Origin of the sequence: Catalinimonas alkaloidigena, from assembly GCF_900100765.1 — a bacterium.
Taxonomy (GTDB): Bacteria; Bacteroidota; Bacteroidia; order Cytophagales; family Flexibacteraceae; genus Mooreia; species Mooreia alkaloidigena.
The window spans coordinates 346029-403699 of sequence record NZ_FNFO01000003.1 but is presented as its reverse complement, the minus strand read 5'-3'; the positions used below and the strand labels follow the sequence as shown (position 1 = coordinate 403699).

The 57671-nt window shown below is 54.3% G+C and carries 50 protein-coding genes and 2 tRNA genes (2 of these 52 cut by a window edge); 32 read left to right on the top strand and 20 right to left on the bottom strand.

The genetic code is table 11. The features are described from left to right. From rfbC to BLR44_RS08790, 11 genes are all read left to right on the top strand, one after another. Nucleotides 1-71, top strand: partial view of a dTDP-4-dehydrorhamnose 3,5-epimerase gene (rfbC, locus tag BLR44_RS08840; protein ID WP_089681343.1) — the final stretch only. The gene continues 469 nt to the left of window position 1, outside the view; the window shows 71 of its 540 coding nt (coding positions 470-540); its start codon lies beyond the left edge, outside the window; its stop codon occupies nt 69-71. Then, complete coding sequence (locus BLR44_RS08835) at nt 28-978, top strand: polysaccharide biosynthesis/export family protein (protein WP_218127042.1); 951 nt, start codon at nt 28-30, stop codon at nt 976-978. Before rfbC ends, BLR44_RS08835 begins: the two co-directional genes overlap by 44 nt. Next, nucleotides 978-3404 carry a GumC family protein gene (locus BLR44_RS08830; RefSeq protein ID WP_089681341.1) on the top strand — a complete coding sequence of 809 codons (2427 nt, stop codon included), beginning with the start codon at nt 978-980 and terminating at the stop codon, nt 3402-3404. The genes BLR44_RS08835 and BLR44_RS08830 overlap by 1 nt, the downstream gene beginning before the upstream one ends. Before the next feature lie 69 nt (nt 3405-3473). Continuing rightward, nucleotides 3474-4148, top strand: coding sequence for a tyrosine-protein phosphatase (locus BLR44_RS08825; protein WP_245706011.1), 675 nt, complete (start codon nt 3474-3476; stop codon nt 4146-4148). A gap of 1 nt (nt 4149) precedes the next feature. After that, nucleotides 4150-5145, top strand: a complete 996-nt coding sequence (locus BLR44_RS08820) for an NAD-dependent epimerase/dehydratase family protein (RefSeq protein WP_089681339.1) — start codon at nt 4150-4152, stop codon at nt 5143-5145. Nucleotides 5146-5288: 143 nt separating this feature from the next. Then, nucleotides 5289-6695: a tetratricopeptide repeat protein gene (locus tag BLR44_RS08815; protein WP_089681338.1), complete on the top strand. Its 1407-nt coding sequence runs from the start codon at nt 5289-5291 to the stop codon at nt 6693-6695. After that, nucleotides 6695-7465, top strand: a complete 771-nt coding sequence (locus BLR44_RS08810; protein ID WP_089681337.1) for a phosphosulfolactate synthase — start codon at nt 6695-6697, stop codon at nt 7463-7465. The genes BLR44_RS08815 and BLR44_RS08810 overlap by 1 nt, the downstream gene beginning before the upstream one ends. Nucleotides 7466-7496: 31 nt before the next feature. Continuing rightward, nucleotides 7497-8447, top strand: a complete 951-nt coding sequence (locus tag BLR44_RS08805) for a polyprenyl-phosphate transporter (RefSeq protein WP_089681336.1) — start codon at nt 7497-7499, stop codon at nt 8445-8447. A gap of 2 nt (nt 8448-8449) precedes the next feature. Continuing rightward, a complete protein-coding gene (locus tag BLR44_RS08800) occupies nt 8450-9190 on the top strand; it encodes a shikimate dehydrogenase family protein (RefSeq protein ID WP_089681335.1) in 741 nt (246 codons plus the stop codon). Nucleotides 9191-9215: 25 nt separating this feature from the next. Beyond that, nucleotides 9216-11249 (top strand): excinuclease ABC subunit UvrB, encoded by a 2034-nt coding sequence (uvrB, locus tag BLR44_RS08795; RefSeq protein WP_089681334.1) that lies wholly within the window; start codon nt 9216-9218, stop codon nt 11247-11249. A gap of 502 nt (nt 11250-11751) precedes the next feature. Then, nucleotides 11752-12348: a hypothetical protein gene (locus tag BLR44_RS08790; RefSeq protein ID WP_089681333.1), complete on the top strand. Its 597-nt coding sequence runs from the start codon at nt 11752-11754 to the stop codon at nt 12346-12348. A 59-nt stretch (nt 12349-12407) separates the two neighbouring features. On the opposite strand, the gene BLR44_RS08785 is transcribed toward BLR44_RS08790, so the two are convergent. Both BLR44_RS08785 and BLR44_RS08780 read right to left on the bottom strand, forming a co-directional pair. After that, nucleotides 12408-12482 (bottom strand) — tRNA-Val (locus BLR44_RS08785). Nucleotides 12483-12550: 68 nt separating this feature from the next. Further along, on the bottom strand, nt 12551-13600 hold the full coding sequence (locus BLR44_RS08780) for an FAD:protein FMN transferase (protein WP_089681332.1): 1050 nt from the start codon (nt 13598-13600) through the stop codon (nt 12551-12553). A gap of 102 nt (nt 13601-13702) precedes the next feature. On the opposite strand from BLR44_RS08780, the gene ruvB reads away from it, so the two are divergent. Continuing rightward, the gene (gene ruvB / locus BLR44_RS08775; RefSeq protein ID WP_089681331.1) at nt 13703-14731 is read left to right on the top strand and encodes a Holliday junction branch migration DNA helicase RuvB; all 1029 of its coding nucleotides are present in this window, start codon (nt 13703-13705) and stop codon (nt 14729-14731) included. A 29-nt stretch (nt 14732-14760) separates the two neighbouring features. Here ruvB and BLR44_RS08770 read toward each other — a convergent pair whose 3' ends face one another. Further along, a complete protein-coding gene (locus tag BLR44_RS08770; RefSeq protein WP_089681330.1) occupies nt 14761-15177 on the bottom strand; it encodes a Fur family transcriptional regulator in 417 nt (138 codons plus the stop codon). Nucleotides 15178-15367: 190 nt separating this feature from the next. Here BLR44_RS08770 and BLR44_RS08765 point away from each other — a divergent pair, with 190 nt between their 5' ends. Further along, nucleotides 15368-16054, top strand: a complete 687-nt coding sequence (locus BLR44_RS08765; protein ID WP_089681755.1) for a TetR/AcrR family transcriptional regulator — start codon at nt 15368-15370, stop codon at nt 16052-16054. Nucleotides 16055-16104: 50 nt separating this feature from the next. Further along, nucleotides 16105-16908 carry a nucleoside triphosphate pyrophosphohydrolase gene (gene mazG, locus BLR44_RS08760; protein WP_089681329.1) on the top strand — a complete coding sequence of 268 codons (804 nt, stop codon included), beginning with the start codon at nt 16105-16107 and terminating at the stop codon, nt 16906-16908. Nucleotide 16909: 1 nt separating this feature from the next. Here the strand turns inward: mazG and BLR44_RS08755 are convergent, their stop codons facing one another. From BLR44_RS08755 to BLR44_RS08745, 3 genes are all read right to left on the bottom strand, one after another. Then, nucleotides 16910-17974: an acyloxyacyl hydrolase gene (locus BLR44_RS08755; RefSeq protein WP_176955953.1), complete on the bottom strand. Its 1065-nt coding sequence runs from the start codon at nt 17972-17974 to the stop codon at nt 16910-16912. Nucleotides 17975-18059: 85 nt separating this feature from the next. Next, complete coding sequence (locus tag BLR44_RS08750) at nt 18060-18938, bottom strand: aldose 1-epimerase family protein (protein ID WP_089681327.1); 879 nt, start codon at nt 18936-18938, stop codon at nt 18060-18062. A 111-nt stretch (nt 18939-19049) separates the two neighbouring features. Further along, nucleotides 19050-20084 (bottom strand): RluA family pseudouridine synthase, encoded by a 1035-nt coding sequence (locus tag BLR44_RS08745; RefSeq protein WP_089681326.1) that lies wholly within the window; start codon nt 20082-20084, stop codon nt 19050-19052. 30 nt (nt 20085-20114) lie between these two features. On the opposite strand from BLR44_RS08745, the gene BLR44_RS08740 reads away from it, so the two are divergent. The 3 genes from BLR44_RS08740 to BLR44_RS08730 are packed head-to-tail and all read left to right on the top strand — an operon-like array spanning nt 20115 to nt 23183. Beyond that, on the top strand, nt 20115-21029 hold the full coding sequence (locus BLR44_RS08740; protein WP_245706010.1) for a 1-aminocyclopropane-1-carboxylate deaminase/D-cysteine desulfhydrase: 915 nt from the start codon (nt 20115-20117) through the stop codon (nt 21027-21029). A gap of 22 nt (nt 21030-21051) precedes the next feature. Further along, nucleotides 21052-21654: a DUF4230 domain-containing protein gene (locus BLR44_RS08735; RefSeq protein ID WP_089681324.1), complete on the top strand. Its 603-nt coding sequence runs from the start codon at nt 21052-21054 to the stop codon at nt 21652-21654. Between the two features lie 47 nt (nt 21655-21701). Next, nucleotides 21702-23183 (top strand): M28 family peptidase, encoded by a 1482-nt coding sequence (locus tag BLR44_RS08730; protein ID WP_089681323.1) that lies wholly within the window; start codon nt 21702-21704, stop codon nt 23181-23183. A gap of 7 nt (nt 23184-23190) precedes the next feature. Here the strand turns inward: BLR44_RS08730 and BLR44_RS08725 are convergent, their stop codons facing one another. From BLR44_RS08725 to BLR44_RS08715, 3 genes are read right to left on the bottom strand one after another with little or no spacing between them, the layout of a single operon-like run. Next, nucleotides 23191-23544, bottom strand: coding sequence for a translation initiation factor (locus BLR44_RS08725; protein WP_089681322.1), 354 nt, complete (start codon nt 23542-23544; stop codon nt 23191-23193). 58 nt (nt 23545-23602) lie between these two features. After that, nucleotides 23603-24493 carry a diacylglycerol/lipid kinase family protein gene (locus BLR44_RS08720; RefSeq protein ID WP_089681321.1) on the bottom strand — a complete coding sequence of 297 codons (891 nt, stop codon included), beginning with the start codon at nt 24491-24493 and terminating at the stop codon, nt 23603-23605. Between the two features lie 5 nt (nt 24494-24498). Continuing rightward, on the bottom strand, nt 24499-25335 hold the full coding sequence (locus BLR44_RS08715; protein ID WP_089681320.1) for a universal stress protein: 837 nt from the start codon (nt 25333-25335) through the stop codon (nt 24499-24501). Between the two features lie 192 nt (nt 25336-25527). Here BLR44_RS08715 and BLR44_RS08710 point away from each other — a divergent pair, with 192 nt between their 5' ends. The 4 genes from BLR44_RS08710 to BLR44_RS08695 all read left to right on the top strand — a co-directional run bounded on the left by BLR44_RS08710 (nt 25528) and on the right by BLR44_RS08695 (nt 29191). Then, nucleotides 25528-26241, top strand: coding sequence for a YceI family protein (locus tag BLR44_RS08710; protein WP_089681319.1), 714 nt, complete (start codon nt 25528-25530; stop codon nt 26239-26241). Between the two features lie 94 nt (nt 26242-26335). Next, entirely contained in the window at nt 26336-26551 is a 216-nt protein-coding gene (locus BLR44_RS29125; RefSeq protein ID WP_089681318.1) for a hypothetical protein, read from the top strand. A gap of 88 nt (nt 26552-26639) precedes the next feature. Continuing rightward, a complete protein-coding gene (glmM, locus tag BLR44_RS08700) occupies nt 26640-28034 on the top strand; it encodes a phosphoglucosamine mutase (protein WP_089681317.1) in 1395 nt (464 codons plus the stop codon). Nucleotides 28035-28039: 5 nt separating this feature from the next. Next, complete coding sequence (locus tag BLR44_RS08695) at nt 28040-29191, top strand: cysteine desulfurase family protein (RefSeq protein ID WP_089681316.1); 1152 nt, start codon at nt 28040-28042, stop codon at nt 29189-29191. A 13-nt stretch (nt 29192-29204) separates the two neighbouring features. On the opposite strand, the gene BLR44_RS08690 is transcribed toward BLR44_RS08695, so the two are convergent. Next, the gene (locus tag BLR44_RS08690) at nt 29205-30416 is read right to left on the bottom strand and encodes an MFS transporter (protein WP_089681315.1); all 1212 of its coding nucleotides are present in this window, start codon (nt 30414-30416) and stop codon (nt 29205-29207) included. 509 nt (nt 30417-30925) lie between these two features. On the opposite strand from BLR44_RS08690, the gene BLR44_RS08685 reads away from it, so the two are divergent. Further along, complete coding sequence (locus tag BLR44_RS08685) at nt 30926-32386, top strand: sensor histidine kinase (protein WP_176955952.1); 1461 nt, start codon at nt 30926-30928, stop codon at nt 32384-32386. A gap of 2 nt (nt 32387-32388) precedes the next feature. Here BLR44_RS08685 and BLR44_RS08680 read toward each other — a convergent pair whose 3' ends face one another. Together BLR44_RS08680 and BLR44_RS08675 are read right to left on the bottom strand one after the other, a co-directional pair. Beyond that, nucleotides 32389-33666: a M20 metallopeptidase family protein gene (locus BLR44_RS08680; protein ID WP_245706009.1), complete on the bottom strand. Its 1278-nt coding sequence runs from the start codon at nt 33664-33666 to the stop codon at nt 32389-32391. A gap of 30 nt (nt 33667-33696) precedes the next feature. Beyond that, nucleotides 33697-34179 carry a regulatory protein RecX gene (locus tag BLR44_RS08675; protein ID WP_089681312.1) on the bottom strand — a complete coding sequence of 161 codons (483 nt, stop codon included), beginning with the start codon at nt 34177-34179 and terminating at the stop codon, nt 33697-33699. A 72-nt stretch (nt 34180-34251) separates the two neighbouring features. Between BLR44_RS08675 and BLR44_RS08670 the strand changes: the two genes are divergently transcribed. Together BLR44_RS08670 and BLR44_RS08665 are read left to right on the top strand one after the other, a co-directional pair. Beyond that, nucleotides 34252-35031: an amidohydrolase gene (locus BLR44_RS08670; protein ID WP_089681311.1), complete on the top strand. Its 780-nt coding sequence runs from the start codon at nt 34252-34254 to the stop codon at nt 35029-35031. A 159-nt stretch (nt 35032-35190) separates the two neighbouring features. Next, nucleotides 35191-36828 carry a S41 family peptidase gene (locus BLR44_RS08665; RefSeq protein ID WP_245706008.1) on the top strand — a complete coding sequence of 546 codons (1638 nt, stop codon included), beginning with the start codon at nt 35191-35193 and terminating at the stop codon, nt 36826-36828. Between the two features lie 67 nt (nt 36829-36895). Here the strand turns inward: BLR44_RS08665 and BLR44_RS08660 are convergent, their stop codons facing one another. After that, entirely contained in the window at nt 36896-38239 is a 1344-nt protein-coding gene (locus BLR44_RS08660) for a dihydroorotase (RefSeq protein ID WP_089681310.1), read from the bottom strand. Between the two features lie 99 nt (nt 38240-38338). Here BLR44_RS08660 and BLR44_RS08655 point away from each other — a divergent pair, with 99 nt between their 5' ends. Beyond that, complete coding sequence (locus BLR44_RS08655; RefSeq protein ID WP_089681309.1) at nt 38339-40195, top strand: ABC transporter ATP-binding protein; 1857 nt, start codon at nt 38339-38341, stop codon at nt 40193-40195. Here BLR44_RS08655 and BLR44_RS08650 read toward each other — a convergent pair. Beyond that, nucleotides 40192-41307: an AI-2E family transporter gene (locus tag BLR44_RS08650; protein WP_089681308.1), complete on the bottom strand. Its 1116-nt coding sequence runs from the start codon at nt 41305-41307 to the stop codon at nt 40192-40194. The two genes, BLR44_RS08655 and BLR44_RS08650, sit on opposite strands and share 4 nt — an antisense overlap. Before the next feature lie 141 nt (nt 41308-41448). Between BLR44_RS08650 and BLR44_RS08645 the strand changes: the two genes are divergently transcribed. After that, nucleotides 41449-42261 (top strand): prohibitin family protein, encoded by an 813-nt coding sequence (locus BLR44_RS08645; protein WP_089681307.1) that lies wholly within the window; start codon nt 41449-41451, stop codon nt 42259-42261. Here the strand turns inward: BLR44_RS08645 and BLR44_RS08640 are convergent. Further along, nucleotides 42245-43030 (bottom strand): alpha/beta fold hydrolase, encoded by a 786-nt coding sequence (locus BLR44_RS08640; RefSeq protein WP_089681306.1) that lies wholly within the window; start codon nt 43028-43030, stop codon nt 42245-42247. The genes BLR44_RS08645 and BLR44_RS08640 overlap by 17 nt on opposite strands. Before the next feature lie 105 nt (nt 43031-43135). Beyond that, entirely contained in the window at nt 43136-43612 is a 477-nt protein-coding gene (locus tag BLR44_RS08635; protein WP_089681305.1) for a hypothetical protein, read from the bottom strand. Between the two features lie 205 nt (nt 43613-43817). Here BLR44_RS08635 and uvrA point away from each other — a divergent pair, with 205 nt between their 5' ends. From uvrA to plsY, 6 genes are all read left to right on the top strand, one after another. After that, nucleotides 43818-46667 carry an excinuclease ABC subunit UvrA gene (gene uvrA, locus BLR44_RS08630; protein ID WP_089681304.1) on the top strand — a complete coding sequence of 950 codons (2850 nt, stop codon included), beginning with the start codon at nt 43818-43820 and terminating at the stop codon, nt 46665-46667. 106 nt (nt 46668-46773) lie between these two features. Beyond that, complete coding sequence (gene tpiA / locus BLR44_RS08625) at nt 46774-47535, top strand: triose-phosphate isomerase (RefSeq protein WP_089681303.1); 762 nt, start codon at nt 46774-46776, stop codon at nt 47533-47535. 5 nt (nt 47536-47540) lie between these two features. Next, complete coding sequence (locus tag BLR44_RS08620) at nt 47541-47906, top strand: 7(1) septoil knot domain-containing protein (protein WP_143017195.1); 366 nt, start codon at nt 47541-47543, stop codon at nt 47904-47906. A gap of 129 nt (nt 47907-48035) precedes the next feature. Next, nucleotides 48036-48869: a 50S ribosomal protein L11 methyltransferase gene (prmA, locus tag BLR44_RS08615; RefSeq protein ID WP_089681753.1), complete on the top strand. Its 834-nt coding sequence runs from the start codon at nt 48036-48038 to the stop codon at nt 48867-48869. 97 nt (nt 48870-48966) lie between these two features. Continuing rightward, nucleotides 48967-53838: a hypothetical protein gene (locus tag BLR44_RS08610; protein ID WP_143017194.1), complete on the top strand. Its 4872-nt coding sequence runs from the start codon at nt 48967-48969 to the stop codon at nt 53836-53838. A 106-nt stretch (nt 53839-53944) separates the two neighbouring features. Further along, nucleotides 53945-54601 (top strand): glycerol-3-phosphate 1-O-acyltransferase PlsY, encoded by a 657-nt coding sequence (plsY, locus tag BLR44_RS08605; RefSeq protein ID WP_089681752.1) that lies wholly within the window; start codon nt 53945-53947, stop codon nt 54599-54601. 30 nt (nt 54602-54631) lie between these two features. On the opposite strand, the gene BLR44_RS08600 is transcribed toward plsY, so the two are convergent. From BLR44_RS08600 to bshA, 4 genes are all read right to left on the bottom strand, one after another. After that, nucleotides 54632-55480: a rhomboid family intramembrane serine protease gene (locus tag BLR44_RS08600; protein ID WP_089681300.1), complete on the bottom strand. Its 849-nt coding sequence runs from the start codon at nt 55478-55480 to the stop codon at nt 54632-54634. 249 nt (nt 55481-55729) lie between these two features. After that, nucleotides 55730-55803, bottom strand: a tRNA-Ala gene (locus BLR44_RS08595). A 60-nt stretch (nt 55804-55863) separates the two neighbouring features. Beyond that, on the bottom strand, nt 55864-56247 hold the full coding sequence (locus tag BLR44_RS08590) for a C40 family peptidase (protein ID WP_262482276.1): 384 nt from the start codon (nt 56245-56247) through the stop codon (nt 55864-55866). A gap of 295 nt (nt 56248-56542) precedes the next feature. Further along, on the bottom strand, nt 56543-57671 hold the 3' portion of the coding sequence (bshA, locus tag BLR44_RS08585; protein WP_089681298.1) for an N-acetyl-alpha-D-glucosaminyl L-malate synthase BshA. It continues 47 nt past the right edge of the window; the window shows 1129 of its 1176 coding nt (coding positions 48-1176); its start codon lies off the right edge, out of view — the gene reads right to left on this strand; its stop codon occupies nt 56543-56545.

Genomic DNA, 57671 nt, shown 5'->3' with positions numbered 1-57671 from the left:
TGCAGCAGCCTCATCTTTCAGAAAAAGATGCCGCCCTTCCCTTATTTGATCCTGATGCGTATTATTTCTGAGTTAGTTACTTCGCAAGGGTATCTTGTATCCATTCAAAACTTTATCATGAACTACGCTTGGGTGGCGAAAGGTAACCTAAGTCGCGCGTTGGTATGCTGGGGGCTATTGCTGCTGGTGTGCACTTCGTGCAGCTATTATAAGCAGGATATCTTGTTCCGTACAGATGGCACAGCGAATGCTGCCTCCTTGCAAATGAGCTTGGCCGATGCTGAGCGTAATTACAAGATCCGTGTGAACGACTTCCTGATCCTCGCACTGTATACGAACGACGGCGAAGTGATTCTCGATCCAACTGGGGAATTAACCCGGGAGATGGGCTTGCGTCAAAACAACGTGGTTGGTGGGGGCGGCGGAAATCAGGGACAGAACAACCGAAGTAATATGCTACTCCGGCAGTATCTGGTTCGGTACGATGGCACTACGAAGTTACCCTTAGTAGGCGATGTGAAGCTGGCCGGTCTAACTCATTACCAAGCAGATAGCGTACTGGCGGAGCGGTTTAGTGAGTTTTACGAAGATCCCTTCGTGATTTGTCGGGTCAACAACCGACGCGTATTCATTTTGGGCGGCAGCTCGGGCCGGGGTGGAGGACAGGTTGTGGATCTGGAGAACGAAAACACAAACCTCATCGAAATTCTGGCACGTTCTGGCGGGGTAGGTAGTTTTGCCAACGCAGGCAATATCCGGTTGATTCGGGGTGATCTGAAGAACCCAACGGTGCAAATCATCAATTTGCAAACAATCGAAGGGCTGCGCCAGGCGGAACTTCAGGTACTGCCCAACGATATTATTTACATCGAGCCCGGTCGTAGAAATGTTTTTGAAGGCCTCCGCGATGTTTCTCCGTTTATTGGCCTTACGTCCTCACTCATTACACTTTACTTCCTGATCGACAGGCTATTTTGATGGTAGAGCCCACGGAAATACAGCACTTAGGACGTCCCATCGACAATGAAGAGGAAGAAAGCTTCCTGAGTGTGATTGATTGGCCCAAGCTGCTCTCGATCGTCAATCGTAGCATCGTGTGGGTATTGCTATTTGTAGCGCTGGGAGTACTGGCCGCCTGGATCTCGTTGCGTTACATTAAACCCGTTTACGAGTCGGCCTCGCTGCTGAAGCTGGAGGTAAAGCGCAATGCCAATGTGTTGTTTGGGCGGAACTCAGACTTAGGGTCGCAGGTGGAGAACATTACCGGTGAGATTGAATTCATCAAATCACGACTGGTGTATAACCGGGTTATTGATTCGATGGATTTGGCAGTTAGCTACTACGTAGTCGGCGATGTTGTCAATTCTGAAGCGTATCATGACTCTCCATTTCGTGTAGAGTATAAGCTAAAAAGTGGCGCGATCCAGGATCGATCCATAGAGTTAGAAGTGCTAAACGAGCGCGAGTATCGCTTGAAGTATGAATTGAATGGGGAAGAGATTCAGGGGAATTTCCTGTTCGACAAAAGCTATGAGAATCAGCATTTCCGCTTTGAGATTCATAAAACGCGTTTCTTTACCGTGCCCGGTTCTATTCGGCGCTATTACTTCGTTATTAACAGTCGTGGGGCGCTGATTTCGTATTTAGCCGAAAACCTGACCGTGAACGTGGTAAATGCGAATGCCAGTACCATTCGGATCGCCTTTAAAGACTATACGCCTGAAAAAGCGCGCGATATTGTCAATAAAATCGACTCCATCTATTTGGTGCAGACGATTGAAAATAAGAACCTGGCTACAGAGCAAACCTTAAAATTTCTGGATGACCAGCTGGATTCAACTGCGCAAAAGTTGGCCCAGCAGGAAGAGAGTATCGAAGACTTTGTACGCGAAAACCGCACCCTTAGCATTAGTTCTACCATTGGGCAGACGCTGGAACAAATCAAAAACCTGAGGTTTGAGCGCATTACGTACGAGCAGCAGTTGCCGGCACTCGATGAACTGGAAGCGTATGTAAATCGCGTCGATTCAACCCTCGAAGTGGAGTTCATCCCTTCTACACGGGCGATCAGAGACGAACAGTTGCTTAGCTTGGTAAATCAACTGAATACCAAGCGTATCGAGCAGAGTACACTCTTGGTTTCTACCAAGCCGACTACCCAGGCGTATCAGTTTGGCGTGACCGAAATCAACAAGCTTGAGAAGTCGGTTAAAGAACTAATTGATTTCAATCGGACACAGACCCAAGAGCGCATCAAGGAAATTGATCGGCTGACCGAAGAACTGGAATCTACCTTTACCAACTTACCTACTAAAGACACGGAATTTAACCGTACACAACGCTACTACGGTCTGTACGAAAAGTTCTACCTGATGTTGATGGACCGTGTGGCGGAGTTCGGCATTGCCAAAGCCGGTACGGTTCCCGAGTTTCAGATCCTGGCCCCAGCCAGCCTGCCAGGCGTTCCCATCAGTCCCATCAAAAGCAGCTACTACATTACCGCCGTTGTCATTGGGCTGGGATTGGGCATAGGGTTAATCGCGGTACGCTATCTGTTGCACAACCGCTTCACCAACCAACGCGATATAGAGAGAGCAATCAATGCTCCTTTGTTGGGATTGGTACCCGCCTACAAACGCAGTCCTCTGGACGTGGCTCGCATGGTGGTGGATAAAAATCCTAAATCGGCTATTAGCGAATCGCTACGCTCCATTCGCACCAACCTGGAGTTTATCAACTCAAGTCAGGGCAGTCGCCTCATTTCGGTGACTTCTACCATTAGTGGTGAAGGCAAAACCTTTATTGCGGTGAACTTAGCGGGCATTATCGCAATGACGCGCAAGCGTGTCGTGGTGTTGGACCTCGACATGCGTAAGCCGAAGGTGCACTTGGCGTTTGATGCCTCCAACGACGTTGGCATGAGCACGCTACTGATTCAACGCAACAAACTCGATGAGGTAATTCAACAAACTTCCGTAGAGGGGTTGCACATCATCACCTCGGGGCCGTTGCCGCCCAACCCTTCCGAGTTGCTGCTACGCCCTAGCTTCCAGGAGGCCATTGAAGCATTACGACAGCGGTACGATGTGATCGTAATCGACTCGCCGCCCGTAGGGCTAGTTACTGACGGGCTGCTGATCATGCGCAGGGTCGATGTGCCCATTTATGTGGTACGCTCCGAGTATTCACGGAAAGAGTTTGCCAAGACCATCAACCGACTGATCAACGAAAATGGAATCAGGAAACTGTCGGTCGTGCTCAATGGCGTAGACAGTTCGCGTGCGTATGGCTACGGCTATGGGTACGGTTACGGCTACGGCTACGGACACGAGTATTATACCAGCGATCATGGGAATGAGAATCAGGAAGGTTCCTGGCTGAAGAACCTGTTCCGCAGTAAGTAAACCCGTTACTCCATGCTAGCGCGATTGTTCGGCAGGAAACTGCCACCCCCGCCCCCTTTGCTCACGGATATGCATTCGCATTTGATTCCGGGCATCGACGATGGTGCGCAGACGCTGGAAGAATCGATCGAAATGATTCGGTATTTTGCCTCATTAGGCTACCGCAAGCTCATCACCACGCCGCACATCATTCACGATTATTACGAAAATACGCCCGAGATCATCGAGCAGGGATTGCAACAGGTGCGTGACGCCGTCGCGCAGGCAGGGATCGACCTGACGATCGAGGCGGCTGCAGAGTACTATCTGGACGAATACTTTGCTGAGTGCCTGAAAGAGCGGCAACCTTTGCTGACATTTGGCGGAAACTACGTGCTGGTCGAAACGTCTTTCCTCAATGCCCCGATCCTGCTGGAGGCCCTGGCTTTTCAGTTACAGGCTGTGGGGTATCAGCCCGTTTTGGCCCATCCGGAACGTTATCAATACCTGCAAAACGACTTTTCGATGGTAGAACGGCTCTTGCAAATGGGGCTGCTGATGCAAGTAAACATTTTGTCGCTGGGTGGGTACTACTCGAAAGGGGCGCGCCGCTGTGCCGAACGCATGATCGACCAGGGGTGGGTGCACATGCTGGGCTCGGACTGCCATCGGCGCAAGCATCTGGAAGAAATCGAGGCCATCCGCCAGAAGAACGCCTATTACCGGAAAGCGGTAGAATTACCTTTGCTTAATTATAACCTGTAGCATGGTTCTAGTAACAGGCGCTAACGGACTGGTCGGTGCTTACCTTGTGAAGGCATTGCTCTTGGCCGGACATCCGGTTCGTGCGCTAATACGCTCCGAAACTTCCGATTTGCAGTTGTTGCGCGACGTTCTGCCGGAACTAGAAATTGTCTACGGCGATCTGCTCGACGTACCCGTGCTACGGCAGCATGTACAGGGGTGTCGATACGTGATCCACGCAGCGGCTATGGTGACTTTTGAAGAGGGCGTAGAGGACGACATGCTGCGCACCAATGTAGAAGGAACGGCCAATGTAGTGAACGCTTGCCTGGCAAACGCTGTTGTGCGGCTGTGCCACATCAGTTCGGTCGCGGCGCTGGGCCGCCGCCGGCCGGGAGAAGTCATCGACGAACACGCACAGTGGGTTGAATCGCCTTACAATTCTTTTTACGCGCGGACCAAATACCTGGCCGAATTGGAAGTATACCGGGGCATTGCCGAAGGGCTGCATGCCTTTAGTGTCAATCCTTCACTGGTCTTAGGCCCTGGCCCCTGGGAGCGCAGCAGCATGAAAATCTTCCGGTACGTCTGGAACAAAGGGTGGTTTTACACCCAAGGGAAGGCCAACTATGTCGACGTGCGGGATGTCGCGCAGATTGTTACGCAGTTGCTTGAGGACGATGTGTCCGCCGGCGAGCGTTTCATCGTCAGCGCCGGGGCCGTCGAATACCATCACCTGTTTGCGCGGATCGCTCAGGCGTTTGACCGGCGGCAGCCCCCCTTCCGGGCGGGGCGATTCCTGGCCGAAGTCGCGTGGCGCTGGGAGTTGGCACGTAAGCTGCTGACGGGGCGGCGACCGACCGTAACGCGTGATGTAGCGCGCAACGCCAATCGCGATTTCCGGTATACCAACGAGAAAGTTAAGGCGTTACTAAACTATGAATTTCGCCCATTCGACGACACAATTGAGTGGACGTGTCGAGTGTTACGAGAGAACTTCGGTGAGGGAAAACTGTAAGGGCAACTTACTGGCGATGTTTTATGTTTTATCCCCAGGGGCCTTTGCCGAACGTAATATATTGCCGATATTGGGTTCGAGGGACCGTCACAAAGTTGTTATCTTGAAAGTACAGTTCCATCTTTATCCTTTAACAAAACTACATGGCGAGACACTTTAAGAACAGGGAAGAAGGGAAAGAGTGGATAGCGAGATATGAGGAGATGCTCGACCGCCAAGAAGCCTGTTTTTTCGACCTTGAAACGTTTGATTACATCATTAACCATTATAATGAAACAGGCCAGCCGGAGCGTGCGCTAAAAGCCTGCGACCTAGCAAGCCAACAGTATCCTTTCTCAGCTGAAATTCTTCACAGTCGTGCACAAATTCTAGCCAACCTGGGCCAGGTAGAAGCCGCCCTGGAGTTGATTGACCAAGCCGTTTCGCTCCAGCCGAACGACACCGATCTGATCGTATTGCGCGGTGCGTTGCTGACGCAGGCGCAACGTTACGAAGAGGCCATCCAGCACATGGAACCTTACTTGGACGGTATTGAAGAGCGTGACGAGTTGTTGTTTGCCATGGGCATGGCCTACCAGCATTGGGGCCGTTACGACGAAGCCATTCATTTCCACAAGAAAGCGCTCGAGGCCAACCTGACGCACGAAGATGCGCTTTACGAGTTGGCCTATTGCCTGGAAATTACGGGGCAGTTGGAAAGCAGCCTGTCGTATTACAAAAAGTTTATTGATCTCGATCCGTTCTCGGCTCCTGCCTGGTACAATCTGGGGATTGTCTATAGCAAGATGGAAGAGCACGAGGAAGCGTTGCAGGCTTACGAATACGCCACGCTGTTGAAAGCTGACTTTGCGTCGGCTTGGTTCAACATGGGCAACACGTACATGAATCTGGAGCGTTACGACGAAGCGCTGAAGTCGTATCTGCGTACGCGCGATCTGGAAGAAAAAAACCCGGAAACGCTCACGTGCCTGGGAGCGTGCTACGAACGCCTGGGCCAGTACGACCGGGCCCTGTCACAATACCGGCAGGCCTTGAAGCTCGATAGCGAGTACGACGACGCTTACTACGGAATCGGAAGTTGTCTGATGGCGCAAAACAAGAACTACGAAGCGATTCATTTCTTGCGGAAAGCCATTAAGCTGAACGAAGACAACGACCTGTATTGGATCGACCTGGCACGGGCCGAATACCGGATCGGAAACGTCATCTCCAGCACCGAAGCGTACGAGCGCGCCAGTTTTCTGGAGCCGGAGAATGCTGAGCTCTGGCAGGAGTGGTCTTATATCTACTTTGATCAAGGCGATTACGAGCGAGCTATCAGCCTGATTACCAGTGGAATAGATGAATTACCAAACGATGCAGAGCTGCATTATCGCTGCGCTGCGTACTTACTTTGCGATAGCCAATACAAGGAGGCCCTGATTTATTTGGAAAATGCTTTAATTTTGGACTTCGATAAACATACAGTGCTTTTTGAGTTTTTCACTGAACCTCAATCACGTAAGGCGCTGTACAAGATTATCGATCAGTTCAGAACTAAAGGCGCTTAATGAATTACCAGCTCAATAACATTCCTGAGCGCGTGGTGAAACCCCGTGATTACGGATTGACCATGGCCATGGATAAAGGCTTGAGCGTACGTGAGGTAGAAGACCTCATATCGACCTCATCCGACTATATCGATATTGTCAAGCTAGGGTGGGCAACCTCCTACGTTACGCCTAACCTTGACCAAAAGCTGAAAGTCTACAGAGATGCGGGCATTCCCGTTTACTTTGGAGGGACGCTTTTTGAAGCTTTTATCATCCGCAACCAATTTGACGATTACCGCCGGGCGCTGGATCGTTTCGGAATGGAACTCGCAGAGGTGTCCGACGGGTCCATTGACCTGCCGCACGATGAAAAATGCGAATACATTCGCCAGCTGGCCCAACAGGTAACGGTGCTTTCAGAAGTAGGCTCTAAGGACGTTGAGAAAATCATTCCACCTTACAAATGGATTGGTTTGATGCAAACGGAATTGGATGCCGGTGCCTGGAAGGTAATCGGAGAAGCACGCGAGAGCGGTAACGTAGGTCTATTCCGGTCCTCGGGCGAGGTGCGCTCCGGGTTGGTCGAAGAGATCTTGACCAAAATTCCTTTCGAAAAAATCATCTGGGAAGCCCCGCAGAAAGAGCAGCAGGTGTGGTTCGTGAAACTGCTGGGGGCCAACGTGAACTTGGGTAACATCTCGCCCCACGAGGTGATTCCCCTGGAAACGGTTCGCTTGGGCCTGCGCGGCGATACATTCAGTCACTTCCTGAATAATAACCACAAGTAGCGCTGTTGGGGTCCCGACGGCTGGCGTGTTCATGAGAACGATCAAAGAAAACCTTCTTTTGTTTGCACGCGGCTTGGCGATGGGGGCGGCAGACGTAGTACCCGGCGTATCGGGAGGGACCATCGCGTTTATCACGGGGATATACGAAGAGCTTTTGGGTTCCATTCAGTCGGTCAATGCGGAAGCAATCCGGTTGCTGGTGAAGGGGCATGTGAAAGCTTTCTGGCAGCACATCAACGGCAACTTTCTGCTGGTGCTGTTCGCCGGGATCGGCTTCTCCATCATAACCCTGTCCCGCATTGTGCTCTATGCGTTGGCGAACATTCCCGAATTGCTGTGGTCTTTCTTCTTTGGGCTGATTGTCGCTTCAGCGTGGGTTGTGGGGCGTAAGGTTTCCCGCTGGACTGTCCCCGTCGTGGTGGCCCTTCTCTTGGGCGTCGTAGCCGCGTACCTGATTACCGAGGCCACGCCCGCAGAAACGCCCACTGCTGCGTGGTTCATCTTCCTGTCGGGAGCCATTGCCATTTGTGCCATGATTCTGCCCGGCATTTCCGGAAGTTTCATCCTGGTGTTGCTGGCCAAATACGAATACATTCTGAATGCGGTCAAGCAATTGGACGTGGTAACGATCCTGACGTTCATTTTGGGCTGCTTGGTTGGCATTCTCTCGTTTTCGCGCCTGTTGAAATGGATGCTGGAGAAATACCACAACCTGACGGTGGCGCTGCTGACGGGCTTTATGGTCGGATCGCTGAACAAGGTGTGGCCGTGGAAAGAAACCATTTCTACCTACACTGATCGTCACGGCGAAGTGAAGCCGTTGGTGCAAGAAAATGTGCTGCCGCTCGACTACCTGGACTTGACCGGCCGCGAACCCTATCTTTTTTCGGCAGTGGCCCTGGCACTGGTGGGCTTTGCCGTCGTGTACCTGATTGACCATCTGGCGGTTGCACCAGAAGCAGTCGCAGAAGAAGCGGTATAACCATGCGAAAGTTTGGCCTGATCGGCTACCCACTGACCCACTCGTTTTCCAAAAAGTACTTCACCGAAAAGTTTGCTCGCGAAGGCATTGCCGAGGCCTCCTACGAGCTTTACGAGTTGCCCGACATCGAGCGCTTTCCGGCGCTGTGCGAAGCCGAACCCACCTTGATGGGCATCAACGTTACCATCCCTCATAAAAAGGCCGTGATGCCCTTTCTGGATGCGCTAGCGCCCTCAGCCCAGAAGGTAGGTGCGGTGAATGTGATCCGCCGATTTCCTGACGGACGCAACGTCGGTTACAATTCCGATTACGATGGCTTCCGTTTATCGCTGGAGCGCTTCCTGCCTGATTCTTTCGCTGGCAAAGCACTCATTCTGGGAACCGGTGGCGCTTCGCAAGCGGTGCGCGCGGTGCTGGACGATTTGGGCCTTGCGTATCATTTTGTGTCGCGCCAGGCCACAGCCGATTTTACGTACAAGACCCTGACGCCGGAAATTTTGCAGGCGCACCGGCTGATCATCAACACTACTCCCTTGGGCACGTGGCCTAATGTGGCGCAAGCCCCCGACCTTCCGTACGAAGCTTTCACGTCGCAACATTATCTGTTTGATCTCGTGTATAATCCGGAAGTGACCGAATGTATGCACCGGGCAAAAGCGCAGGGGGCTCAAACTAAAAACGGCTTGGAAATGTTGCATTTACAGGCCGAGAAAGCGTGGGAGATCTGGAACGAACCCGTCTGACGCTTGGCCTTAATCCCAAGCCTTTATGCCATTTCAGCTATCCTCTGAATTTAAGCCTCAGGGTGACCAACCTCAGGCCATTGCTCAACTGACCGAAGGCGTCCAGCGCGGCGACCTGGCCCAGACGCTACTCGGCGTTACCGGTTCCGGCAAAACCTTCACCGTTGCCAATTTGGTGCAGGAGGTGCAACGCCCCACGTTGGTCCTCAGCCACAACAAAACCTTGGCCGCGCAGCTATACGGCGAGTTTAAGCAGTTCTTTCCAGACAATGCCGTCGAGTATTTCATCTCTTATTACGACTACTATCAGCCAGAGGCTTACATCCCCACCACCAATGTCTACATCGAGAAGGATCTGGCCATCAACGACGAAATTGAGAAGCTTCGGCTGAGCGCTACTTCGTCGCTGATGTCGGGCCGCCGCGATGTGCTGGTCGTAGCGTCGGTGTCCTGTATTTACGGCATTGGCAATCCGGACGAGTTCCAAAAGAACGTAATGCAGGTGCAGGTAGGCGATGTGGTGGCTCGCAACGTCTTTTTGTTTTCGCTGGTCAATATCCTCTACAGCCGAACGGAAGCGGATTTTAAGCGAGGCACGTTCCGTGTCAAAGGCGATACGGTCGACATCTACCCGGCCTATGCCGACTTTGCGTACCGGCTGTTCTTCTGGGGCGATGAAGTAGAGGCAATCCAGCGCATTGATCCGGAAACCGGCGCTAAATTTTCTGACGAAAAAATCATCTCTATTTTCCCGGCCAATCTGTTCGTAACTGGAAAGGACCTGCTGCACCAGGCGGTGTATGAGATTCAGGACGATTTAGTGATGCAAGTCAAGCATTTTGAGCAGGAACAACGCTATTTGGAAGCGCAACGCATCAAAGAGCGCACCGAGTTTGACTTGGAAATGATGCGCGAGTTGGGCTATTGCTCGGGCATTGAGAATTACTCGCGCTATTTTGACCGACGCTTGCCGGGGGCGCGTCCCTTCTGTTTGATCGATTACTTCCCGGACGATTTTCTGCTGGTAGTGGACGAGAGCCACGTCACCATTCCGCAGATCCGGGCCATGTGGGGCGGTGATCGCGCCCGCAAAGTATCACTGGTCGATTACGGGTTCCGGTTGCCTTCCGCACTTGACAACCGACCGCTCACGTTCAACGAATTTGAGGAGCTCACCGGACAGACCATTTATGTGTCGGCAACGCCCGGAGAGTATGAATTAAAACGTTCGGAGGGCGTAGTCGTGGAACAGATAATTCGTCCGACCGGCTTGCTCGATCCGGTCATTGAGGTACGCCCCAGCGGCAACCAGATTGACGATCTGCTGGGCGAAATCGACGAGCGGGTCAAGCGCAACGAGCGCGTGCTGGTCACGACCCTGACCAAGCGCATGGCCGAAGAACTAACGCGTTTTTTAGAGCGCCTGAATGTAAAATGCCGCTACATTCACTCCGAAGTAAAAACGCTGGATCGGGTGGAAATTCTGCGTGACTTACGCTTGGGGCTGTTCGATGTCTTGGTAGGGGTCAACCTGCTGCGCGAAGGCTTGGACTTGCCCGAAGTATCGTTGGTAGCGATCATCGATGCCGATAAAGAGGGCTTCCTGCGCGATAACCGTTCGCTGATTCAGACCATTGGGCGGGCGGCGCGTAACGCCAACGGGTCGGTGGTGATGTACGCCGATAAGATTACAGAGTCGATGCGGGCCGCCATTGATGAAACCAACCGTCGCCGTGCCATCCAGCAGGCCTATAATGAAGAGCACGGCATTACGCCGCAGACCGTACTGAAATCTCGAGAGGCTATTTTAGGGCAAACCAAAGTGGCGGATTCCAAGAAGAAAGAGATGAAGATGTACGCTGCCGATCTGGAAACGCCCTCTGTGGCGGCCGATCCGGTCGTGGCCTACATGGGCGAAGAGGAATTGACTAAGCTTTTACAGAAAACGCGCCGGAACATGGAGAAGGCTGCGAAGGAACTTGACTTTATCGAAGCCGCCCGTTTGCGCGACGAACTCTTCGAGTTGGAGAAGCTGGTGCAGGATCGCCAAAAGAAATAAGGCCTATTTTCGCCATTCAGCCATGTAACATTTTTATTTATCGTGATTCTGCGGAAATATATCGAATAGGTCTTTGGATGCACAATAAAGATGTTTACATTTGACATGTCCTCGGAAATCAGACATATTTCCGAACAAAATATTAAACTTTCCATAGCTGGTTGAAAGAGCCTGGAGTCGGCAAAGCGCAAGGCGCAAGCTGCTCCAGGTTTTTTTTTGACGTAATTTTTACCGCGTTTCCTCTCCAAGCGGGTTGCTAGTCTCTCCTGAAAATAACAGCTATAAAACCCTTTCGGTAAGCTGGTCTTGAAATTGATTTGCTTTTTGAGCGAAGGATTTGACTCATTCGTCAGCTTAAACGTGTTGAATGAAGGTTTGCTCTTGTTTGGTGTGAATAAAATATTATAAATTGAGCAAACTTTGTTTGAGTAATGCTGTTTTAAGTGCAGCAGATTCTAGTACCTCATCAACGCAAACTAAATTAATCTCAATTCCGCGTCTTATGAACAAATCAGTAAAGTTTTCTGGAGAGCAGCTTAGTCAACTCATCGGCTACTATCAGGAGCAAAAAGAGCAGCTCAATGCAGAAATGCAGGAACTGAAAGAAAAAGTAGCTTCGGTTTCAGACATGATCAAGCAACTGCAAGAGGCTCAAGGAGCTGCTGCTGCCGTATCGGGTGGAACCGAAAGCAAACCTGCTCCCAAGACCCGCGGTCGTAAAAAAGGAAGCACGGCAAAAGCCGCTACTGCCGCTGCCAAACCGAAAAAAGCCTCGGGCCGCGCCAAAAAATCGGATGCTGATAAGACGCCTCGCGTTTCTTTCGCTACTAAAATCCTGGAATCGATTCAGCAGAACGACCGTGCTATGAACGCCGCCGAGCTGTTCGAGCAGATGGCCGAAACTGAAAGCGGCGAGATTCAGGAATCAAAATACAAGCAAAACATCCACAGCAATCTGAACAACCTTTACAAAAAAGGCGCGCTGAAGCGTATCAAAGACGATAAGACCTACGCGTACGGACTGGCTGAGTGGTTCGGAAACAAAGGGGAAATCGATCAAATGCACGCTCCGATTCGGAACCAAGTCTCTGAAGCGTAAGCTTTTGATAAGTCAGAAAATAAAAAAGCCTCTACATCGTAGAGGCTTTTTTATTGCGGTGGGTCCTGTAGGATTCGAACCTACGACCCCCTGCTTGTAAGGCAGGTGCTCTGAACCAACTGAGCTAAGAACCCGCTTGCCCGAAAGGGGAGTGCAAATATAGAGGAGGTTTTCTAACCCGCAAACAAAGCACGAAAAATTTTTAGGGTTGTGGGGAGGAGGGTTGCATAAGCGCCGCCATCCCCTGGGTTTGAAACGTACGCAGTTCTCCTGCCTCGTCGCTGTAAATGAGCAAAACCTCCAGATCTTCCATCCGCTGGGCCAGCTGGATGGCTTTGTCTTTGCCCAGCACCATAAAGGCGGTGGCGAACGCATCGGCCGTCATGCAATCGGTGGCTACTACGGAAGCACTCAGCAACGTGTGTTCAACCGGATAGCCCGTTTTAGGGTCGATCGTGTGTGCGTAACGACGTCCGTCCTTGATGTAATAGTTTTCGTAATTGCCCGACGTCGCCATCGAACGATCCTGCAGATTGAGAATTGCGGTGGGGCGCTCGTCCGACTGCGTTTTGTATTCCGGATTCTTAATCCCAATCCGCCAGGACTGCCCTTCGGCGTTTTCCCCCCGGCAACGCACTTCCCCGCCAATTTCCACCATGTAATCCTGAATGCCGCGCTCCTCCAGGTACTCCCCAACTACATCTACACCGTAGCCTTTGGCAATGGCACTAAAATCGAGCATGACCTCTTCTTTCGCCTTACGGACTGAAGTATTGTCAAACTCAATTTGGGTGAACCCCACCAGGCTGCGTAACGAGTCGACGCGGGCGCTATCGGGATACTCACGTTCCCCAGGTCCAAATCCCCAGGCTTTCACCAGGGGCATAACCGTAGGATCAAAAGCCCCGTCGGTCAGCTCAAAAACTTCCTTACTTTTTTGCAGTACCGGAAAAAAATAAGGAGAGCGGTAACGCAATGCGTGAGAATCGTTAAATTCGGAAATCTCTGAGGTGGGAATATAAGTAGACAGGGATTGGTTAAACGCGACCAACAGCGAATCGACTCCTTCCTGTAAATTCCGGCCTTGTGCGTCCTGATACCGAATGTGGTACGTGGTGCCCATGGTATTGCCAGCCAAAGTAGGATGCTGGTCCTGCTGCTGCCGAACAACCGATTGTTGGTACTGATAGCCGCCGTACAGCGCAATGGCCAGAAACACGCTGTAGATGGCATTTTTTTTACGCGAATTCATGTGAAAATTAGAATGGAAATTCCTGTCTTTAAACGCGATAAACAGAATTAAAATTCAGGTATTTTCGTTTCATAACAGGACGATTACTGACAAAAATAGACAATGCGCAAAGACTATTTGAGCGGCGATAGCAATAAGCTCTCGACGACGGAAAAAGAAGTCGAGCGGGCGCTTCGCCCCCTAAGCTTCGAAGATTTTACGGGGCAGTTCAAAGTGGTAGAAAACCTGAAAATTTTCGTAGCGGCGGCTTCTAAACGCGGTGAAGCGCTGGACCACGTGCTGCTGCACGGACCTCCGGGATTGGGTAAAACCACGCTCTCGCACATCGTGGCGAACGAGCTGGCCGCCAACATCAAAGTGACCTCCGGCCCGGTGCTGGACAAGCCGAGCGATCTGGCGGGGCTGCTCACCAACCTGGACGAGCGTGATGTCCTCTTCATCGACGAAATTCACCGGCTCAATCCCATCGTGGAAGAGTACCTCTACTCAGCCATGGAAGATTATAAAATCGACATTGTGCTGGATGCCGGGCCTAACGCACGCACGGTGCAGATTTCGCTCAATCCGTTTACGTTGATAGGCGCAACCACCCGTGCCGGGCTGCTCACGTCGCCGTTGCGCGCGCGTTTTGGCATCAACGCACGGCTGGAGTATTACGACGCGCAGTTGTTGACCAGCATTGTGCAGCGCTCGTCAGCCATTCTGGATACGCCCATTGACGACGAAGCGGCCTACGAAATTGCCCGCCGGAGCCGTGGGACGCCGCGTATCGCCAACAACTTGCTGCGCCGCACTCGCGATTTTGCGCAGATCAAGGGCGATGGCCGCATTACCGTCGCGATTGCCAAAATGGGACTCGATGCGCTGGATGTAGACCAAAACGGGCTGGACGAAATGGACAACCGGATTCTCAACACCATCATCAGTAAATTCAAAGGCGGACCGGTAGGACTGAGCACCATCGCGACGGCATGTGGCGAAGAAGCGGAAACGATTGAGGAAGTGTACGAGCCGTTTTTGATTCAGGAGGGATACATCAAACGGACGTCGCGCGGCCGGGAAGCGACCGAGCAGGCCTACAAGCACTTAGGTGTTGTGTCGCCGCATCGGGCCGGCCAGCTATTTGAGTAAAGTTTTGATCCCCGCCCAGCGGGGATTTTTTATGACTTACCGCAGGCGCGGCAAACCCCTTGTACAAGCATGTTGACCTCGATGGGTTGAAAGCCCTGTGGAAGGGCAATGTTCGGGACATGCACCTCTTCCACGCATTGCGTTTGCCCGCAATTGACGCACTTAAAATGCACATGTTCGTGGTGATGCTCACTTTCGTTGCAGCTCGATGGGCAAAGGGCGTAGCGAACCGTTCCTGAGTCGTCCAGCACTTTATGCAGCAACCCACGGTCCAGGAACGTTTTCAGCGTGCGGTAAATCGTAACCCGATCAATCGAGGCATCGATCGTCGCTTCAATGTCGGCGTGCGACAGCGCATAATCGTGCGCCATGAAAAGCTGTAAAATGGCTTCTCGAGGCGTTGTAGAACGTAGATTATGGGTTTTTAGAAACTGACGTATTTCCATGTGACGGTCAGGTCGGCATCGGTGGTGTAAAGTTCTAACAACAAAAGAACAGAAATGTATCCTTTCACGGCGGATTAAATTCCTGAAAAAGATAGCTTTGCTATTGAAGGTAGTCTTACTACATTTGATAGTAGTACTAGGCATGGGGTTTGCTTTGGTGCTGCCTGTAGATTCATTAACTCGTTTTCCCGTGGCTACATTAATTCTGAAAGTAAGCGATAAGCTGTTCCTGCGCGACCCACAGGATACCGAACTGGGTCGGAAAATCATTGAGTTTAGCATTGAGTTGATCGAAGAGATGGGGTTTGAGCAGTTTACCTTTAAAAAACTCGCGAAACGCATCGCCTCCACCGAAGCCTCGATCTACCGCTATTTCGAAAACAAACACCGCCTGCTGGTTTATCTGGTATCCTGGTACTGGACCTGGGTCGATTACCTGATTGACTATCAGACGCATAATCTGAGCGATCCGGCGCAAAAGCTGCGCATTGCGTTGCGAGTCCTCATGGAGTCGCGCCGTAACGATCCGGCTTCCATTCACGTCGACGAAGAACTGCTGCACCGCATTGTGATTGCCGAGTCGCCGAAATTGTACCTGACCAAACAGGTAGACGCCATCGGAAAAGAAGGCGCTTTTAAGGCATACGAAACCTTGTGCCAGCGGATTGCGGATCTGGTAGAGGCCTACGCCCCGGGGTATCCGTACGCGTTGTCGCTGGTCAGTACGCTGGTAGGGGCGGTCCACGAACAACTGTTTTTTTCGGAACATTTACCCAACCTCACGGCCGTACGGGCCGATCCTGACAACCCCAAGGAGCTGTTGCAGTACCTGGAGGGTTTGACGTTCAGCGTGCTCGATAAGTTTGCCGGAAAGTAGCGACACGGGCGACCGATTGTGTAACTTCGTTGCCTAGCCAAACGCATCACATGAATCCGAAAAGCCGCCGTGCCGAGCAATTGGAGGCCTTTGACCGTCTCCTGACCATTATGGACGAACTGCGGGAGCAGTGCCCGTGGGATCGTAAACAGACGTTGCAAAGCCTCCGCTACCTGACCATCGAAGAGACGTACGAATTGTCGGATGCCATTCTGGAGGACGACTTGCCGGAAATCCGCAAGGAGTTGGGCGATGTGATGCTACATCTGATTTTTTACGCGCGCATCGCTTCCGAAACGGGTGCATTCGATATTGCCGACGTGCTACACGGACAGTGCGAAAAGCTGATCAGTCGCCATCCGCACATCTACGGCGACGTTAAAGCCGACGACGAAGAGACCGTGAAACGAAACTGGGAAGCCCTTAAGCTGAAAGAGGGCAACCGGTCGGTGTTGAGCGGGGTGCCCAAATCGCTGCCAGCAGTGGTGAAGGCCATGCGCATTCAGGAAAAGGCCCGCGGGGCCGGGTTCGATTGGGAAGAAAAATCGCAGGTGTGGGCGAAGGTGAAGGAAGAGATGGGAGAGTTTGAAGAGCTTTACCTGAAAACCGACCGGGGCGAAGCCGACCAGGCCGAGCTGGAAAAAGAATTTGGCGATCTGCTGTTTTCGCTGATCAATTTCGCCCGCTTTGCCCAAGTGGAGCCGGAAGCCGCCCTGGAGCGCACCAATAAGAAATTTATTCAGCGCTTCACGTATCTAGAAGAAGAAGCCCGCAAGGCCGGCAAACAACTGTCGGACATGACGCTTGCCGAAATGGATACCTATTGGGAAGCGGCCAAGCTGCTGGAAAAATAAGTCAGAAGCGAATGCCGCCGCCCCATTCAAGGCACTCGGCTTTGCGCGAATACGCCCGCACGGTGGTCTGTACGAACCAGCGGCGGGTCAGTTGGTAGCGCAGCCCGAAACGTTGGTACAGCCTGCCGTTGAACAGGTGTGGATCGTACGCCATCAGCCCCATTTGTGCCAGTACCCCCAACGTTCCGATGTGCATTTCGCCGCCAACCGTGACGCCGGCTTTCCAGGGATCGGTATTTTTTATTTCCTGAAGACGGGCGGCATAGTCGCGGTCGAACGTCGGATCGTGGATCAGATCCGTTCCCAGCGTTAGTGAAGCGTAGCGTCCCAACCGATGCATCAGCATTAGATTTCCCTGATAGACCGCCTTGCGCGGCGTACCGAACGTCACTTGTTTCCAGGCAATGGCCCCGGCCAGGTGCAGGTGCCACGTTTTTTCTACCGGGGTGGTGGGGGGCTCCGGGCGGATGGGCACCAGTGCCCCGTGGGGTTGATACCGGACACCTACGCCGACAAGTGGGTAGTTCATCCCGTTGTTCGGGTTGCGCATCGCACCGTTCGAAAAATGGCGAAAGGCCAGGCTGGCGACTAACGCCCACCGATCCGCAAGGGTATGGTAGTAATTCAGGTTGCCGCGCAACAACACGCTAAAGTGGGTACTGTAAGCTTTCTGGTACGGATTGGTCTCCCGGTCGTAGGGTCGGTTGCCGTACACCACACCCAGTCCGGGGTCGGCTTCCAGCCATCCGTGCCGAAAACGGCGCAGCGGCACCCGAAACTGCGTGGTCGCGCCCACCGCACGGCCTAGTTCGTGCGCGGTGCCAAAATGAGTATACGAGAGCGTGACGCCTACCGTCGGGCCGCCGTACATCCGCTCCCAGTCGTGTCGCCCGGTCGGAAGGCGGTTTACGGTAACTTCAAGGGAATAAGGGTGGGTAAACAGGACCTGTTGGGTGTGGCGTTGGTAACGGAAAATGGCCCCGTAGTAGGCTTGCGCATCGTAGGCGAAACAGGCTTTTTCGGCACCCGACTGCGCTAGGAGCACCCCGGACAACGACCAACACAAAGCTATAAACGCAAACTTTCTGGAGCAGAACGGCATAAGCACGCATCAAGACAGACCCGCGCAAGTTAGCAATTCCCGCGCGAGGCTATTTGACCGAAGGACCGACGTAAATGTCGAAGTGACATTGGAACGTTTTCCCACTGCCTAAAGAAAGAATCCCCTCTTTGGCAGAAAGCTGCCCTGTGGCGTCGGTCGCGTCCGCCAGGCCATACCAAGGTTCGATGCACACGAACGGAGCGCCCGCCTTGGACCAGATGCCCAGGTAAGGAAAACCTGCGTAACAGACTTTGACCCGGTAGTCGCTCTTGCGGCTTTTCAGACTTACTTTTTGTGATTTCAACTGTTTGAACACGATGGCATCCTCGTCGAACGAGTGGGCGTCGAGCGGAAGCGTCGGGGTGCCGGTAAGAACGGGCCGGGTCGCGCTGTTGAAGAGGCCGCCCTCCAGCAGCGCCCGTGCGGCACGCTCCGCATGGTCAAACTCCAAGTAATAATCATCCAGTTGTTCGTCCGGAAACAGGCAGATTGCAAAGCCCGGATGCGCTCCGATCGAAAAATACATGGTTTCGTCTCCCTGATTGGCAACCGTATAGCTCACGCGAACGGCACTCCCTCGCAATGCATACCCGATGTCCAGCCGAAATTCGAACGGGTATTTTTCGCGGGTCGTCGAATCGCTTTCTAACCGGAAGAGCGCCTGCTGTGGACTTTGTTTGATCAGTTCGAACGGCAAATCCCGCGCAAAACCGTGCTGCGGGAGGGTATACGTCTGTTCATCGACCTGATACTGATTTCCCTTGAGCTTGCCCACGATCGGAAAAAGCACCGGGGCGTGCCGGGCCCACACCTCCGGATCGGCTTGCCAGAGGTACTCTTTTTCTTGTGCAAGGTGGTAAAGGCTGGTCATTTCGGCACCGATGGGTTTCAGCGTGAGCCGTAAGTGATCGTTTTGCAGCGTAGGCATAAGGGCGGTGAAAGCGGGTTGAGGACGATTTGCAAAAGCAGATACTGCACGAAGCCGGTTTAAGTTACCGGATTGAAAAATTAGTGCGCGAAAATATCGGATGCGGTCAAATTACTCGTGCTGGTTTACGTACCGCTCCCATTTGTCGAGCGCGGCCGCAAAATCGTCGGGCAGCTCAGACTCGAATTGAAGCCACTGGCGGGTGGTCGGATGCACAAACCCCAACGACTTGGCATGAAGCGCCTGCCGGGGCAGCAACTGAAAACAGTTTTCGACAAAAGCCTTGTACTTCGAAAAGACCGTGCCCTTCAGAATCTTGTCTCCGCCGTATGTCGCATCGTTGAACAGCGGGTGCCCCAGGTACTTCATGTGGGCTCGGATCTGGTGCGTTCGGCCCGTTTCCAGATTACACTTTACCAGCGAAATGTACCGCAGCGGTTTGAGCACCTGATAATGCGTCACGGCCCGTCGCCCGATGTCACCCGCCGGAAACGCATCAGTTACCCGCCGGTCTTTCAGGCTACGCCCCAGGTTCACGTCGATCGTACCTTGCGCCGGCTCCGGCTCGCCCCACACCAAAGCCCAATAGGTCCGCTCGATCGAGTGATCGAAAAACTGTCTCGCTAGGTGCGTCATCGCGACTTCCGTTTTGGCCACTACCATCAGGCCCGACGTATCCTTGTCGATGCGGTGTACGAGCCCGGGACGCGCCTCGCCGTTTTGCGAGGTCGGCAGGTTCTGGAAGTGGTACGCCAGGGCATTGACCAGCGTCCCCGTCCAATTGTTGTAGGCGGGATGCACCACCATGCCCGCCGGCTTGTTCACCACCAGCACGTCGTCGTCCTCGTAAACAGTATTGAGCGGGATGTTTTCCGGGAGAATGTCCGTTTCGCGCGGCGGGTGCGGCAACGATACGGTAATCACATCGCCCGGCTTTACCTTATAATTGGACTTGATGTTTGCCTCATTCACATGCACAAAGCCGTTGGCAATCGCCTCCTGCACTTTGTTGCGGCTGGCGTTCGGCAGGCGGTCGGTCAGAAACTTGTCCAGCCGCAACAACGACTGGCGCGGGTCGGCCTGCAGTCGGTAATGTTCAAACAGGTCATCCGATTCCTCAAAGTTTTCGTCGTCTGGTTCCGCCATTTTGCTGATTTTTCCGGCCGCTAAATTACAATGATGTCGCAATCCGTTTCGGTTCCGCTCCAAACCCTGACGCATCCCGTGTTCCGGCAACGGGGCATCGAGGTGAAGGTGCTGCGCGACGATTTGTACCGCCTGCCCCCCTGGAGTGAGGAAGTGCGGCAACACCTGGCGGGCAACAAATGGCACAAACTGCGTTACAACGCAGACCAGGCCCGGCGAGAGGGCCACACCACGCTGCTGGCCTTCGGCGGAGCTTATTCGAACCTGATTCGGGCGGTAGCGACCCTGGGCCAGGCCGAAGGGTTTCGCACCATCGGGGTGATCCGGGGCGAACCGCACGAGCCGCTGAATCCGGTGTTGCAGTGGGCCTGCCAGTGTGGCATGACGTTGCATTACGTGGACCGGACGCACTACCGTCAAAAACACGAGCCCGCTTTCAGGGACGCGTTGGCACAACAGTTCGGGCGGTTTTATCTGATTCCGGAGGGCGGGAGCAATGCCCTGGCCGTTCGGGGATGCCGCGACATTCTGGCGTCGGTAGAGGAGCCGTACGACTGGGTCTGCTGTCCGTGCGGCACGGGCGGAACGCTGGCCGGTCTGGTGGTCGGTATGCGGCCGGAGGCGCAGGCCCTGGGGTTTTCGGTGCTGAAGGGTGGCGACTTTTTGCGCGACGACGTGCGACAGTTGCTGCACGCCTACGCCCGGCAGTTTGGGCCGGTGTCCGACCGGTCGTGGGACGTGTGCACCGCGTATCATTTTGGGGGCTATGCCCGCACCACGGCGGAACTAACCTCGTTCGTATCGCATTTTACATCCGTCCACCGGATTCCCCTCGAGCCCATCTACACCGGAAAAATGTTTTACGGAATAGTGGCGTTGGCAGAGAAAGGTTTCTTTCCACGCGGTAGCGCCCTGGTGGCCGTCCATACGGGTGGCGTTTTTTAGTGTACGTTTGCAACAGCCGTTCATGTTGAGAAAAATCATTCGCTGGGCGATTGTCCTTTTCCTGATCTACCTGGCCTATTACCATTTGCCCAGGCTCTGGCGTCCCGATCCTTCGCCCCAGAACGTCACGACGACCCACCACACCCTCGTCGAGAAAATCGAAGCGCTGGGACGTATGGAACTGGTGCGTTACCACTTTACAGACGTGATCGACCACGAAGTGGTGCGCGAGTGGTTTCTGCCCAATGCGCAGGTGCATCTGTTGGTGCGGGGCGAAGCCATCGGGTGCATCGACTTTGCTAAGCTCGACAGTAGCGACGTTCAGATTGTGGGCGATACGGTGCTGGTGCAGTTGCCCGCGCCGGAAATCTGCTCGCATCGGATCGATCACCAGCGTTCGCGGGTGCTGGACGTAGAGTACCAGCCCATGAATCAGGGAAAGCTGGTGGACGAGGCGTATCGCCGCGCCGAACGCGAGATTCTGAACGCTGCGTTGAAAGACGAAATTTTGAAGGAAACGGAAGAAAACGCCGATAAGGTGCTGCGGCCCATGCTCGAAACCCTTTCCGGCCGGACGGTGATTTTACGTTTTGCGCCCGCGCCCGTTCCGATTCGCCCGCAGTAAGACGCGCGGGATTTTTATCCGTACAGATTTTTGACGAACTTATTCTTATGCACAGATCCCGACTTTTCCTCTTCCTTCTCCTGCTGATGGCGTGGGTGCCGCTGGCGACCAAAGGTCCCGAGCCGGATCGCGTCGAGGTTTTCCGGCAGATCAACCAGGAAGTGAAAGAGCACGGGCAGGCATATCAGACCCTGGGCGATGCGACCTCTACCATCGGGCACCGGATGACGGGTACCGACAACGGCCACCGGGCAGAAAAATATGCGTACGATCTGTTGAAGAAATACGGCTACCGCAACGTCGATTTCCAGGAATTCGGGGCGGAAGTGTGGCAGCGTGGGGAAGTATCGCTGAACATCGTCCCGGCGCACAGCGACAATTTTGTGACGATGAAGGCCGTTACGCTGGCGCATTCGCCGATACAAAGTAATGTAAAAGCTCCTTTGCTCGACCTGGGTAACGGGCTGGCCCGCGATTTCGAGCACCACGCGGCGGAGGTCAAAGGAAAAATTGCGGTGATGAACCTGGGGCTGGTGCCGCAAACGCCCGCCGATAGCCTCCTGAAAAACCTGCACCGCTCGGAAAAGACGGCCCTGGCCATCCAGTACGGCGCTGCCGGGGTGATCCTGATCAACCAGGTGGCAGGCAACGTGTTACTGACCGGTACGGCTTCGGTCGACGGCGCATTGATTCCCCTGCCGGCGGTGTGCATTTCGAGCGAATCGGGAAAGCAGTTGCGCGACTGGATGAAAGAAGAAGCGTTGGAGGGACACTTGCAAATGCGCAATACCAGCGATCAGGTGCAGGCCCGTAACGTGATTGCCACGCTCGAAGGAAAAGAATTGCCCGACGAACGCATCATCATCGGGGGGCATCTGGATTCGTGGGATCTGGCCACCGGGGCGCTCGACAACGGCATCGGGTCGTTTACGGTGCTCGAAATCGCCCGGGTATTCCGCGAACTCAAGCTTAAACCCAAGCGCACCATTCAGTTTGCTCTCTTTATGGGCGAAGAAATCGGTTTGTTCGGGTCGCACGCCATGCTCCACGAGTTAAAGGAAACGGGCGATCTCGACAACGTACGTTACATGATTAACCTGGACATGGCCGGCAATCCTGTCGGGTTCAACACCTACGGTCGCGACGAAGCACTCGCGTTTTTCCAGTCGGTGGGCGAAGACATTCGAAAGGTCGAGCCAGAATTTGCCAATCGGCTGATGAGCCGACCGGGGCTGCACAGCGATCACCAAGGATTTATGCTGGAGGGCATTCCGGTCGCAAGCCCCATCAGCAACCTCAACCCGGCGCTTTACGACTGCTACCATGCCGATTGTGATGACTTCGACCTGATCAACCGGGCCGATATCGAAAACAGCGCGCGCTACACCGCGATGCTCCTCTGGGCGCTGGCCAATGCCGACACCATTCCTGCCGCGCGCCTCAGCACGGAAGACACACGCGACTTTCTGGTGAAGCACCATCTGAAAGAGCCCCTGCAACTGGGAAAAGAGTGGCGTTGGGGCGAGTAAGCGTAACTCAGCCGCCCGATTTTTTGGCTTTGTACCCCTGGTCCAGCAGCAACTGCAATACTTTGTCGCGGTGGTCGCCCTGCACGACGATTTCGCCGTCTTTGGCCGCCCCGCCCACGCCACATTTGGTCTTCAGCATCTTGCCTAATTCTTTCAGGTCGTCGTCCGTGCCGACAAAGCCCGTGACCAGCGTAACCTGTTTGCCACCCCGCTGTTTGCGGTCGAGCGAAACGCGGAGCTGCTGTTGCTGCGGCGGGAGCGTCTCTTCCTGCGAAGCGCCTTCGTAATCATAATTAAACGAGTCGCTGGTGGAATACACCACGCCACTTCGGCCTTTCCAGTCATTCTTCTTTTTTGCCACGGCAGTAAAAGGTCAAGTGAAAAATCGACCGTAAGGTACAGATTTCCCGGCCGTCGGTTCAGCACAGCACCCGCAGGCTCCCCGGCCGAATGGCAATCGTAAACGGACCTTCCAGCGCCAGCGGCTCCCCGTCGATGTGCAGCGGCGTGGGGACCGACGTATCGCATTCTAACACTACTTTTTTGACAGGATGGATGTCCAGGTACGGCGATTGATCGAGGGTGCGGCGAAACAATTGCGTGCCCAGCACCGGCATAACGTAATGTGGAAAAGGGCGAAGCACACACAGGTCCAGCACCCCGTCGGCGATGTCGGCCTTGGGGGCAATCCACGCGTTGTTGCCGTATTGTCCGGCATTGGCGAACGTGATGGTAAACGCTTCAAGCGCCAGCGATTGGTCGTCCCAGCAAAGACGGTAGCGGTGCGACTCATACTTGAAATACTCTTGCAGCGTGGTCGTGACGTAGCTGCGAAAGCCGCGCCGCACGCTCCGGGCAAACAGGGCGCCGACGTGCGCATCGAACCCGACACCTGCCGTGCAGAAAAAGGGCCGGCCGTTCAGCGTAGCGGTATCGATAGTATAGGGGCTGTAAACGGCGAGGTTTTGCAGGGCGCGAACCGGTTCGAGCGGGATGTGCAAATGGCGGGCCAGCCCATTGCCGGAGCCGAACGGCACAATGCCCAGCGCCACGGACGAACCCACCAGCTGGGATGCCACTTCGTTGATGGTACCATCGCCCCCGACGGCGATCACCGCCTCAACGCCCGCGGCAAGCGCTTCCTGCGCCAGAAGCGAAGAGTGGCCGGCGTACTGACTAAAGTGAATCTCGTACGCGAGGTGCGTGGGGCTGGCGTGGTCCCGGATCAGTTGCGCCAGGTCGATGTTCGTACGTTTTCCGGCCAGTGGGTTGACCACAAACCAGACCCGCCGACGGTCGTTTCCCTGCATGGATGCTAAGCTTCGATGTGAAGTGTGAGTACCGGGCGGTGCCCCTGGTGAATCACGTTCTCGGCAATACTACCAGAAAATAGCTGCACAAGCGCACTCCTGCCGTGGGTGGTCATGGCGACCAGATCGGCCCGCTGTCGGTCGATAAAATGCAGGATGCCTTCCTCTACGTCTTCGTCGGTGACGACGTGTAACGCAGCGTCCTGTAAGTGATGCCGCTCCGCGTAGGTGCGCAGACGTTCCTGTAACGTGTGCTCTTCGGCTTCCGACGCGGTGCGCACCGTCACCACGTGCAATCGAGCCCCGAAGAGCTGTTGCAACTGCCGTACTGCGGGGGCAATATCGGGGGTATGTTCTTCCGTATCGGTCGCTAGCACAATGTGTTGTGGCGAAAATCGGCCCTTGGCTTCGCGAATGCTCAGTACCGGACAGGTACTGTGCCGCACCACACGCTCGTGCGTAGAGCCAAACAGCGTACCGCCTTCACCCTGGCTCCCGATGACGATAAGTTCCGCGCCGGTTTGTTCGGCCGTTTCCAGAATGCCGGCCGTTACCTGATCGAGGCGCACTTCGGTCTGCACGGGTACTGGCGAAGCCGCAGCCAGTTCCTGCAGTTGAGTTTCAGCTTGTTCGATCAGTTGGCGGGTCATCACCTGTTCTACGGCCGGATCACTGTAATTATAGCCCATGGTCGTATCAAGGGTTGCCGTGGGCATGATGACCGGCGTGATGACGTGTAGCAAATGGAGGGTGCCTCCGCTTTGCCGGGCGATCTCTTGCGCTGCGTGCAGGGCGCCGGTGGCGGTTTCCGAAAAATCGGTGGGGACGAGGATTTTTTTCATAAGGATTGGTAGCAAAACGTTACCGACGGGACAAGAGTTATTGTAAGAAACAGGGGGGCGTTGCGCGTTACCTCCCGGCTTTGTGGCGTAAACTCCTTATTATCATGTACCTTAGTGCATAAAATTAGTCTAGTTTTCGAGTTTCGGCGGGGCTTGGCCATCGCCCGATGTTTCATCAAGCTTTATACCAGGATGCACAAAAACCTAAAGTACGTCGTCTTATTCTCAAGCGTTGTTCTCTATGCCACAAGTTGCTCCGAAGCACCTAAAAGCGAAGAAGCGCAGGTAGGCGAAGAGCAGGCGGTGGCCGTTTCGAACGCCGGTACAAGTTACACGGTCGATACCTCGGCCAGCCAGATTATGTGGGTCGGCACCAAAGTAACCGGCCGCCACCAGGGAACCTTCGACATTATTGAGGGCACGCTGCAAGTAGAAAACGGACAACTGGAAGCCGGAAGTTTCGTCATGGACATCAACTCGCTGGCCGTCGTCGACGAGGGCATGGGCAACGAAGACCGGGTAAAACTGACGACCCATCTGAAAAGCGGCGACTTTTTTGAGAGTGAAAAATTCCCGGAGGCCCGTTTCGAACTTTCGAGCGTAAAGCCGTACGAGGCAGGGGGCACGGCCGAGGCCAGCACGGCCAGCGACAGTGAGTTTAAGCTCGAAAATCCCACCCATCTGGTGACCGGAAACCTGACGTTGAAAGACTCCACCAAGAGCATCACCTTCCCGGCCCGCATTAGCATCGACGCCAATCAGGTGTCGGCGCAGGCCAAGTTCAACATCGACCGCACCCACTGGGGATTGGTGTACCGCGCCGACCAGTCGTTTGGCGACCGGATGATCCACCCGGAGGTGCACCTGAGCATTGATCTGATGGCCAAGAAGAATTTGGCGATGTAAGTGAATTATCGTTTCTACGCGAAACTTTCGGCTCAGGGGCAAGGTTGTAAACAGGCCTTCGTCGTAATTTTGTTGAAGTTAAATTAGTAATGTCATGGCGACTTTTCTGTTAGCGGTCGGATTCATCTCGTTGTTCTTCATCTTCATGTCCGTCCGCCTCATCTTTTTGAAAAAAGGCGAATTTCGGGGTACGTGTGCTACCCAAAGTCCTTTCTTGCGTGAGCAGGGAGTAAAGTGTGGTTGCGGCAAAGAGTACGGAACGTGTGAGTCGGCGCAGCAGAAGACTGCCGCCGCACCGATCGAATCCTGAGCGGCCGACCGGCGTGCTTTCTCCCACACGTCCACCAAGGGAAAATCCACCTTTGTTTACTAGTTTTGTGTGCTCAAATTGCTAAATAGTGTCGCTAATCAAGTCTATTTCTGGTATTAGAGGAACCATTGGGGGTAAGAGTGGAGAAGGCCTTACACCTCCCGATATCGTGAAGTATGCCGCTGCCTACGGGAGCTGGCTGTTGTCGCGCTCCGAGAAGCGCCACGTCGTGGTGGGGCGGGACGCGCGCGTGTCGGGCGAAATGGTGTCGCATCTGGTAACTGCCACGTTGCAGGGGCTGGGTTTGCACGTGATTGACCTGGGGCTGTCGACTACGCCAACCGTTGAGATCGCGGTTACGGATGAGGAAGCCGCTGGTGGAATCATCATCACGGCCAGTCACAATCCGGCGCAATGGAATGCCCTGAAACTGTTGAACGAGCGTGGTGAGTTTCTGTCCGCCGCCGACGGTGCGCAGGTGCTGGACATTGCCGAAGCCGACGACGTGGAATTCGTCGAGTCAAAGAAACTGGGCTCGTACGAGGCCAAAGGAGGCTATTTACAGAAGCACATCGAGAAGATTCTGGCCCTGCCTCTGGTGGATAAAAAGGCCATTGAAAAGCGCAATTTCGCCATTGCCATCGACTGTGTGAATTCGACCGGCGGACTGGCGGTTCCCATGCTGCTGGAGGCACTCGGTGTAAAGCGGGTAGAAAAATTCTACTGCGAACCCGACGGTCAGTTTCCGCACAATCCGGAGCCTCTGCCCGAAAACCTGACGTTCATCTCCAGTAAAATCGAGAAGGGCAAATTTGACCTGGGCATCGTGGTCGATCCCGACGTAGACCGTCTGGTACTGCTGACGGAAGACGGCACGGTATTCGGCGAAGAGTATACGTTGGTCGCAGTGGCCGACTACGTTCTGAAGCATCATCCGGGAGGCAACACCGTTTCGAACCTTTCGTCTACACAAGCGTTGCGCGACGTAACGGAAAAACACGGCGGGCAGTATTTTGCTTCGGCGGTAGGCGAAGTGAACGTGGTCGAGCTGATGAAGGAAAAAGGCGCCGTAATCGGGGGCGAAGGCAACGGTGGGGTGATCTACCCCGAATTGCACTACGGTCGCGATGCGCTGGTGGGCATTGCCCTGTTCCTGACCCATCTGGCCAAATTTGGCAAGCCCGCTACCATGTTGCGCGGCTCGTATCCCAACTACTTCATGTCGAAGAACAAGATCGAGCTAACGCCGAGCATCGACGTGGGAAGTGTGCTGGACGCCATTACCCAGAAGTACCAGAAGCAGCCGATCAACACCATCGACGGTGTAAAAATCGAGTTCGACAGCCAGTGGGTGCACTTGCGCCGTTCGAATACTGAGCCGATCATCCGGATTTACACAGAAGCGGAATCGATGGTTACCGCCGATAACCTGGCGCGGAAACTCATTTCCGACATCAAAGAAATCATCACGCAGAAAGCTTAACCCTTATGCGGGTTTACCTCGACAATGCCGCCACGACACCGCTCGACCCGGTTGTCTTGGAAGCGATGTTGCCGTATTGGCAGCAGCACTTCGGCAATCCGTCGTCCATCCATTCGTTCGGGCGCGAGGTACGCGCTGCGGTCGAAAAAGCGCGGCGAAAGGTAGCCGATCTGCTCCATGCCCGCCCGTCCGAAATTTTCTTTACGTCCTGTGGCACCGAAGCTGACAACACGGCGCTTCGTGGCAGCGTGCACGCGTTAGGCATTCAACACATCATCACCAGTCCCCTTGAGCACCATGCGGTGTTGCATACGGTGCAGCATCTGGCCAGTCATGGCTCGGTAGCATTGCATTTTGTGGAATTGGATGCCCAGGGCCACATAGACCTTTCGCATCTTGAAGCGCTACTGAAGCAACACCCGCACGCGCTGGTTTCGCTGATGCAGGGCAACAACGAGATCGGGAATTTGACGGATTTGCAGGCAGTGGGCACCTTGTGTCGCCAGTACGATGCGGTGTACCATAGCGATACGGTGCAGACCGTAGGGCATTTCCAGCACAATTTGCAGGCGACTCCCGTCGATTTCATCGTAGGGTCGGCACATAAATTTCATGGGCCCAAAGGCGTAGGCTTTTTGTATGTGAATAGCGACCGGAAAATCAGCCCTTTGTTGTTTGGCGGTGCGCAGGAACGCAACATGCGGGGCGGTACCGAAAATGTTGCTGGCATTGTAGGGCTGGCTACCGCATTGGAGCTCGCGTGTACACGCCTGGAAGAAGATCGACGGCACATCACCGCTTTGAAGCAACGTCTGATGACCGGTTTGCGCGAAAAACTCGACGGCGCACAATTTGTGGGCGATTGCGCCAACCTGGAGCGCAGCCTGTATACCGTACTGAACGTTAGCCTGCCGCCCGACCAGATGGGCGACATGTTTTTGTTCAACCTCGACATCAATCAGATTGCCGCGTCGGGCGGAAGCGCGTGTTCGAGTGGCTCCAATGTGGGCTCGCACGTGTTGCAGGCATTGCGTTACAACGAAGAGCGCCATACGGTGCGGTTCTCGTTCAGCAAATACAATACGGCCGAAGAAGTTGATTTTGTGATCGATACGCTGGTCCGCATGCGCGAGTCGTCCGATGCCATGCAGTTGTAGAGCGTTGCGCGGGCTAGGCAGCAGACAGGTTGTGTCGTCGTATGCCCCACCATCCCAATCCAGTTACGACTACCGCAAGTCCTACCGAAACCGGAAGCGCTACTGACAAGCCTTGCGCCAGCAGTTCGCTGAGTACGATCGGGCCCAGTGCCGAAGCGAGTACGGTCAGCGTCGTGACCAAGCTTTTGATCGCGCCGAAGTGCCGGGTGCCGTAGAGTTCCGCCCACATGGCCACGCCCGTCAGAGAGGCAACCGAAGCAGAAATTCCTGCCAGACTCAGGTACAACCCAATCCCCCAGGCCTGATCCACCCCACCTAGCACGAGAAGCCCCAGCGCCATCGGCACCAGATGGAATACAAACAGGCGGCGGGCCGAAAAACGGTCGATGAGCGGCCCTGCCACGAAATAGGTCGCGATGCGCACCACTCCGAATGCCACGAAGCCCGTTGCCATCTGTTCCATGCTCCACATCTTTGCGTCGGCAATCAAGTTCTGGTGAATGAACAGACCCGTGATGAAGAACGGGACAAAGACAAAAGCCGGCAGCAGAAGATAGAAATTCAGGTCACCGAGCACCTGCCGGCGACTCATTCCCTGGGCCGGCGCATCAGGAGTGCCTGGAGGAAGGGCGGCCGTTTGAAACGGGTGGCGCGCCCCTACTAGGCCCAGAACCGCCGGAACAAACACCACAAGCGTGGCCAGGGCCAGAAACTGCCAAGACGACTGCCATGCGACCACTTCCAGCAGCGTGGCCAACGAAACGGGCAACAGCGCCTCTCCGGCCGAGATGCCGACGGCGGCGAGGGCAAGCGCTCTGCCCCGATCTTTTTCGAAGTAACGCGCCACCGCCGTAGAGCCGATCAGTACCATCATTCCCTGTCCGGTGAGGCGCAGGCCGAACAGGCTGACCCCCAGCATCAGGGTATTGGTGGCAAACGACAGGAGCAGGCAGAAGGCCATCATAACGAGGGCATTGGCCAGGCTGACGTACCGAAGGCGGTAACGGTCGACACCACTGCCGAGCGTAGGGAGCGTAAACGCGCTGGCGAGCGTCGCCACGGCATACAACCAGCTGAAATCGGCATTATTCAGGTGAAAGGCCTGATTGAAAGAAGGAACGTAGAGGCTGATCAGGAACGTTTGTCCCAGGCTGGAAAAAAAGTAGTGCAGAAAGCCATACCCGACGTAGCGTGGGGTAGCAATGAGAAGGGAACGGTACGACATGCGGCCGGAAAATTAGCGGAATCGTCGAACTAGGGAGACGCACGAAAGATGGACAGAACTCATACTCGTACGTGTAGGATCTGCAAGGAAAGGAAGAAGTGGCGTGGTGTCCTGGACTTTTCTCATAAACCCTAGGAATAAATCGCGCCGAGGCCTTGCTGCAGACGCCTTCAAGAAGTAGTACAAAATGGCGCAAATCCATACATGTAATAAAAATGGCCCTGATCTTATCCAATAAGAAGAAAAATAGCACTATAAAGGCAAGCTAGTGGGGGCGTTGGCCTCTTAAAGCATGTGCGTTTTTTCATATGTCTTCACAGAGAATAAACGATATCGCATAAACCTCTTCTATAATATTACACACACGGCGTTGCCCTATTTCGAGGAGTTGTACTAAATCAAGTGCAATGGCCATTGAAAGAGTACATTTGAGTTATTGCTCCCGAAAGGATCTGGCTATCTAATCAAAAGTAGGCAGGTACGCACATGCGCTTTCAACTACGATGAGTATGTGGAAAAATACACCGGTCTGGCTGCGTTCTACCCTGAATCGCCAGATCATCATCATATTTTCGTTGATCGTTCTACTGGTCACGCTGGGCGCTTTCTCGGCGTTGTACTTAACGAACTATCAAAACCAGCACTTTGCCTGGACCAAACGTCGCAACGCCGCCCAAACCGCGTTGGAATCGGTATCCTATAATATTTCCAAAGCCGAGTCGGAATTACAGTACTACATCATCACCGGCGATAGCAGTTATCAGGGACTGGACATGTACATCGAGTACATCAACCGCGACCTGAAGCGCTTCGAAGAAACCATCGATACCCCCAAGCAGCAACGCGCTGCCGATAGCCTGAAAAATCTGGTGACCATGCGCATGGCGATGCTCAAAAAAACCATTGCCACTCGTCAGGAGGCAGGACGCACCGAAGCACAGATCTATCTAACCATTTCGAAGGGGCGCTACTACACCCAACGCCTGCATTACCACATCAAACGGATGCAGGAAGCCGAGATGGCGCTGCTGAGTCAGCAAGAGAGTAAATCGGATTCGATGGTGACCCTGTTCAAGCAAGGGTCCATTCTGGGTGGGATTTTGATCATCGGGCTTTCGCTGTATGCCATTCTGCACGTTGTGGCCGAAATGCGCCGGCGAACGCGTCTGGAAAAAGAGTTGCGCGAGCGTAACGACAACAAGGACAAGTTCTTTTCCATTATTGGGCACGACCTGAAAGCGCCTTTCAACAGCTTGGTAGGCCTTTCTCAGCTGATGCTGACGCCTTCTGCCAACATGAGCGACGAAGAACGGAAACGCCTGACAGAAATGATGGCCGAGTCGGCGCAGCGTACCCGGCGCCTGTTGGAAAACTTGTTGAGTTGGGCGCGGATCCAGATGGACCGGGACGAGATCTTGCCCGTTTCGTTCGATTTGCGCGAACTGGTTGCCGAAGAAGTGGAGTACAGCTCGAACATGGCGCAGCAGAAAAAAATTACGCTGCTCAACAAAATTCCGGCTAATTGTGGGGCCTACGCCGATCGCAACATGATTGCGGCGGCCGTGCGGAACCTGATTTCCAATGCCCTGAAATTCTCGCAAACCGATACCGAAGTGACCGTTTCGGCCACGCGCCGCTGGAATTACCTGGAAATTGCAGTAACCGACCAGGGAATCGGTATGGCGCCAGAGACGCAAGCCAAGTTGTTCCGCATCGAAGAGCACCTAACGACCAAAGGCACGCAGAACGAGAGCGGAACGGGGCTGGGCTTAATTCTTTGCAAAGAGATGATTGAGCGCAACGGCGGGCAAATTTGGGTCGAATCGCAAGAGGGGCTCGGCACCACTTTCTTCTTCTCGTTGCCCAGTAGCTCTACCGCTCCTGGGTTAGCCAACGTAAATTTTCGCTGGAATGGCGAAAAAGGGCGTACCTCGCACACCCGCACGTTGCAGACAGTCAAACCTCTGTAAGGCTACTTCTTTTTTCCGTTGAACAAAGCTAGCGCCGCCTGCGTCATGGCCTGTACGCCCGTCCGAATTGCGGGTGGATAGTGGGGGGCAAACTGCGCGGAGTGCAGTGAAGGGAGTGGCAACGTGCCTTGCTGCGCCGCCGCCAACTTTTCGGGCGAGACGGTGCCCAACCAAAAAAGCATAATCGGAATTTTAGGATCTTGGCGGCCATACCGTGCAAAATCTTCCCCCGCCATGACGGGCGGTACCTGTTCGACCCGATCGCTCCCCAGGGTTTTGACAAATACTTTTTGTAGTTGTTCTGTCAGGGCCGGATCGTTGTAGACCGAAGGCGTCGATTCGTTACGAATCTGTATTTCGGGCAGTAAGCTGTCGGGTACACCGGCCGAAAGCGCAACGCCGTGGCAGGTCCGTTTGATTTTTTCGATCAGTTGATTGCGCACCTCATCGCTGTACGAGCGCAGGGTCAGTTCCATCCGTACCTCGTTGGGAATAACGTTGCCTTTGGTACCGCCGTGAATAGATCCGACGGTCAGGACCGCCGGCTCAAGCGGAGAAATTTCACGACTCACAATCGTTTGCAGGTCCAGAATGAGTCGTGCCGATAACACGACCGGATCGAGCGTTGTATGCGGATACGCACCGTGTCCGCCCCGGCCGTGGACGGTGATGTCGACCATGTCGACGTTGGCCAGCGCATAACCAGACACGTAACCTACCTTGCCCGCTTCCAGGGTAGGGCTGGCGTGGAGGGCCAACGCATAGTCAGGCTGTGGAAAGCGTGTGAAAAGCCCGTCGTCGAGCATGGCATTGGCTCCGCCGCTGCGCTCTTCCGCAGGTTGCCCGATCATCACCAGAGTACCCTTCCATTGGTTCCGTTGGCTGCTCAGCGCCCGCGCCGTCCCGACGGCAACCGTCATATGCAGGTCGTGGCCGCAGGCATGCATCACGTGTACTTCTTGCCCGGCATCGTCTTGGGTAGTCACTTCGCTGGCATACGGAAGACCAGTGGCTTCTTCAACGGGCAGCGCATCCATGTCGGTCCGGATCAACAGCGTAGGGCCTTTGCCATTTTTAAGCACCGCCACCACTCCGTTGCCGCCGACCTGTTCGGTTACTTCGAAACCTGCCTCCCGCCATTCGCGCGCCAGGCGAGCGGCGGTTTCGGTTTCATGAAAAGAAAGCTCCGGGTGGGCGTGCAACTGTCGATACAATTCCTCGAGCGATGACGCCTCCGTAGCGGTGTTTTGCGCAATGAGCAGGCGAGGGGTAATAAGCAAAATGGTAAAAAACAGATTCCGCATAAGTCGTCAGGAGAGCGTAGTTTCCACAAGGGGCCAGACCAGATCGGGCTCGTATCCTTTGTTAAGGAGGTAAGCCACAAGTTTTTGTTTTCGTAACAAGGGTTCTTCGGCGGTGAGGGAAGCCGCTTTTTTCTGCGCCAACTGTTGAAGCGTAGCGCGGTAATCCACAGCATCCAAGGCGGCTAGCGACTCTTCGATCAGGGAATCTGCGATGCCGTGCTGGCGCAATCCCATGCGGATGCGCACCCGCCCCCACTTTTTCAAGCGAAATTTTCCTCCGGCGTAGGCTTCGGCAAAGCGCGCTTCGTGCAGGTAATTTTCGTCGATCATGCGGTCCGTCAGTTCCTCTACCTCCTGGGACGTTAGCCCGTAGCTGCGCAGTTTGTCACGTACCTCTTTGGGGCTACGTTCCTGGTACGCACAGTAGCGGGCAATGCGTGCATACGCCGCAGCCTTGTCGTATTTCTTGGGAGTTCCGAACGAACGCATGGTAAAGACTTATTACTGAAAGGTTTGTAAATTACGAGGCTTTTGCAGAAAACGTAAAAAACGTAGTATTTCATGGCGTCTCCGTTACGCGTTACGTGGGTACAAGCCGATCTGTACTGGGAAGATCCGGTAGCCAACCGGGCCATGTTGGAAGAAATGCTCTGGGAACATCATCAGCCGACCGACCTGATTGTGCTGCCAGAAATGTTTACCACCGGTTTTAGCATGCGCGCCGAAGCCTTGGCCGAACCCATGAACCTCACCACCTTCCGCTGGATGTGGCAGATAGCCGCGCAGGCCGATGCCGCAGTGGCAGGAAGTTACATTGTCCGGGAAGGCGAGCATTACTTCAACCGGTTGCTTTGGATGGAGCCTGATGGCCAATTTGCGGTTTACGATAAAAAGCATTTGTTCCGCCTCGGAGGCGAGGTAGAAGCCTATACACCTGGTAGCGAACGCTTGATTCGCTCATGGCGGGGCTGGAACATTTGTCCGCTGATTTGTTACGATCTGCGCTTTCCGGTCTGGTGCCGTAATGTGGAGAATGCTTACGACCTTCTCATTTTTGTGGCCAGCTGGCCCTCACCACGTCATCAGGCCTGGGAAATTTTGCTGCAAGCGCGCGCCATCGAGAATCTTTGTTACACGGTTGGCGTTAATCGAACGGGAAGCGATGGAGCCGGACTCACGTATGCTGGGGGAAGCGGGGTGATCGACTACCAGGGGAATTACCTTAGCAAGGCGCTCGCGCGTAATCAGGTCGAGACCATCAGCCTGTCGTACGACGAACTCACGCGGTTTCGCCAGCGACTCCCATTTTTTAAGGACGCCGATGCGTTTACACTGCGATAATTTAAGTTTTAGTATTGTTATTTAAATTTATATATTCGCGTAAGTTCTTGGACAACTTTGGTACTGATGGCCGGATAAGCGTATCAGTGGTCGATCTAACTTTCCATAAGTTGCGTATGTTTACTATCTCTGTCAGACAACTTTTCATTTTATAGGAGCGTGAAATCAATCAAAAATTCTAAAACGCAAGTGCGTCTGCCCATCTTGCTGGCCCTGGCCATTGCAGGCGGAATGCTGGTCGGTGCCACCATGTTCGGCGGCCAGAACAACCGGGCGGTCTTAAATAATTACAAAAAGTTCGGTGAAGTGCTGGGCTTGATCGAACGCGATTACGTCGATTCTGTCAACACCGACGATCTGGTCGAAACGGCCATTGAGGAAATGCTGGAAAAGCTTGATCCTCATACCGTATACATCCCCGCCCGCGACGTGGAAATGGCCCAGACCCAACTGGAAGGCGATTTCGAGGGAATCGGGATCGAGTTTCTGATCGTGAAAGATACCATCAACGTCGTGACGCCGCTGAGCGGCGGCCCTTCGGAGCAAGTGGGACTTCGGGCCGGTGACAAAATTGTGTCGGTGGATGGCGAAAACGTGGCGGGTATCGGCTTTACGAACCGTGATGTATTCAGCAAACTGCGTGGCCCCAAGGGCTCGAAAGTTAAGCTGGGTATCCAGCGCCGGGGTGAACAGAAGCCGATTGATTTCGTGGTCACGCGCGACAAAATCCCGTCGTATTCGATCGACGTTGCGTACATGGTTGACGATCAGGTAGGATACCTGAAGGTCAGCCGCTTTGCTGCCAATACGTACAACGAGTTTAAAGAAGCATTGGACGGACTGAAGGCCAAAGGCATGCGGAAGCTGATCCTCGATCTGCGCGATAACCCGGGTGGGTACATGGATCGCGCTACCAAAATGGCCGACGAGTTGTTATCAGGTAACAAACTGATTGTGTATACTGACGGCCGTGGCGAACGCTTCGATTCCAAAGTATACGCTTATAAAAAAGGTGATTTCGAAGAAGGCCCCGTTATCGTGCTGATCAACGAAGGCAGTGCGTCGGCCTCGGAGATTGTCGCGGGTGCCTTGCAGGACAATGACCGCGCGCTGATCGTAGGGCGTCGTTCTTTCGGGAAAGGACTGGTTCAGATGCCGGTAACGCTATCCGACAATTCGGAACTGCGCCTGACCATCTCTCGGTACTACACGCCGAGCGGCCGTAGCATCCAGAAGCCTTACGAAGAAGGCGACGAATACGGCATGGACATCTACAACCGTTACGAGCACGGTGAGTTCTTCCACGCCGACAGCATCAAATTCAACGATTCGCTCCGCTACCAGACGGGACTCGGCCGGACGGTATACGGTGGCGGCGGCATTATGCCCGACTATTTTGTGCCAGCCGACACGTCGGAGAATTCGCGTTACCTGATCGAACTCTACAACAAGAATTTGATTCGCGAATACGCCATGGACTATTATGATCGGAACAAGAAGATGTTCCAGAAAATGGACCTGAACGATTTTGTGAAGAACTACGAGGTAAGCGACAAAATGCTGGCGGAATTGAAGGCGGTTGCCAAAAGCGCAGGCATTGAGTACAACGAAGAGCAGTTCCAGCGTTCGAAAAGCTCGATCAAAACCGGCGTGAAGGCCTTCATTGCCAAATCCGTGTGGCGAAACGAAGGGTTCTACCCCGTTTTCCATCAGAACGACGAAGTGTTCCAACAGGCGGTCGGTATGTTCGACAAAGCACAGGCGTTGGAAACCGGCACCTGGAAAACAGGAAAATAAGCAGCACAACTTTGAAAATAGAAAAGCCCCATGCAGATGGGGCTTTTTTTGTGGCAGTTCCAGTCGTTTAGCGGGGCTGAAAACGCAGGCGTTGTCCCATTTGGCGTTCGTCGAACTGACCATTCTGGTACGCCAGATGCCCCGACACCCACGTGTGCGTGACTTTGGCCGGAAACTGCGTGCCTTCAAACGGAGACCAGCCGCATTTGTAGAGGATGTTTTCGTGGGACACCGTCCAGGGAGCGTTAGGATCGACCAGTACCAGATCGGCAAAATACCCTTCGCGCACAAATCCCCGGTCTTGGATGCGGAACAGTGTCGCCGGTGCGTGGCTGGTCTTTTCCACAATTTTTTCCAGGCTCATTTTGCCCTGATGCCAGAAGGACAGCAACCCCGGCAGTAGGTGCTGCACCAGCGGTCCACCCGACGGCGCTTTGAAGTATCCATTGTTTTTCTCTTCGCGCGTGTGGGGGGCGTGGTCCGTCGCCAGCACGTCGATGCGGTCGTCCAACACCGCCTGAAAAACGGCCGCGCGGTCCTGTTCCGTCTTCACGGCGGGGTTCCATTTGATGAGCGTACCCTTCTGCACGTAGTCGGCTTCGTGAAACCAGAGGTGGTGCAGGCAGGCTTCCGCCGTAATTTTTTTCTGAGCCAGCGGTAGCGTGTTCTCGAACAACTCCAGCTCGCGGGCAGTGGAAATGTGCAGGATGTGCAGACGGGCACCGTGTTGTTTGGCCAGTGCTACGGCACGTGAAGAAGAGCGGTAGCATGCCTCGGCACTGCGGATGTTAGGGTGTTCTTCGATCGGCACGTCTTCGCCCCATTTTTCGCGCGCGGCGGCCATATTGGCCCGGATCGTGGCCTCGTCTTCACAGTGGGTAGCAATAAGCGTAGGCGCTTCCCGGAAAATGTTTTCCAACGTTTTTTCGTTGTCGACCAGCATGTTTCCGGTCGAGGAACCCATAAACACCTTGACGCCGCAGATCTGGGCCGGGTTTACCCGCCGCACTTCGTCGAGGTTGTCGTTGCTGGCCCCCAGGTAAAAAGAATAGTTCGCCAGGGACGTTTGGGCTGCCCGGTCGTACTTGGCTTCCAGGCGCTCATGGGTTACCGCCGGGGGTTGCGTGTTGGGCATCTCCATAAACGACGTAATGCCGCCGGCTACTGCCGCCCGTGCTTCCGAATAAATCGTGGCCTTATGCGTAAGTCCGGGCTCACGAAAATGCACCTGATCGTCGATAAGACCGGGAAGTAGGTAGTTGCCACGTGCATCGAGGGTCTGGTCTGCCGGGAGCGACGCCAGGTCTCCTCCTAGCCTGGCAATCCGTTCTCCTTCTATTAAGACGTCGGTTTCGATGATCTGGCCTTCGTTGACCAAACGGGCATTGAGGAGGAGCGTGGTGTGTGGCATGCGCTGGAACTGAAGTGAGGGCCAAAGGTAGAGACTTTTGCGTGACCGTTTTTGTCGGTGTCTGACACTTTCCGAGGGGTTCCGTTGTTACCGAAGCGTATGGCAATTCTAAACGGGCGTTCGAACGGGAACGCCGCACGCAACGGGCAGTCCGATGCAGACTCGTTGACCTTACGCCAGCGGTTCGAGGCGTTCAAAAATCTTCCCGCTTTTTTCAAGATGATCTGGCACACCCGCCCCGCCTATGCAGGGGGGAACGTCGCGCTGCGTGTCATCAAATCGGCAGTACCCCCGGCGGTGCTGTACGTCGGCAAGCTGATCATCGACGAGGTGGTAGCCCTGACGCAGGACAGCGGTTCGGTCCAGTGGCTCCTGACCCTACTGGCGCTGGAGTTTGGCCTGGCGATCTTGTCCGATCTGCTCAACCGGGCCATCAATCTGCTCGATAGCCTGCTCGGCGATCTGTTTGCCAATGCTTCGTCGATTCGCCTGATGGAGCACGCGGCAGAACTGGACCTGACCCAGTTCGAGGATTCAGAGTTTTACGACAAGTTGGAGCGGGCCCGGCGGCAAACTGTCGGGCGTACTGTCCTGATGTCGCAGACCCTGAGTCAGTTTCAGGATGTGGTGACGATGGCGTTTTTGGCCGTGGGGCTGGTCGCCTTCAATCCGTGGCTTATTCTGCTGTTGGTTATTGCGGTGATTCCCGCTTTCGTGGGGGAGTCTTACTTCAACGAGCGGAGCTATTCGCTGGTGCGGAACTGGACCCCCGAACGTCGTGAGCTGGACTACCTGCGGTTTACGGGGGCGTCGGACGAGACCGCCAAAGAAGTAAAGATGTTTGGCCTTTCCGGATTTCTGGTCGACCGCTTCCGGCACTTGTCGGATCGATTTTACCACGAAAACCGGAAAATTGCAGTGAAGCGTGCCTGGTGGGGGCTGCTTTTCTCGGCCCTAGGCACGGCCGGCTACTACGGTGCCTACGTCTTTATCGTGCTGCGTACGGTGAGTGGTGAAATCAGCATCGGGGATCTGACGTTCCTGGCCGGTTCGTTTCAGCGCATGCGTACCCTGCTGGAAGGAGTGCTGAACCGCTTCAACAGTGTGTCGGAAGGCGCTTTGTACCTCAACGACTTCTTCGAGTTTTTCCAGCTGCAGCCCCGCATCCGGCGGTTGGTCGGTGCGCGTTCGTTTCCTCGTCCCATTCAGCAAGGGTTTACGTTCGAAAACGTAGGGTTCCGCTACGAAGGCAGCAACAAGTGGGCCATCCGCCATCTGGATTTTCACCTGCGTGCGGGCGAAAAGATGGCGCTGGTGGGTGAAAATGGCGCGGGTAAAACTACCCTTGTCAAGCTCTTGGGGAGGCTGTACGACCCGACTGAAGGACGCATTTTGCTCGACGGCATTGACCTGCGCGAATACGATCCTGCCGAAGTACGCGCCAACATCGGGGTGATTTTCCAGGATTTCGTCAAATTTCAGTTCACCGCGGCCGATAACATTGCAGTGGGGCAGATCGAAGACCGACTCACTCGTCCTAAGATTGAAACCGCCGCCGCCCTGAGTTTGGCCGATACGGTGATTGCCGGTTTGCCGGAGCAGTACGAACAGAAAATCGGTCGCCGGTTTGGGGGCGTCGACCTTTCGGGAGGACAGTGGCAGAAAATTGCACTGGGCCGGGCCTACATGCGCGATGCGCAGTTGCTGATCCTCGACGAGCCTACGGCCGCGCTCGATGCCCGCGCCGAATACGAGGTGTTCGAGCGCTTTGCGGACCTGACCCGCGGCAAAACCGCCGTCCTGATTTCGCACCGCTTTTCGACCGTGCGCATGGCCGACCGTATTCTGGTGTTGGAAGGCGGCCGCGTACTGGAGTTGGGCACCCACGAAGCGCTTCTGCAGCAAAATGGCCGCTATGCCGAACTGTTCAACCTCCAGGCGCAGGGGTATCGTTAAGAGCGGGCTGTGTTCCGTACAAACACGCTTTTGATCTTGGCCCACGTCAGCGCGTGCTTCTCCGTGCCGTGCGTGCTGATCAGGTACGAAACCGGGCGTAGCCGCTCGACGTGGTCGCAAACGATTTTGAACATGGCCAGATAAGGCACGATCACAAACATACCGGGAATGCCCCAGAGGGCCGCGCCGACCAGCAGGCTGAGGATGATGAACAAGGGGTTGATGCTGACCTGCCCACCCACGATGTTGGGCGTCAGGATGTTGTTTTCCAGAAACTGAACCAGCAGAAAAAACAGCGCAACCCACAAGGCATAGCGAGGCGAATCTTCCAGCAACAGCGCGAACAGAAACGGAATGCTGCCGCCGGCCAGGGTGCCGAAGTAGGGGATGAAGTTGATCATCGCCGAAACAATTCCGAACAAAATGGGGTACCGAATGCCGATCAGCATCAGGCCCGTCGAGTTCAGCACGCACAAAATGGCCACGACCATGACCAGTCCGCCCATGTAACGGGCCGTGACGGTCGAAATCTCTTCCAGGGTCTGCAGGGTCGTGGGGTGATGTCGCGCAGGAGCGATTTGCAGGACAAACTCGCGGAACTTATCCCGGTAATACAACAGGAAAAAAATGTAGACCGGAATCAGAAAGATGGCGACCAGGGTGCTGGTCGTCGCGCTGAAAAACTTAAGCATGCGTTGGCCGCTCTCCGGGTTGAAAAAAGCATCGGATTGTTCGGTCAGCCAGGCGTGTTGCTGGTGGGTTGAAATGCCAAGCGTCGCCTCAATGCCCATTTCCAGGCGATGAATGTTCGCTTTCGCCTGTTCCTTCAACAGTGGAAAATCGTCCGTAAAAACGCTGAACTGGTTGTAGAGAAAGAAAAAGACACTGCCCACCACCGCGGCCATCAGCAGAATGCTGAGCAAATTGGCCGCAATGCGGGGGACGCGCAGGCGCTCCAGAAACTCGGCGACGGGGCGTAACAGGTACGCAAACAAAATCGCCAGCGCCAGCGGATAAAGTACGTTGCGGGCCTGCGTCAGGGCAAACACCAGCAGAATCAGAAAAAGCAGGGCTACGGTGAGCCGCACCAGGGTGGGGTAGAGCTTTTGCATGAAGGTAGGAAGGAGCTGCTCTTTTTACGAAAGTGCCGCCGAGAAAGTTAGTAGAGTGCTACCGGGCAGGACTTCTCACCGCGCGGCCTCCAACTCTTCTCGCTTTTGTATTATTGAAACTTCATCTTAATCCATACACACATGAACCGACGTTATGTACCCGTTGCCATCGTGGCAGCAATAATTTTTGTGGGCATTCTCCTTTTTTCTAACGCCACCTTCGTGACGATCCGCCCCGGCGAACGGGGGCTTCTGTTTCAGCGCTTTGGTGGCGGGCTGGACAAAGAACACGTCTACGCCCAGGGCTTTCACGTCATTGCGCCCTGGAACGACATGATCGTCTACAACGTCCAGAAACAGGAAAACCAGGAGCAGATGGATGTGCTTTCTTCAAACGGACTGGCGATCAACGTGGATTTTTCCATTCGCTACCGGCCCATTGAGTCGAAACTGGGGTTTCTGCACGAAGAGATTGGCCCCGAGTATCTGCAGAAAGTCGTGATTCCGGAGGTACGGGCGTCGGCGCGTCGCGTCATCGGGAAATATACGCCGGAAGAGTTGTACTCGACCAAACGCGAAGCCATTCAACAAGACATCGAAGCGGAAACGCGTCAGATTTTGGTGCAGAATTTTGTCGACCTGGACGCGTTACTGATTCGTTCCATTCAGTTGCCTGACAAAATCAAACAGGCCATTGAGCGGAAACTGGAGCAAGAGCAGCAGGCGCAGGAGTACGAGTTCCGGTTGGTGAAAGAACAAAAAGAAGCGGAGCGTAAACAGATCGAAGCCAAAGGCATTCAGGAGTTTCAGCGCATCGTGACCGAAGGCATTTCCGATAAGCTGTTGAAGTGGAAAGGCATTGAAGCGACGCAGGAGCTGGCCAAATCGGAGAACTCAAAGATGGTGATCATCGGTGGGGGCAACGACGGTCTGCCTGTCATTCTGAACGAGTAGCGAAACAGCGCGTCGCAAAGCCCGCTACCATCGCCCGCGTTTCGGCAGGGCGCTCAAACATGCCTTTGTGGGCCGTTTCGGGAAGCACCTGTGCGTAAGCCTCGGCCGGCAGCCAGTACTGGTCACGGCTGGCATCAAAATCGACAGCTTTGTCGTCGCGTCCGGCGATGAACAACACCGGAAAGGGGGCTTGTTGCAGCACGGCGCGGCGGTCGGGGCGGTCGCGCATCGCCAGGGCGGCGGCCATGACACTTTCCTGAGGCGTTTGCCTGCCGAGGGTGCGCAGAAGGTCCATTTCGGCGGTGAGGCGGCTGCGGTTTTTGAAGTGAAACAGCGGATGCACAAACCCGTCGATGAACGGCTGCACGCCATGCTCCTGCAAAAAGCGCACGGTCTTGTTGCGTGCTTCTTTCTTCTCGGCCGAGTCGGGATATGCGGTGGAGTGAAACAGGCCCAGGCCGCACAACCGCTCCGGGTAGTGCTCGGCGAAAGCCAGCGCTACGTAGCCGCCCATCGAATGCCCGATCAGCACAAACGGTTCCGGGGTAAGTTCCTGCATTAATGCCGCCACCGCCTCGGCCATGGCTTCCATCGACGTTTCTGCCACCGGCGGATTGTCGCCGTGCCCTGGCAGGTCGAGCAGGATGAAGCGGAACTGGTTTTGCAAAGGTGCTACCCACGCCGCCCAAACGTCTCGGCTTTCGCAGAAGCCGTGGAGGAGGACAACCGTCGGGCCAGACCCTACATCCGTATAGGAGAGAAGTGACATCGCAGCGTTTTAGTACTTACCCCTACGGATTTATCGTACCGAAGATGTGTTTCAAAACACCGTAGGATTGCCGGAGAGTTAGTCAAGGTTCAGGTAAGCTTCTTTTTAGACGGGTTGACGAAACGAGAGACGATAGCCTACATATACGGCGATTGCATAAAAGAGCAGGTCTACCGCTTGAAACGTATAAATCATCAGGTCAGGAATCACGGTGATGTCTACCAGCGAAAGCGCCTCAAAAAAGTTAACGCTCTGGTAATCGGCCAAGATGGCGGTAGTAGTAAAAAAACTGCCCAGAAAACAGCCTACGAGCGACAGACCGGCACCGATCAGACCGGCCGTAGCGGCGGAACGCGGGCTTAAGGCGCGCACCGTATAGCTGACCAGCAGCGCAACGGCAATGGCCATAACGCCCAGATGAATCCCCGTTTTCAAAGTAAATACGGCCCACAGCATGGCACCCACGATGGCGGCGGCGCTTCCGCCGAGCAAAGGCAGCACTACGTGGGACCGTACCTGAAGCTGCGCAGCATACGAAGTTACTTTTGTGGTGGGGGCGAGGATCATCGTGGCTGTATTCATGGTAGTATTGGTTTGTGATGAGCACAAAGTAAAGTGTAAATAATGTTATTTCATAATTTTTCTTTACATGGTTGTGAAAAAGGGTGAAAATCAACGAAAAAAATTTGTGCAGCTTTGGTGAATCGTATATAGCGACGACACTTTGGCTACCTCGGAACCAAACCCCTCATCGCCTCGTTTGCCTAAGTTGTGACTCCCAAAATCGATGCAAGAAGAAGCCGTTCTTACCCCCTCTCTCGACGAACTCGATCCCAAAGAATTTATCATCATCAAAGGTGCTAAGGTCCACAACCTGAAGAACCTCTCGGTTGCGTTTCCACGTAACAAGCTGGTTGTGGTCACGGGCCTTTCCGGCTCGGGCAAATCCTCGCTTGTGTTCGATACGCTCTTCGCCGAAGGGCAGCGGATGTACGTGGAGAGCCTTTCCAGTTACGCCCGTCAGTTTCTGGGGCGGATGGAAAAACCCGAGGTAGAATACATCCGGGGCGTGTCGCCGGCCATTGCCATCGAGCAGAAAGTTAACACCCGCAACCCCCGCTCGACGGTCGGCACTTCGACCGAGATTTACGATTACCTGAAGTTGCTGTTCGCCCGCATCGGCGTGACGTATTCACCCATTAGCGGCGAAGTGGTGCGAAAAGATACCGTTACCGACGTAGTCGATTACCTGCTGTCGCTGCCCGAAGGGACACGTGTGATGGTGCTGGCACCCCTCCAGTTGAAAGAAGGGCGTACGTTGGAAGAAGAGCTGAAAATCTTGTTGCAGCAAGGCTTTACGCGGATTCAGGTACAGGGCGAAGTGCGCTTTATCGAAGAGGTACTGGAGAAAAGCGAAGCGCTGGCGAACGAAGGATTGTTCATGCTGATTGACCGGGCGGTGATAAAACACGGCGATGAGCAAGCCGAAGAGGATCTGCAATTTCGCCTGGCCGACTCGGTACAAACGGCCTTTTACGAGGGCAATGGCGCGTGCCGCATCGAAGCGCCCGGACTGGAATCGGGCGAGACCATCCGCGACTTTTCAGATCGGTTCGAAGCCGATGGCATGCAGTTCGAGGAGCCCAGCGTAAACCTCTTTACATTTAACAATCCCTACGGAGCCTGCCGTACCTGCGAGGGCTTCGGCAAAGTGTTGGGCATCGATCCTGATCTGGTCATCCCGAACAAAAATCTGTCAGTCTACGAAGGAGCCATTGCGCCGTGGCGTAGTGAAAAGCAGCGCCGTGAATGGCTGGAGCCGCTTCTGAAAAAAGGCATCGAGTTCGATTTCCCGATTCATCGGCAGTACAACGAACTGACGCCGGAACAGCAGGAACTGCTCTGGACCGGAAATCGGTATTTCAGTGGATTGCACGAATTTTTCCGCTACGTCGAGACGCAACTGCACAAAGTACAGTACCGCGTGATGCTCTCGCGTTATCGTGGCAAAACCACGTGTCCCGACTGCCGGGGCTCGCGCCTGCGCAAAGACGCCTCTTACGTCCGCATCAACGGCAAGTCGATCACCGATCTGGTGCTGATGCCGGTTTCTGTATTGCGCCCGTTCTTCGACGCGCTGGAATTGCCCGAACATCAGCAGAAAGTGGCGCGCCGCCTTCTGGCCGAAGTGCAGAACCGCCTCCGTTACCTGGAAGACGTCGGGTTAGGGTATCTGACACTCAACCGCCTGACCAACACGCTTTCGGGTGGAGAGTACCAGCGTATTAAACTGTCTACGTCGCTGGGAAGCGCCCTGGTCGGTTCCATGTACATTCTGGACGAACCCAGCATTGGCCTGCATCCGCGCGATACGAAGCGCCTCATCGGCGTGCTGGAAACGCTGCGCGATTTGGGCAACACGGTCATTGTGGTAGAACACGAAGAAGAAGTGATGCGGGCGGCCGATCAACTGATCGACATCGGGCCCGACGCGGGCGTACACGGCGGGGAACTGATGTTTCAGGGAACCGTAGCCGAGATGAGCAGCGCCCTGAATTCGCATACGGCGCGCTACCTCCACAACATCGACCGCATCACTGTGCCTGCCCGGCGGCGCGAGTGGCGCGACTACCTCGAAGTGCAGGGCGCGCGGGAAAACAACCTGAAAAACCTGGACGTCAAGTTTCCGCTCGGCGTGCTAACGGTCGTGACGGGCGTCAGCGGTTCGGGGAAATCGACCCTAATCAAGAAAATTCTGTATCCGGCGCTGGCCAAGCACCTAGGCGACTCGGTTTCGGAACAAACCGGGCGATTCGACGGCCTGGCCGGTAGTCTCAGCGAGATTACACGGGTGGAGTTTGTCGACCAGAACCCGATCGGCAAGTCGTCGCGCTCCAATCCGGTCACCTACGTCAAAGCCTACGATTACATCCGCAACCTGTATGCAGAGCAGCCGCTGGCGAAGCAGCGCGGCTACAAACCCGCCTTTTTCTCGTTCAACGTCGACGGTGGGCGGTGCGAAGTCTGCCAGGGCGAAGGCGAAGTCAAGATCGAGATGCAGTTCATGGCCGACATCTACCTGACGTGCGAAAGCTGCCACGGCAAGCGTTTCAAGCAGGAGGTGCTGGAAGTGAAATACCGCGACAAAGACATTGCCGAAATTCTGGACCTGACGGTCGATCAGGCAGTTGACTTTTTTGCCAAAGAGTCCAAAGTGGTGGACCGCCTGCGGCCGCTGAAAGAAGTCGGCCTCGGCTACATTGGCCTGGGCCAGTCGTCCAACACCCTTTCGGGCGGAGAAGCGCAGCGCGTCAAACTGGCTTCTTTCCTGGGCAAAGGCAGTGGTGCCGGGGCGAATGATCGTATTCTGTTCATTTTCGATGAGCCGACCACTGGTCTCCATTTTCACGACATTCACCAGCTGCTGAAGGCCATCAACGCCCTCATCGAACAGGGGCACACGGTCGTGATCATCGAGCACAACATGGACGTGATCAAATCGGCGGACTGGATCATCGACCTGGGGCCGGAAGGCGGCGACGCCGGTGGCAACATCACGTTCCAGGGTACGCCCGAAGAGATGGTCACCACACTGGCCGATAACCACACCGCCCGTTTTTTGGAAGAGAAGCTGTAGCCGTCGCCAACCCGCCGAAATTTCTATCTTTGACCCGCTTTGCGGAAAAGAGGCATCTTTTCGCGGACAGCACGTAAACCGATCATCCAACCGTAATCCTTGAAACATGCGCCAGAAAATCGTTGCCGGTAACTGGAAAATGAATAAAGACGCTGAAAGTGCCCAGAGCCTCGCGTCCGAAGTTGTCAATATGGTTAAAGACGAAGTCACTTCTGAGGTGACGGTCGTCATGGCCCCGCCTTTTCCTTTTCTAAGTTCTACCCAACGGCAGATCGGCGATGCCGCCCAGGTATTTCTGGGCGCGCAAAACTGCTATCCGAAAGATTCCGGCGCCTACACCGGCGAAGTGTCCGTGCCCATGCTGAAGTCGGTCGGCGTGACCTACGTGATCCTGGGCCACAGCGAGCGTCGCGAATATTTTGGTGAGAAAGATGCAACCATCGCCGACAAAGTCGATGCTGTGCTGGCCGGTGGACTGGTGCCGATCTATTGCTGCGGCGAGTCGCTGGAAACGCGCGAAGCGAACGACCACGAAGCGTTTGTGAGCGGCCAGCTCGACCGGGAATTGTTCCATCTCGATGCGGAAGCCATCAAAAAGGTGGTCATCGCCTACGAACCCATCTGGGCCATCGGAACGGGCAAAACCGCCTCGCCCGAACAGGCGCAGGAAATGCACGCCACGTTGCGGAACCATTTGGCTAAAAAATACGGTTCCGAGGTCGCCAATGCGATCAGCATCCTGTACGGAGGGAGCGTGAAGCCCGACAATGCCGCCGAAATTTTCGCAAAACCTGACGTCGACGGTGGCCTGATTGGCGGCGCTTCCCTGAAATCGCGCGACTTTCTGGAAATTGTCAAAGCCCTTTGATCCTCATGTCCTTTCATCCCGCTAAGCTGTGGAGCGTCGCTTTGCTGGCGCTTGCCTCTGTTTTTATCCTGCCTGCCTCAGCGCAAGCGCAAGACACACCGGCCTACTGTGATTTTTACGGTACGGTCTATTTTGAGAAAGAGCGGCGTTTGGCCGATTTTACGGTCTATATAGAAGAGAGTGAGGCGTTTGCCGATCTGGCCGTCTTTCAAACAGACAACCGCCTCTTTGCCGATCGCAGCGGTCTTTGGTACGTGGTGGAAGCGCCGCAACTGGCCAACTACCGCGTCTACGTAGAAAAGAACAAAGCTTTAGCGGATTTTACGATCTATTTTACCGATACCGAATCGTTTGCCGGTTGTATGAACTAACGACTGGCAACTTTTGTACTTGAACAAGCCGCCTCTTCTACGCAGACAGGGGCGGCTTGTTTGCTACATTTCCCTTTGGTAACCAACTCCTTACCACACCTAATTTTCAAATTTTTCATCAATACGACGTTGGAATACACCGCCTTACACGTTCAGCTTGCGCCTGATTTTGCCGACATCCTGGTGGCCGAATTGGCCCAGGCAGGGTTCGATGGATTTGAAGAAAACACCACCGGTTTTACGGCCTACGGCGAGTCGCAACTGATCGACATGGCAACGGTGCAGGAAGTGCTGGCGCGTTACGCTGCCCAAACCGAACTGACTTCGCTCGTAGAGCCCATTGCCAAGGTCAACTGGAACGAGGCCTGGGAACGGAATTTCGAGCCGGTGGTGGTAGGCGATCAGTGCATTGTTCGGGCTTCGTTTCATGTGCCCATGCCCGAATACGCGTACGAGATCGTGATCGATCCCAAAATGTCGTTCGGCACGGGACACCACGCGACCACCGCCATGATGCTGCGCTATCAACTGGACATCGACCACGTGGGCAAGCGTTTTCTGGACGTAGGGTGTGGCACGGGCATCCTGTCGATCATGGCAGAGAAGCGAGGCGCTGCCGGGGGCACTGCGTTCGATATAGAAGAGTGGGCCGTGGAAAATACCCAGGAGAATCTGGCGTTAAATGATTGTCACTCAGTACATGTGTTCTGTGGCGAGATCAATCGCATCGCGAAAGACGAACAGTTCGAGGTCGTGCTCGCCAACATCAACCGGAACATCATCCTGGCACAGTTGCCTCAGTATGTCCATCACCTGAAGACGGGAGGCATCTTGTTGCTCAGCGGCTTTTACGAAATGGATATTCCGGAGCTTCTGCACGCTGCCAATCAACTGGGGTTAACCTTGAAACAGCAGCAGACGCTGGAGAATTGGGGATGCCTGATGCTAAAAAAGCCCGAATAATTACGTCAGAGGCGTATGGGCTGTCGGGGCATAACTTACATTGGCTGTTAAAGACCACAGGATCAGGTTAAATTTGAGTTTGATCGGCGTGAAGTTTATGAAATTCTTTCCATACGCTAAAGCGATTCTAGGGTGCCTTTTCCTGCTGTGGGTGGGAATGATGGGGAGCGGTTCTGTGCAGGCGCAGGCGTTCTCGACCGACCCGACCGAGTTCAGTGAGGAGTTCGGCCGGTACTTGTTGGCGAGTGCCAAGCCCTCCTCTGAAGAAGCCCGATCGCGCTTTCTGGAAGTGTGGCCTACCCTGAGTGCGGCTAACCAGCAGCGGATCATCGCCGTTGCCCAGCAGATGCGCACCCGACGGCTGGGCGTGACCCCTTATTTTGAAGCCTGGGTAGGTTCGATGGCGCAAGCCGCCACTTCGCAGCAGGTACAGGGCGATGGCGTGGGAGGAATGCTCGATGTGTCCGAGCGCTTATTGCAGGAAAAAGATGCCAAAGAGTTTCTACGCTACTTCAGTGTTGCCCGTGGCTTGCTTGATAGCCTGACCTTACACGCTGCCAATTACAGTCAGCTGACCGTTGAAGGCGGTTCTTTTTCGTTTGAGTACGTAGCTCCTGAAGAAGCCTCGGAAGGTGCCGCACTCGACGAGACGGAAGAAGAGGAGCTGGACGACGACCAGCCCACTCTGCAGGAAGATGACAGCGAGCTAAGCGACGATTGGTTTTCGGACTGGGATGGAAACGATCCCCAGGAAATGCCAACGGACCTGATGCCCACGTTGTCGGATGCGGACGTGAGCATTTCGGATGCGCCCCTCATCGAAGTACCCGTGGCACGCGGGGCGGTCATCACCTTCCACAAAGCCAACCTGACCATCTCTTCCCATTACGACACGCTGACGATTCGGGAAACCAGCGGACAGTATTCCAGCAGTCTGGATGATTTTATCGGCGAAGGCGGAACGGTCGACTGGAGTTCTGCGGGGTTGCCCGACGTGTACGCCGAATTCAGCAAGTACAGCTTCGATCGCAAGGCGGTGACTTTGCAGGCCGATAAAGCCCAGCTCCATTATCCGGAGCGTGTGGACGAGCCTATCGAAGGGGTGTTTGAGTTTCGTAGCCAAAAGCACAAAACGCCGGAAGATGCCCAGTATCCGCGTTTCCGCTCCTTCTCGAACGAAGTGAAAGTGAAAAATTTGGGTGAGGGCATCACGTACCAGGGAGGCTTTTCGCTGCGTGGCGCGCATGCCAACAGCTCCTCGTTCGACCGTCGGCCCTCCAGCCTGGAAATTGAACGGAACGGGCAGCGTCGTTTCCGCACGCTGGCTAGCCGCATGGAACTGGGCGACACACTCATTACGGCCGATCTGGCGTATGTCGCGCTTTATTTCGGCCAGGATTCGATCGTCAATCGTGGTGCTTCTCTCTTTTATAACATTGAAGAAGGGTTTATTCGACTGCACCGCGACAAAGGACTTTATAAAGTAGCGCTGTTCGAGGATTCGTACCATCAGGTGAAAATTGACTGCGATGCCATTTACTGGCCGCTCGACAGCACGTCGGTGAAGTTTTACATGTTGAATGCGCGGCACGAGCTGCCCGCTACCTTCACTTCTTTTGACTTTTACAAACAACAGGAATTTGATCGCCTGCAACGGTCGTACAACTTTCACCCGATCGTGATGATCGCCTCGCACGTTCTGCGGACCAAGCAAACGTCTTTTTATGTAGACGATCTGGCCAAGCAGTACAAACAAAATCCGCAGACTTTGCGCACGGTCATGTCCGATCTGGATGCGCGGGGCTATGTAGAGTTTAACTCGGTTACGGGCGTGGTGACGGCGAACAAGAGCCTGATCAATTATTACTTAGCCCATCGTAAAAAACGCGATTACGATTACCTGACGATTTCGTCTCTGGCCCCTGACGGGAACAATGCGGTATTGGATCTGGAGTCGCAGGAGCTGGCCGTTAATGGGGTTAAGAAATTTTACCTGAGCGATTCGGTCGATGTCTTCATCGAGCCTGCCAACGGACAAGTCAAAGTGTTGGAAAACCGTGATCTGTTATTCGATGGCAAGCTGAAAGTAGGCTATTTTGAGAGCAGCGGGCGCAACATGCGTTTCGATTATGACGAGTTTGCGGTCGACATGGCCGAAGTCGACACCATTGCCGTGGCTCTGGGCGGAGAAGGTGGCAACGAGTCGCGCAGTACCCTGACCAACCGGTCGAACAATGCCGCGGCGAAGCTGATCATCGGTGATCCTAACAACAAGTCGAACTTAAAAAGTCATCCCAAATATCCCCTGTTCGACGTAACGTCGGAGACCAACATCTACTTCGATGGTGACGAGGTATTGGGTGGTGCGTACGACCAAAGTATTTATTTCCAGGTTCCTCCCTTCAGTGCCGACAGCCTCGATAGCGACTCGCCGGACGTGATCTCATTCGACGGAACCTTCGATTCTGATGGCATCTTCCCCCGTTTTGAAGAAACACTGGTACGGCAGAAAGATAAATCGCTCGGCTTTTCGCACGCGACTCCCGATGGCGGGTATCCGCTGTACGGAACTGAGGGCCGCTTCTTCGGCGATATTACACTCGATAGCCGTGGCTTGCGAGGCAAAGGTGAGGTACGTTACCTGACTTCTACCATCAAGTCCGACGACTTCGTTTTCTATCAGGATTCGGTGGTTACGGTGGGGCAACAGGCCGTCATCGCCCGCAATTCGTCGGGTACTTATCCCGACATTACCGTATCGAACTACAAGATGAAGTGGTTGCCCGATACCGATTCGCTGATTCTTTCGAACGTGGAGCGGAAAGAGCCCTTCAAGCTCTACGACGGCAATTCTGATTTCAACGGCGACGTGATCCTAACGTCGAAAGGAACGTACGGAAATGGACTCTTCAAGACACAGGGTTCACAACTGTATTCGCCTCAAATCACGTTTGAAGAAAACCGAATTTACGGGCGTAACGGTGATTTTGACATTAAGTCCGACAACCCGCTTAAACCCGCGCTGGTGTCGCGCAACGTACGCTACGACGTCAATCTGAAAGAACGTTATGCGGAACTATCATCGGAAGTAGAAGGGTTTGCCAGCAACGAATTTCCGTTTGTACAGTACAAAACGTCCATCGGGAAGGCGATCTGGGACATGGAAAAGCAAACGGTCAGCATGCAGAAGCCTGAAGGCGTCGATCTGGAATCTTCTTATTTCTATTCTACCCATCCCGACCAGGATTCACTGGCGTTTTTGGGGACCGGAGCCGTTTACGACGTAGTAAACCAGAAATTGGAAGTGTCGGGCGTGCCGTACATCAAAGCCGCCGATGCAAAAATCTTCCCGCACGGAGGTGTGGTGACTTTGACCGAAGGGGCAGCCATGCAGGAGCTAGAGCGCGCGGAGTTGGTAGTAGATACGCTGAACGAATACCATCGCCTTTCCGACGGCACGATCCAGATCCTTTCGCGGCATAAATTTGAGGGTGAGGCTTTCTACGATTACATCACCGCTTCGCAGGATACGTTTAAGATCAAGTTCGACAACTTCTTGCTCGAAGAAGAGGAAGCTCGCCGGAAAGGCAAGCCGGGCGTGTTGCATACAGTTTCGGGAGGGATTGTGCCGGAAGAGGACCCCATGCCGATTTCAAAAGGGGTTCTGTACCGGGGCGCCGTAACGATGTACGCCACCCGTCCCTATCTGAAGTTTGACGGTGAAGTTAAGCTTGACTTTAAATCCAGCAACCTGGAAGGCATCTGGTTTACCTACCAGAACCCGGGCGATAGCCCCGACTTTTCGATTGACCTGGAACAGTTGGTATCGACCGATGGCAAACCGCTGACGACGGGGATGCACGTGGAAAAGAATTCGTCGGGCTTGTATTTTACCTTCCTTTCCGAAAAAATGACGGCGGCCGACCAGGACATTTTCCGGGCCATCGGGGTATTGAACTACGATCCAGAGAAACAGCTGTTTGTCGTCGGTAATCCGGAGAAGGTACGAGGGGAGTCAATTGCCGGAAACATTTTCGCCTTCAACGACTCCAAGGGCACCTTCAACTACGAGGGCACGTTCAACTTCACCAACCCCGGGGGGCGGGACGTAACGTTGCTGGCCGCCGGCAGTGGATTTGGCCGCGCCGACAGCAACAGCTACGACTTCAATACCATGCTTTTGTTTGATGCTCCCTTACCTTCGCAGGCGTATGGTTCGATGGGCAACGATCTGGCAGAAGCGATCTATCGCCTGGGACCACCGGTTGCGTACGAGAGCCTCGACCCCATTTTGCCACGTGTGGCCAATCTGGTCAGCGAAAAAGCCGCCGTCGATTACCGGACCAAAGCATTGGAAAACAACGAACCCCTGTCGTCGTTGTCAGGCAAACTGGCGAAAGGAATTGTCATCGCCGACGTGCATCTGAAATGGTCGAACGAGCAAAGTGCCTGGTACAGCGTCGGGAAAATTGGGGTGGCTAATATCAACGGAGCCCCAATCGATGCAAAACTGGATGGTCACATCGAAATCCGGAAAACGTATCAGGGCGACATCATCACGATCTACATTGCCGCTTCACCTGGCCTGTGGTACTACTTCCGCTATGACGACGAAAAGCGTTTGTCGGTGGTGTCGTCTAGTCTGGAGTTCAACGAAATCATTCGTTCGAAAGTAAAGGGTGCGGGTAAACCCGGGGAATTCTCGTTACAAGCCGCTAACGACGCAGATCGGGTCATTTTTGTGGAAGATTTCAACAAAACTTACTTTGGCAAAGAAGTAAATGTGATGCGTGGCGTAGACCCGGAAGTTGCGGAAACTCCCACTACTGATGCCGCTGGCAAGGACGGAGGGAAGAAAGACAAGAAAAAAGGCGATAAAAAGCCCGATGCGCCGGTCACGGACCCCACCCCCGCTCCGGCAAAAACAGACAAGAAGACCGTCGATGAAGAGGACGCGGACGGGTTTTAGGGAACTTGCGTGTTAAAGTCCGTGTATCAATACAACACAGTTGTACATTGATAGTGAATTATTTATAAATTTGCTATTAGGCCCTTTACCAAAAAATCATTTGGATTTGCTTTCTATCCTCTTCATCGTACTTGGCGCCATCGCTGCCTATCTCATTGGTTCATTCCCTACCGCCGTGTGGTTGGGTGAAGGTTACTACGGTATTGATGTACGCCATTACGGAAGTGGTAATGCGGGCGCAACCAATACCTTTCGGGTACTGGGCAAAAAGGCCGGCACTATCGTTATGCTACTGGACATCACCAAGGGGTTCACGGCAGCCCAGCTGGCATCTATTTTGGCGCTGATGGGTTGGGTGAATGCCGACTTCCTGACGTTCTATAAGCTCATCTTCGGCATCTTGGCTATTGTGGGGCACATATTCCCCATCTATACCAACTTCAAAGGCGGCAAGGGTGTAGCAACGCTGTTGGGCATGGCGCTGGCCATTGAGCCGGAAGTGGCGTTGGTGTGCATCGGAATCTTCTTTGTGGTATTGTTGGCCTCGCGCTACGTTTCTTTGGGTTCGATGATTGCCGCCCTGGCCTTTCCGTTGCTTTTACTCCTGCCGCGTTTCAGTCCTGATACCCCCTTGCTGATTATTTTTGGGTTCGCACTGTTTGCGGTGGTTGTGCTGACGCATCAGAAAAACATTCGCCGCCTGATTCACGGGGAGGAGAACAAAACCTATCTTCTCCGCAACCGCCGTAATCGAGATCATTAAGCTTCCGTTTTTTCGTGGGCAGTTCGTGATTTACTCTCCTCTTTTCGCATAGGCTTCCAGCTTTTGCCGTTCCGTGGCGCTCAGACTTTCTATACCATTGTGGCTGATTTTATCCAGCAGCAAATCCAGTTCGTGCTGGTGCTGCAGCTTGGCTTCATTGAACCGACGATCGACGGTAGTATCGGCACGCTGTTCAGCTTTCGCGAAAGGGCGTTCGATTAGCAACAGATGCGGTTTTGCGATGATCAGGCCCAGAAATGCTACAGTTGGTAATGCAATGACGAGTAGGGTGAGATAGTTGGCCTTCAGCGCTGAAGGATGCAGTAAAACTGCCAGCACCATTCCTACCAAAGCGCCGCCCAGATGGGCGTCGTGCCCAATGTTATCGCGATTCGCTTTGATGCCAAAAATGCAGTAAGCCACATAGCCCGTTCCAAATAACCAACTGGGCATTTGGAATGGTAAGCCGAAAAAACCGATTTCCATTCCCGGAAATAGGGCGATGGAGGCAAAAACTACCCCGCACACCGCACCCGAAGCGCCAATGGCACTGTAGTCTCCGTGCTGTCGGTGCAAGTACAGAGAAAGAAGATTACCTCCTAGTAGACCAGCTACGTAGATCAGTAGGAATGCTCGCCATCCTAAGTCGTACTCCATTAACCCGCTGAACGCGTGTAGACTGAGCATATTGAAAATGAGGTGCATCCATCCGCCGTGTAAAAAGCCCGAAGAAAGGAGCCGTCCGTACTCTTTGTGGAGGAGAATACTATCTACTTCAAACTTATAGCGTTCGAAGAACTGCGGATCAGAAAACCCTTTGTACGAACAGGCAAAATTTAACAGAATTAAGCCCAGGCCGATGGCGCCAATGTCTCGCATAGTGTTTTACGTATACCGCGAGGTATGCGTGTTGAAGTGAACTACCGCAGCTGAAAAGTCGCTGCCAAAAGTGGTACAGCGTGCTAGCGATTTTTCAGCAAAATAGGGTTAATGTTGTTATTTTCAAAGGGGGGAAGTCTCGGAAAATCCAGAGACGGTTACCTGTACGGTAAGGCACAATGGCGTGCAGACGGGAAAGGCCAAACAAAAAAGCCGTTACGATGCTTCGTAACGGCTTCAGAATCAGGGTGGAGAATGCCGGATTCGAACCGGCGACCTCTTGCATGCCATGCAAGCGCTCTAGCCAACTGAGCTAATCCCCCGAGAGCGGACGCAAATATAGGGAAATCGGTGGTCAGGCTGCAACAGCTAAGCTGCTTTTCTTAATCGTACCGAGGGCGAATGGCCTTCACAAACGCTCGTTTGTAATAGTCGGAAAACAGATTGTCTTCCATAACGCCCAAACTCGACGTGGCGTGGATGAACTGGATGCGCCCCTTGGATACTTCTGTGACCAAACCGACATGGTTGATGCCTTTGCGGCTTTTAGACGTACTGAAAAACAACAAGTCGCCCGGTCGGACCGCTTCTACTTTGACGGCAGGGCCAATTGTCGCCTGATCGCGCGATACGCGGGGGATGGTCATGTTAATGCTCTGAAAACTTGTACACAACAGTCCCGAACAGTCCATGCCTTTGCGAGTTGTGCCCCCGTACTTGTACGGAGTGCCGGTGTATGTCCGGGCGGTCTCAATTACTTTGACCACACTTGGCGAGGCAGAGGCGTTCGATGAAGCAGCGGTAGGGGCGGCGGTTCGAGTCGGCGCAGCTTTGGTGCGAGTCGGTGCTTTGCGAGCCGTGGTATGGGTACGGTGTGCGGTACGTTTATGCTTTTTGCGATGACTGGCACACGACGAGAGCGCAAAGGCCAGCGCTAAAAAAATGCAGCAAATGCGGATGAATGTCTTCAAAAGTCGGTCAGAGTGTTTAAGATGAAACGTTGGCTGACTTCTTTTCGTCTAAATCTGTGCCAAAAGCGGCATCGGCAAGTGTGTACTGATGCTAGAACGCAGGCTGACCTTGCTTCCGGCTTTCCGTGGGGGGAACGGCCCCCCCATGCGAATTGACGACCTTTTTGTAATAGTTCTCATACAAAGGCAGAATCTGCGTGATGTCGAACTGCTTGGCGCGTGCCAGGGCATTCTTCTTGAACTCAGGCAGTTGATCGTCTTGCAGGATGAACAAGGCATGCTTGACCATATCTTCCACGTCACCGACAGGGCTCAAAAAACCAGATTTGCCGTCTTCCACCAGTTCAGGTAACCCACCGGTGCGCGCCGCGATCACGGGTACCTCACAGGCCATCGCTTCCAGTGCTGCTAGTCCAAAGCTCTCTTTTTCGGAAGGCATCAGGAACAGGTCACATACGGAGAGCACTTCTTCAACGGCTTCCTGCTTGCCGAGGAAGCGGACATCATCGCACGTATTCAACTGCCGGCAGAGGTCTTCAATGCGGTTGCGCTCCGGCCCGTCCCCCACCAGCAACAGACGTGCGGGCATCTTCTGGCGCACCTTATCGAAGATGCGGACGACGTCGTCGACACGCTTCACCTTCCGGAAGTTCGAGGTATGTACCAGCAGCTTTTCGTTGTTCGGGCAAATGGCCTTTTTGAAATGGTCCTTCTTCTGCTTTTTGAACCGTTCCAGATCGATGAAATTGGGAATGACCTCAATGTCACGATGAACGCTGAAGTGGCGGTACGTATCTTTTTTCAGGTCATCGGAAACGGCCGTCACGCCATTGGACTGGTTGATGCTGAACGTAACCACCGGTTCGTAGGAGGCGTCTTTCCCCACCAGTGTAATGTCGGTTCCGTGCAGGGTGGTGATGAACGGAATGTCGATGCCGTGCGTCCGCAGAATCTGCTGGGCCATGTACGCTGCCGAAGCGTGCGGAATGGCATAATGCACATGGAGCAGATCCAGTTTCTCGTACATCACCACGTTGACCATTTTACTGGCCAGTGCCAATTCGTAAGGAGGGTATTGAAACAGCGGATAGGCGCGGAGATCTACTTCGTGGTAATATAAATTTTCGTTGAAAAAGTCGAGCCGGATGGGCTGCGTATAAGTGATGAAGTGGATTTGGTGTCCTTCTTTGGCGAGTGCTTTACCGAGCTCGGTGGCCACT

Excerpts from the sequence above, each read along its gene's own strand:
- BLR44_RS08835 (WP_218127042.1), top strand. The coding sequence starts at position 28 with ATGCCGCCCTTCCCTTATTTGATCCTGATGCGTATTATTTCTGAGTTA.
- BLR44_RS08830 (WP_089681341.1), top strand. The coding sequence starts at position 978 with ATGGTAGAGCCCACGGAAATACAGCACTTAGGACGTCCCATCGACAAT.
- BLR44_RS08825 (WP_245706011.1), top strand. The coding sequence starts at position 3,474 with ATGCATTCGCATTTGATTCCGGGCATCGACGATGGTGCGCAGACGCTG.
- BLR44_RS08820 (WP_089681339.1), top strand. The coding sequence starts at position 4,150 with ATGGTTCTAGTAACAGGCGCTAACGGACTGGTCGGTGCTTACCTTGTG.
- BLR44_RS08815 (WP_089681338.1), top strand. The coding sequence starts at position 5,289 with ATGGCGAGACACTTTAAGAACAGGGAAGAAGGGAAAGAGTGGATAGCG.
- BLR44_RS08810 (WP_089681337.1), top strand. The coding sequence starts at position 6,695 with ATGAATTACCAGCTCAATAACATTCCTGAGCGCGTGGTGAAACCCCGT.
- BLR44_RS08805 (WP_089681336.1), top strand. The coding sequence starts at position 7,497 with ATGAGAACGATCAAAGAAAACCTTCTTTTGTTTGCACGCGGCTTGGCG.
- BLR44_RS08800 (WP_089681335.1), top strand. The coding sequence starts at position 8,450 with ATGCGAAAGTTTGGCCTGATCGGCTACCCACTGACCCACTCGTTTTCC.
- uvrB (WP_089681334.1), top strand. The coding sequence starts at position 9,216 with ATGCCATTTCAGCTATCCTCTGAATTTAAGCCTCAGGGTGACCAACCT.
- BLR44_RS08790 (WP_089681333.1), top strand. The coding sequence starts at position 11,752 with ATGAACAAATCAGTAAAGTTTTCTGGAGAGCAGCTTAGTCAACTCATC.
- BLR44_RS08780 (WP_089681332.1), bottom strand. The coding sequence starts at position 13,600 with ATGAATTCGCGTAAAAAAAATGCCATCTACAGCGTGTTTCTGGCCATT.
- ruvB (WP_089681331.1), top strand. The coding sequence starts at position 13,703 with ATGCGCAAAGACTATTTGAGCGGCGATAGCAATAAGCTCTCGACGACG.
- BLR44_RS08770 (WP_089681330.1), bottom strand. The coding sequence starts at position 15,177 with ATGGAAATACGTCAGTTTCTAAAAACCCATAATCTACGTTCTACAACG.
- mazG (WP_089681329.1), top strand. The coding sequence starts at position 16,105 with ATGAATCCGAAAAGCCGCCGTGCCGAGCAATTGGAGGCCTTTGACCGT.
- BLR44_RS08750 (WP_089681327.1), bottom strand. The coding sequence starts at position 18,938 with ATGCCTACGCTGCAAAACGATCACTTACGGCTCACGCTGAAACCCATC.
- BLR44_RS08745 (WP_089681326.1), bottom strand. The coding sequence starts at position 20,084 with ATGGCGGAACCAGACGACGAAAACTTTGAGGAATCGGATGACCTGTTT.
- BLR44_RS08740 (WP_245706010.1), top strand. The coding sequence starts at position 20,115 with ATGATGTCGCAATCCGTTTCGGTTCCGCTCCAAACCCTGACGCATCCC.
- BLR44_RS08735 (WP_089681324.1), top strand. The coding sequence starts at position 21,052 with ATGTTGAGAAAAATCATTCGCTGGGCGATTGTCCTTTTCCTGATCTAC.
- BLR44_RS08730 (WP_089681323.1), top strand. The coding sequence starts at position 21,702 with ATGCACAGATCCCGACTTTTCCTCTTCCTTCTCCTGCTGATGGCGTGG.
- BLR44_RS08720 (WP_089681321.1), bottom strand. The coding sequence starts at position 24,493 with ATGCAGGGAAACGACCGTCGGCGGGTCTGGTTTGTGGTCAACCCACTG.
- BLR44_RS08715 (WP_089681320.1), bottom strand. The coding sequence starts at position 25,335 with ATGAAAAAAATCCTCGTCCCCACCGATTTTTCGGAAACCGCCACCGGC.
- BLR44_RS08710 (WP_089681319.1), top strand. The coding sequence starts at position 25,528 with ATGCACAAAAACCTAAAGTACGTCGTCTTATTCTCAAGCGTTGTTCTC.
- BLR44_RS29125 (WP_089681318.1), top strand. The coding sequence starts at position 26,336 with ATGGCGACTTTTCTGTTAGCGGTCGGATTCATCTCGTTGTTCTTCATC.
- BLR44_RS08695 (WP_089681316.1), top strand. The coding sequence starts at position 28,040 with ATGCGGGTTTACCTCGACAATGCCGCCACGACACCGCTCGACCCGGTT.
- BLR44_RS08690 (WP_089681315.1), bottom strand. The coding sequence starts at position 30,416 with ATGTCGTACCGTTCCCTTCTCATTGCTACCCCACGCTACGTCGGGTAT.
- BLR44_RS08685 (WP_176955952.1), top strand. The coding sequence starts at position 30,926 with ATGTGGAAAAATACACCGGTCTGGCTGCGTTCTACCCTGAATCGCCAG.
- BLR44_RS08675 (WP_089681312.1), bottom strand. The coding sequence starts at position 34,179 with ATGCGTTCGTTCGGAACTCCCAAGAAATACGACAAGGCTGCGGCGTAT.
- BLR44_RS08670 (WP_089681311.1), top strand. The coding sequence starts at position 34,252 with ATGGCGTCTCCGTTACGCGTTACGTGGGTACAAGCCGATCTGTACTGG.
- BLR44_RS08660 (WP_089681310.1), bottom strand. The coding sequence starts at position 38,239 with ATGCCACACACCACGCTCCTCCTCAATGCCCGTTTGGTCAACGAAGGC.
- BLR44_RS08655 (WP_089681309.1), top strand. The coding sequence starts at position 38,339 with ATGGCAATTCTAAACGGGCGTTCGAACGGGAACGCCGCACGCAACGGG.
- BLR44_RS08650 (WP_089681308.1), bottom strand. The coding sequence starts at position 41,307 with ATGCAAAAGCTCTACCCCACCCTGGTGCGGCTCACCGTAGCCCTGCTT.
- BLR44_RS08645 (WP_089681307.1), top strand. The coding sequence starts at position 41,449 with ATGAACCGACGTTATGTACCCGTTGCCATCGTGGCAGCAATAATTTTT.
- BLR44_RS08640 (WP_089681306.1), bottom strand. The coding sequence starts at position 43,030 with ATGTCACTTCTCTCCTATACGGATGTAGGGTCTGGCCCGACGGTTGTC.
- BLR44_RS08635 (WP_089681305.1), bottom strand. The coding sequence starts at position 43,612 with ATGAATACAGCCACGATGATCCTCGCCCCCACCACAAAAGTAACTTCG.
- uvrA (WP_089681304.1), top strand. The coding sequence starts at position 43,818 with ATGCAAGAAGAAGCCGTTCTTACCCCCTCTCTCGACGAACTCGATCCC.
- tpiA (WP_089681303.1), top strand. The coding sequence starts at position 46,774 with ATGCGCCAGAAAATCGTTGCCGGTAACTGGAAAATGAATAAAGACGCT.
- BLR44_RS08620 (WP_143017195.1), top strand. The coding sequence starts at position 47,541 with ATGTCCTTTCATCCCGCTAAGCTGTGGAGCGTCGCTTTGCTGGCGCTT.
- BLR44_RS08610 (WP_143017194.1), top strand. The coding sequence starts at position 48,967 with ATGAAATTCTTTCCATACGCTAAAGCGATTCTAGGGTGCCTTTTCCTG.
- BLR44_RS08600 (WP_089681300.1), bottom strand. The coding sequence starts at position 55,480 with ATGCGAGACATTGGCGCCATCGGCCTGGGCTTAATTCTGTTAAATTTT.